This is a genomic window from Mesorhizobium sp. M0870 (genome assembly GCF_040319775.1).
GTDB lineage: Bacteria > Pseudomonadota > Alphaproteobacteria > Rhizobiales > Rhizobiaceae > Mesorhizobium.
Genome location: NZ_JAMYOI010000006.1, coordinates 109750 through 166445 on the forward strand (window position 1 = coordinate 109750; position 56696 = coordinate 166445).

Here is a 56696-nt window from a genome sequence, read left to right on the forward strand (position 1 = left end):
GCTGACGGATCGCTTCCTGGCGCTGGAGGAGCAGACAGGAGATGAAGTGCCGGTAACCAAGCCGCCGCACTGGTGAGGAAAAAGGGAAGGTGCACGCCGTGGTCAGTGAAAACGATCGCATCGCGCGGGCCGGCGAATATGTGCTCGGTCTTATGAACGACAAAGACCGCGAACGGGCCGAACGTGACCTGGAGGTCGATCCCGCCTTCCGCGACGCGGTCGTGCGACTTGCCGAGCAGATGTATTTCTTCGACCGTTACGGAAAACGCGGCCTGCTGCCTGGCAGGCATTGGGAACTGGTTACCCAACGCCTAGCCGAGTTACCTCAGATGCGCAGCGTCGAGCTCGGCGGCAATGAGGTCAAACCGCGCACGGTGATCCGAAGCCTGTCCCGGCCACCATACGGCATTGGCGTGCACGCGCTTGGCGGCCGGCGCGGAGTTTTCGTTGCCGCCGGGCTGATGGTGGCGTTCGCGCTGGGCTGTGTCGTCGCGAAGCTGCTATAGGCGGGGCCGGCGCGACATCAGCGCCATCTTCTCGCCGTCCGAGCCGCTTATCTCAACGGTATTCCAGCCGAGAGCCGCGTAGAAATCACGCGCATCCCACGTGTAGAGATGGAGCATCTCGACGCCCCGTGACGCCGCATGGGCTTCCGTTGCCTTGACCAGCGCGGTGGCGATGCCTCGGCGTCGATACCTTGCATCGACAACCAACCCGGCCAGCCATGGCGTCAGATCATGTGCGGGCTCCAGTTCGTGGCGGACCAGCAGGCATGTCCCGACCGGGGTGTCGCCGATCCGGGCCACGAATGCCGCCTCGAAGCCGTCACCGGCGATCAAGTCGCGAAGCCCTGCCGCATCTTCACCGAGGGTCCTTCCGGTTCCCGCGAAAAAGGCAGCCAGGCGCAGTTGCGCGACAGCTGCTATGTCGTGCTCGCCCATGGGTTCGATCGTCGGCTGCATCCGTATCCCCAAACGGTGTCCGGCACGGAGCGAAGGTTTCGCTCGAACCCGTATAAGGCAAAACCGCCGGGCTGGCGCCCGGCGGTTTGCAGATCATGGCTGTGTGTTCGTGCCGCTCAATAGGGGCAAGCGTTGTCAGCCGTATAGTCGTGTACTTCGACCTTGCCGGCAATGATGTCGGCCTTGGCTTTTTCGACGGCCGCCTTCATCTCTTCCGTCACCAGCGCCTTGTTGTTGTCGTCCATGGCGTAGTCGACGCCGCCTTCCTTGAGGCCCAGATTCTCGACTCCGCCTTTGAAGGTGCCGTTCTTGCCGTCCATGAAGGCGGTGTAGACGGCGACGTCGACGCGCTTCAGCATCGAGGTCAGCACCTTGCCCGGCTGCAGGCCGTTCTGGTTGGAATCGACGCCGATGCCGAGCTTGCCGGCATCTGCCGCCGCCTGCAGCACGCCGACGCCGGTGCCGCCTGCCGCGGCATAGACCACGTCGGAGCCCTGGTCGATCTGCGTCTTGGCGATCTCGCCGCCCTTGGCCGGATCGTTCCAGGCAGCCGGCGTATCACCCGTCATGTTCTGGATGACGTCGGTCGCGCCCGCTGACTTGGCGCCGCCGACATAGCCGCATTCGAACTTGCGGATCAGCGGGATATCCATGCCGCCGACGAAGGAGACCTTCTTCGACTTCGAAGCCATGGCCGCCAGGACGCCGACGAGGTAGGAGCCCTCCTGTTCCTTGAACTTCAGCGACCGCACGTTCGGCAGATCGACCTGGTCGTCGATGATGGCGAAGTTCAGGTCGGGATATTCGGCGGCGACCTTGGCCAGCGCGTCCGTCCAGGCAAAGCCGGCCATGACGATCGGGTTGCGGCCGTCCTCGGCGAAGCGGCGCAGCGCCTGCTCACGCTGCGAGGCATTGGAGACCTCGAATTCGACGTAGGCCGTACCGGTTTCCGTCTTGAATTTTTCGGCGCCGTTGTAGGCAGCCTCGTTGAAGGATTTGTCGAACTTGCCGCCGAGATCATAGAGGATGGCCGGCTGGACATCCGCGGCGAAAGCCGGAAGAACCATTGCGGTTGCGGCCAGGAGGCCGAGAACGATACGTTTCATGTGATCCACACCCTGTCGGTTATTTTTTCCGTTACGCGCCGCATGCCGGCCCGGTTCTCCGGCAGGCATACGACGTCAGCCAGGAGTGTACTCCCTCCCGCTCGGCGGCAATCTGGCATGGCCCGAAACAAAATTCACGCGGAATTTTGACCTTTTGGAAAAGCTTGGTGCGGGCAAGCCGCACCGCAGCTTGTCCTTGCGCCAAGTGTCAGGCGGAGGCGGCGGCAGGGATGGCGCAAGCGACGCCAGTGCCTTTGAGGTTGCACGTGCCGTAAGGATTCTTCGCCAGATATTGCTGGTGATCGGATTCTGCGAAGTAGAATTCGGCCGCCGGCGCGATCTCGGTGGTGATCCTGCCGTGGCCGGCACCGCGCAGCGAGGTCTCATACGCATCGCGCGAGGCGCTCGCCGCCGACAATTGCGCCTCGTCGCTCGTGTAGATCGCGGAGCGATAGGCGGTGCCGACATCATTGCCCTGGCGCATGCCCTGCGTGGGGTCGTGGCTTTCCCAGAACAGCTTCAGAAGCCCAGCATAGGAGACGATCTCGGGGTCATGGACCACCAGCACCACTTCGGCATGACCGGTAAGCCCGGTGCAGGTCTCCTGATAGGTCGGATTGGGGGTGAAGCCGCCGGCATAGCCAGCCGCGGTGACCCAGACGCCTTCGATCTGCCAGAACAGCCGCTCCGCACCCCAGAAGCAGCCCAGTCCGAACATCGCCGTCTCCAGCCTCTCGGGATAAGGACCCTTGAGCGATCTTTTCAAGACCTTGTGCCTGGATGCGGTCGGGATCGCCCTGGCGCGGCCCGGCAGGGCCTCGGAGGGCTTCGGCAGATTGAGCTTCTTATTCAGCATGTCGCTGAGAAAGAACATGCGCGGCTCCTCTCCGGGTGAAACATAAGATGCCGCATGACGGCGGCTTTGTTTGAGCATCGGATTTTCCAAAACCGGCAACCGCTTTTGGGTCCGATGCTCTAGGTGGCGGCGAACTGCCCAGCACGCGGTGGCCGCCTGTAGCCTATCACATAGAGCAGGAAAGCCAGCACCGCGAACACGGCGAAGCCCGGCTGGTTCAGCACCCAGGCGATGGCGCCGTCCCACAGCAGCGGGCTGGCCTTGGTTCGGATGAAGGTTTCGAAGGCGGCCCGCGTGTCGGGGGAGACCGCCAGCCAACTGGTGTTGAGCGGGGTCAGCACCAGAACGGAGGCCGCCACGGTGCGTGTCGCGTCGAGCACCGCCATGATGACGGAAATCGACAGCGCGATCATTGCGGCAAGACGAAAGACGAAGCGAAACATCAGAACCCTCCTCCGGGCTGGTCCCCCTCCCGAGGGGCCTTTCAGAGATAGAATGCGCATGGCTGGATCGCAATCGCCATACACGAATTTGCAGACTCCAAACTCAGGTCAACAGAAGGCCGGACGACAGTCGGCCGGGTGGCTTTTCATTGACATATGAGGGCAGCTATGCTAACAATTTCGGCATGGTGTTGACTTGCGCCGACGACCCGCCGCACAGGCGGGTTTTTGCGATTGGTGCCTTGCAAACCGACGTGCCGGCGAAGTCTCTAAAGCCCGGGTGAACCCGGATTCGTTGCCCTGCGCGAACTATGCGGCCGGCTTCCTTTTGCGCCGATGGACACGCCAGACGGCAAAAACGCCGCCGCCTATGGCGCCGATCGCCAGGCCGGCCAGGCCGGTGAACACGGCGAAATAGCCGCAGGCGCCCTCGAAACAGCTCATCTCGGTGGCATCAGCGATCACCGAGCCGATGGCGAATCCGCCCACGGCGCCGATGACCGCGCCCAGGACGATGCCGAGCAGCGCGGCGACGACCGAGACGAAGGCCGATGGGCTTTCGGTTTCCGGATTGACATAAACGGCATCGGCTTCGGATCCACGGCGCAGCAGATAGATGCAGAGAACGCCGATGGCGATTTGAGCAGCCATGATGGCAAGCGCCTGGCCCGAAAAGACGAAATCCGAAATCGTCAGTGCACAGGCCTGCCAGGTCACCAGCCAGACGATTGTGGCGACCTGCCAGATGATGAACCGTCGCGGGAAGCGGGCCGAGCGGCCGAAGGCGAGGCCGAGCAGGTAAAGCCCCCACAGGATGGTGACGATATCGATGACGAGCCCGCCATAGATAAGGTAAAACACGCTGTCTGGCAGGCCGGTGGCGCCGACCGCGGGCCAGACGGAGATCAGGCCGTAGACCGACCACGCCATGACGAAGACAAGCCAGCCCACCGGCACGAAGGACAGCCCGCTGTCCGGCCGCCTGACTAGCGTCTGTCCATTGCTCGATGTCATGTCCGCACAATGCCCCCGCAAAGCCTCGGCACCCGACAGGCAACTCCGGGGGAAGTCAAGGGCGGCCGGCCCCGCGGTCCTGCCTGTGCACACCATTGCAGCGGCGGCGCCTGTAAAAACGGGCATGCCGGCCGCCTTGTGAAACACTGTGTGGCCGGCAAAGCGAATAGACTGCCGTTATGGCTTGGCATTCGGCGCCGGATCGACTAGATGAGCCCCGCGCCTGTTGCTTCGGCTCAGGTGCGGGGAAGGGCGTTCGCTGGTTGGCGGCGCCGGCGCGGATTTCCACGCCTCAGCCCCAAGGGAGGTGCATCTCCCCAACCCGCACGGCGAAACCGGCCGACGCGACATGCATGGACGGAGAGGTGGCCGAGTGGTTGAAGGCGCACGCCTGGAAAGTGTGTTTACGGGAGACCGTAACGCGGGTTCGAATCCCGCTCTCTCCGCCAATTTGCAACCCAGCCGGAGTTGCCTGGAGCCGGCGCCCAGGGCACAGGGACCAAGGCAATCCTCGTCGACTTCATCGACGTCTATTGCAGGACCGGCCATTTCGACCTCCTGCAGCCGCCAGGCGTTCCGGGCATGGAAGCCGCCGGTCTCATCGCAGCGGCCGGCCCGGAGGTTTCAGGCTTTTCAGTCGGCGACCGCATTGCCTATGCATGCCCGCCGGTCGGCGCCTACTGGCGCAGACTGCCGACGCTCATCGCGATCTCGAGGCCAGGAGGACAACCAGGGCGCTTGTGCTGAAGGTGTGATAGTGTTGCCCCGGTGCTGTCATATTCTGAACAGGGCCGAATACCGGAGAATGGCAGCAAAACGGTCGATCATCTCGCCCTAGATCACCGCTTCCTCGAGGAACGGCTCGTTGCGCTCTATGCGCTCGTAACAGAACGGCGACAGATCGAGCGTCTGGAAAGCCCCGTGAACGATGAGTTCTGAAACTCCCCGGCCCACGGCTGGCGACTGTTGCAGCCCGTGCCCCGAGAAGCCGTTGGCAAACATGAAATTGGTCACCTGCGGGTGGAAGCCGACGATGCCATTGTGGTCGAGCATGTTGTACTCGTAGTGGCCGGTCCAACTGGTCTGGACCTTGAGGGCATCGAAGGCCGGGACGCGATGCCAGAGCGCCGGCCAGATATATTCGTCGAACTCTTCATACTGCATTTCGAAGTCGTCGTAGCCGGCCGGCCCGTCGCCCTGCGGGGTGTTGCCGGTGAGAAAAAGCTCGCCTTCCGGGCGCACGAATGTACCGGAAAGGTCGATGACGTTGGGCATCCGGCCAGGGATCGGATTGGCACTGGCGAAGACGAAGCTGTAGCGCTTGTACGGCGCGACCGGGATCGACAGGCCGGCCATGGCTGCGACCTGTTGCGCGCGCGGACCCGCGGCGTTGACCAATGTTCCGCAGGCGATCGTCTGGCCGGTCGCGAGGCGCACTGAGACGACCCGCCCGTTGGCGATGCCAAGCTCCGTCACGGCATTGTCGATATACTCGACACCGCTGGCGCGGGCGGCTCGGCGGAAACCGTTCATCAGCCCCATGGAATCGAACCAGCCCTCTTCCCGGGCCCCCCAGGAACCGCCGCCGAGATCATCCACGTTGAGCCAGGGAAAGCGATCCTTCAGCGGGCCCGGCTCGAGGAAGACAGTGTGAGCCCCGAGACTTCGCTGCAGGTCGACGCGCTCGCGGGCCGCTTCGACGCCGTCCGGGGAGCAGCAGTAGAGATAGCCGTGCTCACGAAAGCCGAGATCGGGCGCCGGCTCGTCCTTGTAGAAGGGTGCCATGCGCTCATGGAAGGTGCGGATGACCTCGATGCCGAACTGGCTGATCTTCACATTGATCGGATTGGAATATTGCTGCCGGATCGCGCTGGTGGACAGCGCTGTCGATGAAAACTCGTAACTGCTATCGCGCTCGACCACGAGGATCGAGGCACCGCTGCCCAGCGCCTGGCTCAGCCAGTAGGCCGTGGACGAGCCGACAACCGCTCCGCCGACGATGACGATGTCGTAGGCGTTGCGCGATGGCGCTTTGTAAGGCGGGATCGCCATGGCTCCGACTCCAAGCTACTGGTTGAACAAAGCGATCAGGGCATCCGAGCCCCGCGCAAGAAGGCCAAGGTCCGAACCGACGGCAACCATGGTGAAGCCTTCGGCAAGGTAGCGGTCGGCATCGGCCCTCGCCGGCGCCAGGATGCCGCTTGCCTTGCCTGCCGCCGTTGCGGCCTGGCGCACGGACGAGATTGCCTCCTGGACATGTGCCGCGCCGGGATTGCCCATCGCGCCCATATTGGTGGAAAGATCGCCGGGACCGACGAAGAGAACGTCGACGCCGTCGACCGCCGCGATCTCGGCGGCATTCGCCACGCCCAATTCATCCTCGATCTGCACGGCGAGAAGCTGCTGCTCACGCGCCTTGGCGTGGTAGCCGGCGATGCGGCCGAAGGCGTTGGCGCGGTGACCGACCGAGAAGCCGCGAAATCCGCCGGGCGCATAAGTCATGGCCGCGACGATGGCGCGGGCCTGATCGGCGGTCCGTACATTCGGGATCATCAGGCTGCGTGCGCCGATATCCAGCGCCTGCTTGATCAGATTGGGATCGTCGGAGGGCAGCCTGACGACAGCCTCGCTGTCGAAGCCGCCCATCACCTGAAGCTGCGCCATAATGCTGCGCAGATGGTTGGGGCTGTGCTCGCCGTCGATCAGCACCCAATCGGCTCCGGAGCCGGCGACGATCTCCGTGGTGAGCGCCGAAGCCAGCGAGCACCAGATGCCGATGTGAGCCTGGCCAGCCGCTGTGGCAGCTTTCAGCGTGTTGAGGCGTTCTTGCATCTTGCGATCATCTCCAATCATCTGGATTGAAATTTGTATGATGTCCTATATCATATGGCTACAAAACGCTGCAAGATACGATGTACGGACTTTCGAATGGGAGCTGGAGAATGAGGATCGGGTTCATCGGGCTTGGCGTCATGGGGGCACCGATGGCGCGCCACCTGGCCGATGCCGGGCATGAGATCGTCACCGTTCTCAATCGCTCCCCTCTACCGCAGGGCCTGACCGCATCGGTCGTCGCGTCCGCCGCCGAAGTGGCACGGCGGTCCGAGATCATCGTCACCATGCTGCCCGACACGCCTGACGTCGAACGCGTCCTGTTGGGCGAGGACGGGGTCCTGGAAGGACTGTCAGCCGGCAAGCTTGTCGTCGACATGAGCTCGATCAGCCCCATCGCCACGGCGGCGTTCGCGGCGAAACTGCGAGAGAAGGGAGCCGGCTACCTCGACGCCCCGGTCTCGGGCGGCGAGGTCGGCGCCAAGGCGGAAAGCCTCACCATCATGGTCGGCGGCCCGGCCGCCGAGTTCGAGCGGGCGCTGCCGATCTTTGATACACTCGGCAAGAACGTCACTTTGATCGGTGAGCAGAATGGCGCCGGGCAGACCTGCAAGATCGCCAACCAGATCATCGTCGCGCTCAACATCGAGGCCGTGGCCGAAGCGCTTGTCTTCGCCAGCAAGGCCGGGTGCGACCCGGCGAAGGTGCGCGGCGCCCTGATGGGTGGCTTCGCCGCTTCCCGCGTCCTGGAAGTGCATGGCCAGCGCATGATCGACCGGACCTTCGCCCCAGGCTTCCGCATCAAGCTCCACCAGAAGGATCTCAACCTGGCGCTTGACAGTGCCCGCGTCCTTGGCGTGGCGCTGCCGAACACCGCCATGGCGCAGCAACTGATGAATGCCTGTTCGGGCCATCCAGGTGGCGCCGAGGCCGATCACTCGTCTCTCGTCCGGGCGCTGGAGATCCTCAGCGGCCACGAACTGTCAAAAGAAAAGGAGTAAAACCGATGCGCGGAACCGGCAAGGCCGAGATCTTCGTGATGCTGGCCCATCCCGTGGCCCATGCCAAGAGCCCCGGCATATTCAACGAGATCTTCGAGCAGAAGGGCCTCGACAGCCTCATGGTGCCCTTGAGCTGCCGCCCGGAGGATTTCGAGACCTTCTGGGCCGGCATCACGGCAGCCGAGAATATCAGGGGCGTGATCATTTCGGTGCCGTACAAGGTTGCGGTCTACCACAAATGCTCCGCCGCGCATGACCGCGCCGCGCGGGTTGAAAGCGCCAACTCGGTGCGACGGCTGCCGGATGGCAGCTGGTATGCCGACAATTTCGACGGCGTCGGCTTCATCGATGCGCTCAAGGCAAACGGACATCAGATCGCCGGCCGCCGCATTCTTCAAGTAGGTGCCGGTGGCGCCGGTGCCTCGCTAGCCTATTGTCTCGCGGAAGCCGGCGCCGACGAAATCCGCCTTACCGACATCGATACGGCGCGTGCCGGGAAACTGGCGGCGCTGGTTGGCCGCGCGTTCCCGAAATGCCGCATCCAGGTCGGAGAGGCCGAGCCTTCCGGCATGCATATGGCGATCAACGCCACACCTGTCGGCATGCATGCCGGCGATCCGCTGCCGCTTGACGTCAGCCGGCTGACCCCGGATATGACGGTCGTGGACATTATCATGGAGCCTGCGGAAACCGCTCTGCTGCGGGCGGCCAAGGGGGTCGGCTGCCGCGTTCAACCGGGACGCCCGATGATGGATTTCCAGGTCCGGGCGATGTCCGAATTCTTCGACATCGAAGGCAAGGACCGCGGCCATGGCTGAGACACCGACTGCCGTCGTCATCGGCGGCACGTCCGGCATCGGACGCGCTATCGCGCAGCGCTTCGCCGAAGACGGTTATCATGTGGTCGTCTCCGGCCGGGATGCGACGAGGGGCAATGAGGCGGCCGGCTCCTGCCAGGCGGCAGGCGCGCCGCGTGCGCTGTTTGTCCAGACAGATGTCGCAGATAGCGGCTCAGTCGAGGCTCTGGCACGGATTGTCAGCGACGGGTTCGGCACGCCTCACGTCGTCGTCAACTGCGCCGGCATCTTGCAGAGCGGCAAGTACGTCCTTGATCAGGATCTGGACGAGGACGAGAAGATGTGGCGGGTGAATTATCGCGGCACGCTGTTGGGGTGCCAGGTGTTTGGCCGGCTGATGTCGGCCGCCCGGCGAGGCGCGATCCTGAATGTCGGCTCGCTCGCCTCTTTCGCGCCGCTGTCGCTGCCGGCCTACACGCCGGGAAAGCATGCGGTCCTGGCCCTGACCCAGATCCTCGCCGCCGAACTCGGCCCGCATGGCGTTCGCGTCAATGCGGTCGCGCCCGGCTATACACTTTCCGATGGTTTGAAGACCAAGATCGCCAAGGGTGAACGCAACCCCGAAGCCATACAGGCCACCACGGCACTGCGACGCTTCGTCGAGCCGCGCGATGTCGCCGAGGCGGCATTGTTCCTCTGCTCGGAGCGCGCCGCTTCGATTACCGGCGTCACCTTGCCGGTCGACGCCGGCTGGCTGGTTCAGGCGCCTTACGCACAATATCTGCAGGGAAATCCCATCCGGCAAACGCCGGCTATCTGACAAGGATAATCCAGTGAGCAATATCCGGCCAGTGAGCGACATCCAGCGCTTCGACTTCGATACCCGCATCCACCACGGCGTCATCCATAACGGCACGCTCTACCTCACCGGCCAGGTCGCGAGGCCCGGCCAGTCCGCGGCCGACCAGATGCGCGAGGTGCTCGGCAAGATCGATGCGCTGCTTGGCAAGGCGGGCACGGACAAGACCCGCATCCTTCATGTGCAGATGTGGCTGGACGACATCAGGGATTTCGACGAAGTCAACGCGGTGTGGGACGCCTGGATGCCCGGGGAGCACGCACCGGCGCGCTCATCGGGCGAAGGACGGATGGCGAAGCCCGGAATGCTGGTCGAACTGATCGTCACCGCGGCGGTTTGAATGGTCCTGCCGGTTCGGGCATCATCCCGAATCTGGCGAGAGGGAGACTGATGACGAAGCGCAAGCCGCTTTCCACCGTCGTGGCGGAGAGCCTGTCCGAGAAGATCCGTTCCGGACAGCTGCTGCCCGGCGCGCAATTGCCGACAGAGGCGGAGCTTTGCGCCGAGTACGATGTCAGCCGCACGGTGGTGCGGGAAGCTGTGGCGCGACTACGTTCCGAAGGCCTGGTGGTGCCGCAGCAGGGGCGCGGCATGTTCGTCAGCGAGACGCCGGCGCCGCGCAACTTCTCGATACCGGACGAAGCGCTCAGGACCTTGCCGGAAACCATTGCGCTGCTCGAGCTGAGGTTGAGCGTCGAGGTGGAGTCGGCGGGATTGTGCGCGGAACGGCGCACCGATGCGGAAGCCAGCGTGATCCGCACCTTGATGGAACAGGTCGACGCCCAGCAGGCCGATCCCGCCGTCGTCCAGATCCACTACGACTATGATTTCCACCTGGCGATCGCCAAGGCGGCACGAAATGAATTCATCCACGGTTTCCTAAGCTATCTCGGGCCGATGATCGTGCCGCGCTTCCATCTCGGCTATCTGGTCACGCCCGAACTCAAGGATAGCTACTACGCGCGCATACACAGCGAACATAAGACAATCGTCGACGCCATCGAAAGGCAGGATGGCCGCGCCGCCCGCCGGGCCATGCGCAAGCACCTGCACAACAGCCTCGGGCGGGTGCGCGCCCTGGCCCGAGCCTCTGGCGTGGAGGCAATCGAAGCCGAGCAGAAGGCGGCGGCGGCCTCACTTTTCACCGACATGAAAAGGCCTGTCTCGACAGGCGGATGAGGCCTCGCGAATTCGATCGCATCGGCGCGCCTGGGCCGAAAATTAGACATCCGTTGCGAAAGCCGTGTTTTTTGTTCCGTCACCGGCTGCGCGGGTTTCCCAAGGGCTGAAGGCGCCAGCTTGCCAGCGTTTCCCTAGGTTTTCGGCTGCTGCGGTTATACGAGCACCCCAAGGAGGTTTGGAGGCGTTCGAAATTTTCGAAAGTTTATCTTTCCTTTTTGCTGGTTTTCTTGGTTTCGCGGCATCGGCCCGGGCCGCAAACTGAAAACAGACAATCAGGAAAGTCCACGTGACGACAGCCTTCATCACCGGTGCGACGAGCGGCATAGGGCGGGCCATAGCGATCGCGCTGAGCGACGCCGGCTACGACGTCTATGCGGTCGGGCGCAGCCAGGCCGCGCTCAAGGAGCTGCAGGCACAGCGGTCCGGCATCGTGCCGATTGCCGTCGACGTCACCGACCGCGAGGCCCTGGAAGCGGCCCTGGCGGATCTCACCATCGACGTGCTGATCAACAATGCCGGGGTCATGCCGCCGCTCGGCAACTTCGCCGATATGAAGATCGCTGACATCGACACCACGCTCGAGGTGAACCTCAGCGCGGCAATCCTGCTCACGCGCCTCGTCGTCCCGCAAATGCGCGAGCGGCAGTCCGGGCATATATTGTTCACCGGCTCCACAGCGGGCCACGCGGCATACTCCAACATTGCCGTCTATTCAGCGACCAAGGCGGCGATATCAGGCTTTGCAGCAGCGCTGCGCGCCGACCTCTCCCCATCAGGCGTACGCGTCACCGAGATCGTTGCCGGCCGTGTCGAGACGCAGCTCTACCAGGACATCCTCGACGCCGACGCGCGCGCAGCCATGTACGCCAGCAAAGTGGTGCAACCGGATGACGTGGCCAGGATGGTCGTCGCTGTGCTTGGGCTCCCCGCATGGGCCGACGTTACCCGTTTCGACATCATGCCGACTTGGCCAACCTCGCCAAGCGGTACCAAGTAAGGAAAACCGGGATGAAAGATCTTTCCGTTCTGATCGTTGGCGGTGGTGCCGGCCTCGGTGCCCTCTTAGCCGAGATGGCTGTCGAGGCCGGGGCGGCAAAGATCGGCATCATCGACATCAACCAGGAAGCCGCCGAGTCTGCGCTGGCGACCGCGAAGGCCAGCGGACTGCCTACCGCGACCGCCCTTTGCGACATCCAGGTAGGCCCACAGTGCCACGCCGCATTCGAGGCGATCGTTTCGAAACTCGGGCGCGTCGACACGCTGATCAATTGTGCCGCGATCTACCCTCGCCGCCCGCTCCTCGAAATCACCGACGCCGACTGGGATGCCTCCAACGGCATCAACATCAAGGGCACCTACCACATGATGGTGGCGGCGGTTCGCCACATGCAATCGCAGGAGCCGAAGAGCCACGTCCGCGGGCGGATCGTGAACCTGACCTCGGTCGACGCCTTCAAGGCGCATCCGCAGAACGCTCATTATGCGGCGACCAAGGCCGCCGTCGTCAGCCTTACCCGATCCTTTGCCCATCACGTGGCGAAGGACGGCATTCTGGTGAATTCGGTGGCGCCGGCCGGCATGGCGACGGAGAAGGCAAAAGCGCTCGGCTTCCTGGAGGAACTGGCCAAGGCGAGCCCGCTCGGCCGCGGTGCCGAGCCAAAGGAAATTGCCGAATGGGTGCTGATGACGGGCAGCCCCAAGAACACTTACATGACCGGTGAAAACGTAATTGTTTCAGGTGGTTACATATACGCCTGAGCCTCTTTCGCCGCAGGCGACTGAACTCTGGCAGTGCATGACCGAGGCAGTGCATGACCGACCGGCCACAAGCAGGGAAAGGAACGGAATTTTCGATGACCGGCAAGCTGCGCCTTCCCTCGCTGAATGCTCTGCGCGTGTTCCACGCGGTCGCGCAGCACAAGAGCTTTCGGCAGGCGGCGGATGAATTGCTGGTCACGCCGCAGGCCGTCGGACAGCAGATCAAGCTTCTGGAGGATACGCTCCAGGTAACGCTGTTCGAGCGTAAGGGCCGGTCGATCGAACTGACCGAGTCGGCCATTCTTCTGTCGCACTATGTCAAAGCCGGCTTCAACGAGTTTGCCGAAGGCGTTCGCCGCGTCACCAAGTCGAACTATCGGGACCGCATCAACCTGAATGCAAGCCCATACTTCGCCACGCACTATCTCCTGCCGCGGCTTTCGTTGTTCCGGGAAATCTTGCCGGGCGCGGATCTGCGCCTGACGACGATGGTCGACCTGCCCGATTTCGGGCGCGACGATATCGATATGACGGTCCAGTGGGGCTACGGCAACTGGTCCGACTATGAAACCACGTTGCTGGTGCCGGACCCGAAGATCATCTGCTGCACGCCGGCGATCGGCGAAAGGATCAAGTCGGCGCATGATCTGACACAGTTCACGTTGCTCGACACCGTCAAGTCGAAGCGTCTGTGGCCGGACATATTGCGCCACCTTGGCGTGGAACTGACGGATGGCGACCGCAGCATCAGCTTCGACGACGCCGCGACCATGCGCCGGGCGACCTTGCAAGGCATAGGTGTGGGCTTGGTTTCCGTCATCGACGCCGAGGAAGATTTCCGAGCGGGCACGCTGGTCGCGCCGATCGGCCGCGACGCCATTGCCGATATGAAGCCAGAGGAAGTCCCGGGCTTCTATCTTGTCGTCCCGCGCGGACATCTGCGTGTGAAGGCGGTCGCCGCACTTCACCGATGGCTGGCTCAGCAGGACTGGCGCGGCGACCTCACGATTTCCTCGTTACCGAAACCGGCCCCGCTTTCCGACTAGAAGCGGCTTCGAGACCGAGGCCTGAAAGACGCTTTTCGGGCCTCCAACAACAAGAAACCAAACAACCTCAACAGTGGAGACGGAACATGAAAATGATGAAATGGGGGGCTTCGGCCCTGGCCCTTGGCCTCGTGCATTTTGCGGCGCCGGCGGAAGCCGCCGGCGGCAAGACGCTCGAAACCGTCAAGGCACGCGGCATGCTGAACTGCACCGGCCATGACGGCTCCTATCTCGGCTTCGCCGAGGTGGACGACAAGGGCAACTGGAAGGGCATGGACATCGACCTCTGCAAGGCGGTAGCCGCGGCCGTGTTCGGCGACCCGGCGAAGCTGAAGGTCGTTCCGATCAGCTGGGCCCAGCGCTGGCCGGCCTTGCAGTCCGGCGATGTCGACATCATCATCAAGGCCTCGGGCGGCACGCTCAGCCGCGACACCGAACTTGGGCTGCAGTTCTCCATGTCCTACTATCTCGGGACCACCAAGGTGATGGCGCACAAGGAGCTGAACCTCAAGTCGCTCAAGGATGCCGCAGGCGGCACGATCTGCATTCCCGCCGGCACCTCGCAGGAACAGCAGGTCGCTGCCTATACGGCCAAGCTCGGCATCAAGCTCGAACCGGTGCTCATCGAGAAGACCGAGGAGCTCGAGCAGGCCTATTTCTCGGGACGCTGCGATCTTTATGCGCAGTGGGGTCCGACACTGGCCATTGCGCGCATCGCCAAGAGCAAGGTCGACGACCACGTCATTCTGCCCGACGTGCTCGCCGTCGAGCCTGAAGTCATGATCATGCGGCAAGGCGACGACAACTGGGTCGACATCGCCAACTGGACGCTGAGCACGCTGATCTTTGCCGAGCAGGAAGGTATTACCTCGAAGAACGTCGACGAGATAAAGGCCAAGCCGACCTCACCGCAGGTCGCCAAATTCCTCGGCGTCACGCCAGGCATGGGCAAAGGTCTCGGGCTCTCCGACGACTGGGCCTACAAGGTGATCAAGAACGTCGGCAACTACGGCGAAATCTTCGATCGCGATCTCGGCAAGGACTCGCCCTACAAGATGGATCGCGAACTGACCAATTTGTGGAACAATGGCGGTGTCCTGTTCCCGCTGGCTGTCGATTGATCCGTTCTGAACGCATCTCGCTCCAGGTCCCGCCCGGCTCCCACCGGGCGGGACCGCGCGGCAATTCGGGAAGGATTTCTGAATGGTCAGCCTGCTGAGAAATCAAAAAGTCCGCAACGCACTGTTGCAGGTCCTGTATGTCGGCTCGATCGCCGCGATGGTGCTTGCCGGCATTGCGATCGCCAGACAGAACCTGGCGGCGCAGGGGATCACCTCCGGATTCGACTTCCTGTTCAAGTCCACGGGCTGGGACCTGAACTTCTCGCTGCTGCCCGCCACGGCGAACGATCCTTATTGGTGGTACTTCCTCATCGGGATCATCAATACGCTGTTTCTGGGAACCGTCGGCCTGACGCTGGCGACGATCGTGGGAACGATCGTCGGCCTGGCGCGAACATCCTCGAACGAATTGGCCCGGCTGCTCGGCCGCACCTATGTGGACATCTTCCGAAACATCCCGCTGATCCTCCAGGTTTTTTTCTGGTATGCCGTCATCACCCATCTGCCGACGCCGCGCGCCGCGCATGAGGGATGGGGCTTTCTCCTCACCAGCCGGGGGCTTTACATTCCGTTCCCCAATGTCAGCAGCGCCGCGCTCGCTGCGGCGACATTGGCTGTGATTGCCGCCATCGCGCTGCCGATCTGGCTGGGCAGGACATCGCGCCTCAGCCTGCCGGTCGGCCAGCGTGGCGGCATCCAGCTTGCCTGCGCGGCGGCGGCACTTGCCTGCGCGGCCGTCGTTCTGGTGGCCGGCCGCCTGGCCGACTTGCCGCTGCTCGATTTCCCGGCGCTGCAAGGTCTCAATCTGAGAGGCGGCCTGCGCATTCCGCCGGAATTTGCGACACTGGCCATCGCGATCGCCATCTATGGCGGCTCCTACATCGCCGAGATCGTGCGCGGCGGGTTCAAGGCTGTCGGCAAGGGCCAGGTCGAGGCGGCTCTTTCCCTGGGCCTCGGCCCGTGGCGGGTCTTCATGCTGGTGCGGCTGCCGCTGGCACTACGCGCCATGCTGCCAATCCTCGCCAACCAGTATGTCTGGCTGATGAAGGCGACCACAATGGGCATCGCGGTGGGCTTCACGGATTTCTTCATGATCGTGGCGCTGACGATCAACCATTCCGGCCAGACAATCGAAGCGATCGGCATCCTGATGGCTGGCTTCCTCGCCATCAACCTCAGCCTCGCCGCCATCTTCAACCGCATCAACAAAGCAATCGCCCTCAAGGGCAACCAGTTGAGGGGGTGAGGGATGGAAATGGTCGTTGTCGCCCCTCCTGCCCTTGGAAAGATCGAGGATCTGAGGCGGCGCTTCTTTGCGACACCCCTGCAGGCATTGCTGTCGCTGGCTTCCCTGGCGATCATGGTCTTCCTGGTCTGGAAGCTCCTGAATTGGGCGGTTTTCTCGGCCGTCTTCACGACGAGCGGCGGACCCGAAGCCTGTCAGGCGGCGGCGGGAGCCTGCTGGTCGGTCATTGCCGCGCGATGGCGCATCATCCTGTTCGGCCTCTATCCCTATGACGAGCAGTGGCGGTCGGCCCTGGCTTGCCTGACCGTCCTGGTCATGACGGTGCTAAGTTGCATTCCGGCCTTCTGGACGGGTCGCCGCATCGCACTCGTATGGGGAGCCGGAACGGCGCTTTTCTACGTGCTGATGAAGGGCGGCGTGCTTGGTCTGCCCTATGTCGGCGAGGAGGCCTGGGGCGGACTGGCGCTGACCCTGTTCATCTTCGTGACCACCTGCCTGATCGGCTTCCCGCTGGCGATCTGCCTGGCGCTGCTGCGCCGCTCCGGCCTGCCATGGATTTCCCGCACCACCGGCCTCATCATCGACGGGGTGCGTTCATTGCCTCTGATCTCGATCCTGTTCACCTTCGCCATCGTGCTGCCGTTCGCACTGCCGCAATGGCTGGTGGGCGACAAGCTGTACCGGGTGATCCTGGGCTCGGCCCTGTTTTTTTCCGCCTACCAGGCGGAGATCGTCAGAGGTGGGATGCAGGGCGTTCCCAGTGGGCAAGAAGAGGCAGCCATGGCGCTTGGCATGCGCTACTGGCAGCGCGTCGGCCGCATTCTTCTACCGCAGGCCATGCGCAATGCGCTGCCGGCGACGATCAACCAGTTCGTGATCTCGTTCAAGGAAACCTCGCTGGTGATCATCGTCGGCTTCTTCGAGATCCTGGCCTCCGGCAATGCCGCCTACGGCACCGGCGAGTGGCGCTTCGCCTATGTCGAGGTCTATGCCTTCATCGCCTTCATCTACTTCATCTTCGTGTTCAGCCTGTCCCGCTATGGCGCTTTTCTCGAGCGCCGTATGTCGGTCGGCGAACGATAGGGGGCGTTTACGTGATTTCAGGAAACTCGCCCCGATCCAGCGGCCCCGCGGTGCTGATCGAAAATCTCGACAAATATTACGGGACATTCCAGGCGCTGCGAAAGGTGAGCTTGTCCGTGGATCGCGGCGAGAGGATCGTCGTCTGCGGCCCGTCCGGCTCCGGCAAGTCCACCATGATCCGCTGCATCAACCGTCTGGAGCAGCACAATGGCGGCCGGATCACCGTGCTCGGCACCGAGCTCAACGACGATGTCGGCAACATCGACGGGATCAGGCGGGAAGTCGGCATGGTGTTCCAGCACTTCAACCTGTTTCCACACATGACGGTGCTGGAGAACTGCATGCTCGCGCCCATGATCGTGCGCAAGGTGCCGCGCGCGGATGCCGAGGCGACCGCCCGGCGCTATCTGGAGAAGGTACGCATTCCTGAACAGGCGATGAAGTATCCCGGTCAGTTGTCCGGCGGCCAGCAACAGCGGGTCGCGATAGCGCGTGCCCTTTGCATGCAGCCCGAGATCATGCTGTTCGATGAGCCGACCTCTGCGCTCGACCCGGAAATGATCGCGGAAGTGCTCGACGTCATAGTCACGCTCGCCTCCGAAGGCATGACAATGATCTGCGTCACGCATGAGATGGGTTTTGCGCGCCGGGTTGCCGACCGGGTAATTTTCATGGATGGAGGCGAGATCGTCGAACAGGCGCCTCCCGATGAATTCTTCACCTTTTCCCGCAACGAGCGCACGCGGCAGTTCCTGTCGCAAGTGCTTGGTCACTGATCGATGCAACGATCCCGCGTCAGGCCGCAGCCATGTTCCGTGACTGATCCCGTCACCCTCTTGCGCGAGATGCTCGGACCGAAAGGCTGGCTTTCGGGCAGCGATGCCAGGCCCTATCAGCGCGATTGGCTCGATCGCTACGGCGTCGCGGCTCTGGGCGTGGCCAGGCCTGCGGACACCTCCGAAGTGGCCAGTGTCGTAAAGGCATGCCACGCGGCCGGACTGGCGGTCGTGCCGCAAGGCGGCAACACCGGGCTTTGCGGCGGCGCCGTCGCCGACCGGCCGGATGCGGTGATCGTTTCGCTTTCGCGCATGACGGCGATCGGCAAACCGGACTTGGACAGCGGCTCGATCCTCATCGAGGCGGGGGCCGTGCTTGCCGCGCTGCACGAGGCGCTGGAACCGCACGGCCTGATGTTTCCGATGCATCTCGGCGCGGAAGGCAGCGCCAGGATCGGCGGCCTGGTCGGCACCAATGCCGGCGGCAGCCAGGCATTCCGGTATGGCATGATGCAAGACCTCGTGCTTGGCCTGGAGGTCGTGACCCCTGACGGGGCGATATGGAACGGGCTGCGCGCGGTGCAGAAGGACAATGCCGGCTACCAGTTGCGCAAGCTCTATTGCGGCGCGGAAGGAACGCTTGGCATCGTGACGCGCGCGATCCTGCGGCTCTACCCGATGCCGCGGCGGCAGGCGAGCGCGCTTGTCGTCATGCCCGATTTCGCTGCCGCGGTTTCGTTCGGCACCTTTCTGCGGGGCGAGGCGGGGGAATTCCTGACCGGCCTCGAGTTCTTCTCCGACATCGGGCTGGGACTGGCCCTCAAACACCTGCCCGACCTAGGCTACCAGTTGGAGGCGCGCGGCGAGGTCTATGTGCTGGTCGAACTGGCATCGGCCGCCCCCCGCGTTCCACTCGACGAGATACTGGCTTCGGCGCTGGAGTGGGGGATGGAGCAAGGCCTGGTGCTGGACGGAGCATTGGCGGCGACGGGCGCGCATCGCGCACAATTCTGGCGGCTGCGAGAGGAGCAGCCGGAAGGACAGAGGCTGGAAGGCGAGCAGCTGAAGCACGACATCTCGGTGCCTCCGGGCGCTATCGCCCGTTTCGTCGAGGCCGGCGCAGAGATCTGCGACGACATTCTTGCCGGCGTGCGGATAAACCCGTTCGGGCATCTCGGCGACGGCAACATCCACTACAATCTGTCGCCGCCGGAAGGCCGCGCCGGCTTTGACGGCAAGGCCGAGCGGTTCGCCGAGGCGCTATCGTCGCTCGCCACGGAAATGGGCGGCAGTTTCGCGGCCGAGCATGGACTTGGCCGCGCCAAGGTCGCCACGGCCGACCGAAACCGCAGTCCGTTGGAGCGCGAACTCATGGCGCGGCTCAAGGATGCATTCGATCCACGGGGAACGATGAATCCGGGCGTGCTGGTGCACGCTGTTCGGCAAAGAAAAACTTTCGAATAGACGGCATTTCTTGATTTCGCCCCGAACCGCCTGCGTGCACCTATGAACCGAAGGCAGGCTCGATCGACCTGCCGCCAAAGTGAGGATGTCGAAGCATGATCCGCAATGGCGGCCGCCTTCTCGTCGAGTGCCTGATCGGGCTTGGCGCGACCAGGAGCTTCGGCGTGCCCGGAGAAAGTTATCTGGCCGTCCTGGACGCGCTGCACGACACGCAGGGAAAGCTGGACTACACGCTTTGCCGCAATGAAGGCGGCGCGGCGTTCATGGCCTCGGCCTACGGCAAGCTTACCGGCTCGCCAGGCATCTGTTTCGTGACGCGCGGCCCAGGCGCCACCAACGCCAGCATCGGCGTTCACACGGCCATGCAGGACAGTTCGCCGATGATCCTGTTCGTCGGCCAGGTCGGCACCGACATGAAGGGCCGCGAAGCGTTTCAGGAAATCGACTGCCGGGCGGTGTTCGGCACGGTCGCCAAATGGGCGGTCGAGATCGATGATGTCGCGCGCCTGCCCGAGATTGTGGCGCGGGCATGGACGACCGCATTGACCGGACGACCTGGTCCCGTCGTGGTCGCGCTGCCCGAGGACATGCTGACCACCATGACCGAAGCGGCTCCGCTCAGCGCACCGGTGGCCATTTTCGAGCCGGCGCCGGCGCCGGAAGCGATCGCTTCGGCCTTCAGGCTGCTGGCCAAGGCCGAGAGGCCGGTCCTGCTCATGGGCGGCGCCAACTGGACCGTGGACGGACGCGCGGCGCTACAGGCTTTCGCAGAGGTTTCCGACATCCCTGTCGTGGCGGCCTTTCGCTATCAGGACCAGTTCGACAACCATTCGCCGGTCTTTGTCGGCGAGGCCGGCGTCGGCATGGTGGCGCATGTCAAAGCCCTGCTCCGCGACGCCGACGTGATCCTGGCCGTCAATGTGCGTTTCGGCGAGATGACCACGGACGGCTATACGCTGCTGTCCGTGCCGTTGCCGCGCCAGAAACTGATCCATGTCCATGGCTCCGATCGCGAGATCGGCAAGATCTATGTGCCGGCCATCGGTATCCATGCCGGGCCGAACGCTTTTGCCCGGGCGTTGACGCCCGTCAAAGGCGGCTGGGCGGACTGGCGCGCGACGGCCCGCAAAGCCTATGAAGGGACATTCGGCGCGCCCGTCCAGCCCGGCCCGGTGGACATGGTGGAGGTCAGCGCCTGGCTGCGCGAAAACCTGCCTGCCGACGTCATTCTCACCAACGGCGCCGGCAATTTCACCGTCTGGCCGAACAAGTTCTTCAAGTTCGGGCCGGACGCACGGCTGCTCGCCCCGCAGTCTGGCGCCATGGGCTACGGCCTGCCGGCGGCAATTGCCGCCAAGGTTGCGTTTCCAGAACGCACGGTCGTCTGCTTTGCCGGCGACGGCGACTTCCAGATGAATTGCCAGGAACTCGGAACCGCCATGCAGGCTGGCGCGCAGCCGATCGTGCTGATCCTCAACAACGGCATCTACGGCACGATCCGCGCCCATCAGGAGCGCCACTATCCGGCGCGCGTTTCGGCCACGTCGCTCGAAAACCCTGATTTCGTGACACTGGCAAAGGCCTATGGCTTCCATGCCGAGCGGGTCGAGGCGACGCGCGATTTCGCGGCGGCGTTCGATCGGGCGCTCGGATCCGTGACGGGAGCGGTCCTCGACATCGCCATATCTCCCGAAGCGCTGACGCCCCGACAGACCCTTTCCCAGATGCGTGACGCCGCGCTCGCTTCCCAGAAGGCCAAGGCATGACCTCCAAAGACGACATCCGTCTCGGCGCGGACATCGGCGGCACGTTCACCGACGTCGCGCTCGACCTCAGGGGAACGATCTTCTCCACCAAGGTGTTGACCAATTATGCGGCGCCCGAGCAGGCGATCCTGGACGGCATTGCCGTCGTCACGCGCGATGCCGGTATCGCGCTTGCCGAGATCGGCATCATCATCCACGGCACGACACTGGCGACGAATGCGCTCATCGAACGCCGTGGCGCCAAGACCGCGCTGGTCACCACCGAGGGGTTCCGCGATGTCATCGAGATGCGCACGGAAAACCGCTTCGAGCAGTATGACCTCGACCTGCAGCTGCCGGCGCCGCTAATCCCGCGCGAGCACCGTTTCACGGTAAAGGGCCGGATCGGCGCGGAAGGCCAGGAGCTTCAGCCGCTCGACGAAGCCGCCCTGGAAGGCATTGCCGACCGGATCGCGGCCGGCGGCTTCGGCTCCGTGGCGATCGGCTTTATCCACGCCTACACCAACCCTGATCATGAGCGCCGGGCACGCGCTATCCTGTCCCGCAAGCTTGCCATCCCGATTTCGATCAGCGCCGAAGTCTCGCCGCAGATGCGCGAGTTCGAACGCTTCAACACGGTCTGCGCCAACGCCTATGTGCGGCCGCAGATGGCGGACTATCTCGCGCGTTTCCAGACCCGCTTGAAGGAGATGGGCGCCGAGTGCCCGGTCTTCATGATCCATTCGGGCGGCGGTCTGATCTCGGTGGAGACGGCCTCGGAATTTCCCGTGCGCCTCGTCGAGTCCGGCCCGGCCGGCGGCGCCATCTTCGCCGCCGACATCGCCAGGCGATTCGGCCTGGAAAAGGTCGTCTCCTATGACATGGGCGGCACCACTGCAAAGATCTGCCTGATCGAGGATTATGCGCCACGCACCGCCAGAACCTTCGAAGTGGCGCGTACCTATCGCTTCTGCAAAGGTTCCGGCATGCCGATCTCCATTCCCGTGATCGAGATGATCGAGATCGGCGCCGGCGGCGGCTCGATCGCCTGGGTCGACGCCATGGGCCGCATCCAGACCGGTCCCGAAAGTGCCGGATCGGAACCTGGCCCGGCCTGCTACGGCCGCGGCGGCAGGCGCCCGGCCATCACAGATGCCGACCTGGTGCTCGGCAAGCTCGATCCCGACAATTTCGCCGGCGGCGCCATCAGGCTGGACACGTCCGCATCCGAACAGGCGATCCTGCGCGATGTCGGCGAACGCCTGTCGCTCGATGCCATGGCGACGGCCTTCGGCATCTGCGAGGTGGTGGACGAGAACATGGCCAATGCCGCCCGCGTCCATGCCGTCGAAAACGGCAAAAACATTTCCGACAACGTGATGATCGCCTTCGGTGGCGCGGCCCCGCTTCACGCCGCGAGGCTTTGCGAGAAACTCGGTATCGACCAGTGCATCGTCCCCAAGGGCGCGGGCGTCGGATCGGCGATCGGCTTCCTCAAGGCTCCGTTCGGCTACGAAGCCCTGGCATCCCGGCTGACGCGGCTGTCGCAGTTCAAGCCGGCCGAGGCCAATGCTTTGCTCGACGACCTCAAAGTGTCAGCCGAAAGCTTCGTGCGGGCAGGGGCCAACGGTACGATCACATGCGAAATCACCGCCTTCATGCGCTACGCCGGCCAGGGCTGGGAAATCCCCGTGCCGCTGCCGGACAAGCCGTTCGGCAACGATGCCGCAACCACGCTCGAGGATTTGTTCCAGGCGAATTACCAACGCTTCTTCGGCCGCGCCATCGAAGGACTTGGCGGCCTGGAAATCGAGATCGTCACCTGGTCCGTGAAGGCGACGGATGTCCGGCCTGCTGTCGCCAGGCACGAGCTGATCACCGGCAAGCGGACCACTCAGCCGGCAACAAGCCGCGCGGTGTTCGATCCGGCCAGCGGTGCGCCACGGACCTATGGCATCGTCGAACGGGAGGGGCTGTGCACCGGCGATCGGGTGGCGGGCCCGGTCATCATCGTCGAACGCGAGACGTCCACCGTCGTCACCACGAGCTTCGACGCCGTCATCCAGAGCGACGGCGCAATCCTTCTGATCCGCAAAGGCAGCCAGGCATGAGCGACATCAGTGAAATCCGCATGCAGGTTATGTGGAACCGGTTGATCTCGGTGGTCGAGGAGCAGGCCCTCACCTTGCTGCGCACGGCTTTCTCGACATCGGTGCGCGAATCCGGCGACCTGTCGGCGGGCGTGTTCGATCCCCGCGGCCAGATGCTGGCACAGGCGGTGACGGGAACGCCCGGCCATGTCAACACCATGGCCGAGGCGGTGCTGCATTTCATGAATGAAATCCCGCGCGAAACCATGTTCGAGGGCGACACCTACGTCACCAATGACCCCTGGTTGGGCACGGGCCACCTGCACGACATCACCATGGTGTCGCCGTCGTTCCTGAACGGCGAATTGGTTGCGTTCTTCGCCTGCACTGCGCATGTGGTCGATGTCGGTGGGCGCGGCTTCGGCGCTGACGGCAAGTCGGTCTACGAGGAAGGTATCCAGATCCCGATCATGAAGTTCGCGGAGAAGGGCAAGGTCAATTTCGATCTCGTCAGGATCCTGCGCGCCAACGTCCGCGAGCCGAACCAGGTCGTCGGCGATTTCTATTCGCTCGCCGCCTGCAACGAAGTCGGCCACCGACGCCTCGTCGACATGATGAAGGAGATCGGCCTGGCATCGCTGGACGGGCTTGGCGAGTTCATCTTCTCGCGCACCCGCGACGCCATGGTCGAACGCATCAAGGCGATGCCCAAAGGCAGCTGGTCGAACGCGCTGGTGACCGACGGCTACGACAAGCCGGTGAAGCTCGCGGCGACCGTCACGGTTCGGGACGCCGGCGTCGAGGTCGATTTCACCGGTACCGACCCGATGAGCCGATGGGGCATCAACTGCCCGATCATCTACAGCAAGGCCTATGCCTGCTACGCGTTGAAATGCGTGGTGGCGCCCGATATTCCTAACAATGCCGCGTCGCTCGCCTTCTTCACCGTGTCGTCTCCGGTCAACATCCTGAACGCCGTGCGGCCGGCGCCGGTGGCGCTCAGGCACATCTTCGGCCACATGGTTCCCGATCTGGTGCTCGGCGCGATCGCCAAGGCGATGCCCGGCAAGATTCTTGCCGAGGGCGCCGGCGCACTGTGGAACATCCATATCTCGGTTCGGCCGGTCTCCGGCGGTTCGGGCCGCCGCGCCGAGGTGCTGATGTTCAATTCCGGCGGCATGGGCGCGCGCCCCGGCCTCGACGGATTGTCGGCGACGGCCTTCCCCTCCGGCGTCCATACGATGCCGATCGAGGCAACGGAGCACACCGGCCCGATCGTCATCTGGCGCAAGGAGCTGCGGCCCGATTCCGGCGGCGACGGCGAGTTCCGCGGCGGGCTCGGGCAGGTTATCGAAATCGAGGCGATCGAGGGCCATGAATTCGACTTTTCGGCCATGTTCGACCGCGTCAATCATCCCGCCCACGGGCGCAACGGCGGCGGGCCTGGAGTGGCCGGCGTGGTCAGGCTGGACGATGGCACGCAGATGCGACCCAAAGGTTGGCAGCATGTTCCGGCCGGCCGTCGGCTGATCCTCCAATTGCCGGGCGGCGGCGGCTATGGCGATCCGTCCAAGCGCAGCACCGAGGCGCGGGCGAACGACCGCTCCAAGGAATACATTTCGGAGAACGGCAAATGAGCTACATTGCCTCGCGCCTGTCTGCGGTGAAGCCTTCGGCGTCCATGGCTGCTTCGCAAGCAGCCAAGGCCCTGCGCGCCAAGGGCGTCGACGTGATCGATCTTGGCTTGGGCGAGCCGGATTTCCCGACACCGAGCCACATCATCGAAGCGGCGCATTTCGCCGCGAAGGCCGGCCAGACGCTATACACGGGTGCCGCCGGCACGGCCGAGGTGCGCGAAGCCGTGGCCGGCAAGTTCCGCCGCGAAAACGGACTGGACTACACGGCGGACGACGTCGTCGTGGCCAATGGCGCCAAGCAGATCATCTTCAACGCGCTGATGGCGACGCTGGAGTCTGGTGACGAAGCGATCCTGCCGGCGCCCTACTTCGTCTCCTATCCCGAGATGGTGAAGCTGCTCGGCGGCACGCCTGTCGTTATCGAGTGCCCGGAAACTTCGGGCTTCCGGCTGACGCCGGAGCTGCTCGAAAAAGCCATCACGCCAAGGACGAAATGGCTGTTCCTCAACATGCCCGGCAACCCCTCCGGCGCCATATATTCGCAATCGGACCTGCGGGCACTCGGAGCGGTTTTGGCAAGGCATCCGCAGGTGCTGGTGCTTTCCGACGAGATTTACGAGCACATCCTGTTCGACGGACGCGACTTCGTCTCCTTCGGCAAGGCTTGCCCGGAACTCAGGGACCGCACCCTGATCGTCAACGGCGTCTCCAAATCCTATGCGATGACCGGGTGGCGTGTCGGCTATGCCGCCGGGCCGGCGCCGCTCACCAGGGCGATGGCGACCATCCAGAGCCAGTCCTGCACGTCCGTCTGCTCGATCGCGCAAGCGGCGACGGTGGCCGCGCTCAACGGCCCCCAGGACGAGGTGGCACGCTTTCGGCAGGCGTTCGAGGCGCGCCGCGATCTCGTCGTCGACGGCATCAGGCGAATCAACGGTCTTACGCTTTCGCCACCGGAAGGCGCCTTCTATGCCTATATCGGCTGCGCCAGCCTGATCGGCCGCAGGACCCCAAAAGGCGTCGTGCTCGATGACGACACGGCAGTGGCGAATTATCTCCTGAACGAAGGGCGCGTGGCCTCGGTGCCGGGCGCCGCCTATGGACTTTCACCCTATTTCCGCATCTCGACCGCGACCGGCGAAGAGGTGCTGACCGAAGCGATCGCGCGCATCAACGCCGCCGTCGCGCAAGTGGAGTAGATCATGCCGCATTACGAACGCATCCTGATCACCGGCGCAGCCGGCCGCCTCGGTTCGGAACTGCGAAAGGGGCTGGTGCCGCTGGCAAAAACGATCCGCCTGGCAGGCCGCGAACCGTTCGGCGATCTTGCTCTACACGAGGAAGAAGCGGTCTTCGACCTCGCTGATATGGAGGCGACGATTGCCGCCACCAAGGATTGCGACGCGATCGTGCATTTCGGCGGCGCACCACTCGAATGCGAATGGCAAACCATCCTGGACTCCAGCATCCGCGGCTCCTATCACATCTACGAGGGCGCCCGGAAACACGGCGTGAAACGAGTCATCTATGCCTCCTCCGTACATGCCGTCGGCTATCACGAGGTCGAGGCGCATATCGGCGTCGACGTGCCGGTCCGTCCCGACAGCCTCTATGGCGTGTCGAAGAACTTCGTCGAGAGCCTGAGCCGGCTTTACTGGGACAAGTTCGGCATCGAGACGGCGTGCCTGCGCATCTTTTCATCCTTCCCCGAACCGGCGGACCGTCGCATGCTGTGGTCATACCTCTCCTTCGCCGACTGTGTGCGTCTGGTCGAGGCAGCTCTCACCGCGCCGCGCGTCGGCCATACGATCTCCTTCGGCCTTTCCGACAACAAGGTGAAAACGGTCGACAACAGCGGCGCCAACCATCTGGGGTTTTCTCCGCAGGATAGTGCCGAGCCGTTCCGCGCAGCGGTCGAGGCGAAGACGCAGATTCCGGATCCCAAGGCGCCATCGGTGAAGTATCTGGGCGGGTGGTTCTGCGAGCTTGGCCATCCGGACGACAAGCGGGCGTAGCTATCGAAATACCATCCGCTAGATGGCGCAGACCGGAAGCCGAGATGCGGCAGGCGATGGATTCACGCATGGTGGCGGAGATCGAGCAGGTTGTCGGCGGTCGTCATCGGTTTTGGGATTCTCACCTGATCTGGTAGTGGGATCCAAATCACAGGAGATGGCATGCCGAACGATGTAATCGTGCGCGACAGCAATGGCGCTCAATTGAATGACGGCGATTCCGTCACGCTGATCAAAGACCTCAAAGTCAAAGGCACTTCGGAGACGATCAAGCGCGGCACGTTGGTGAAGGCCATCCGGCTGAACGGCAATCCCGGCGAGATCGAATGCAACACCAAGCAAGTGAAAGGCCTGGTGCTCAAGACCGAGTTCGTGAAGAAGGCGTAAGCCTCAAGGCGGCAAGCGATCTCGATGGTTCCTTCGGGATTTTGGAAAGCCTGCCGTCGCCAAGCGGGCTGCGGAGCCGTTGAGCGTCCGGCACCCGACAGTTGCGCTGTAAAATTGATGATTTCGCCGACCAGGCACAAAAAACCGCCAAGACCTAAGTCTGGAACCTCCTGCCGCTCCGCGCGTTTCACGGCGTCCCGTTCGCGGACCCGCCCGGATATCTCTCCAAGCGCGCGAAAAAACCAGGAGCCCGCTTCATGCACGACAAGCTGTTTCATTCACCGGTCGCACTGTCGGTCGGCCTCGGCTTCAAGCGCGAGATTGCCTCGCTGGCCGAAATGCACGATTTCCTCACCAATTGGACCACCTCCCGCCGCGGCCCGCTCTACCGAAATGCGGTGAAGGCATGTGATCTGGCCGTTCCAGGTTATGTGAGCGTCGAGCAGGCGCGCCGGGCGTTGCTCGAATTCGCGCAAGCCGCGGGCATCCTGTGGCCGGACCTCGAGCCGGTGGCGGGCGTGCACGCCGTTGCGCGTGGTTATGGCGGCTACGCCGCCTGAAGATTGATGTTCCCCGTGGCGGCTGAAGCCACACCACCATAGAAAGCCCGGCTGGCCCCCAGCCGGGCTTTCCCGTTTCCGGCAGCTCGCAAGGAAATCGCAATCCTGTGGTTGGCCGTGTGCCTTGGGCGAAAATCCCTGGGTGGAGTGTTGGGAAGAGCCCGCGCAAAAATCTTTATGACATTCCTATTTCTTTCCACTGCGCCCTGTCTCGAACCTTTATGGCGATCGGGTCCATATTCCTTTCAGAAACACAACCGGTTCCGTCGCCAAAGATGCGACGGGCCACTTCCGATATATTGCGAACTCTCCTGTCAAATTCGCAAAGTGCAAAAGAACAAAAGGAATAAACACAATGGATATAGCTGTTATCGGGATCGGAATTTTGTTCTTCGCCTTTTGTTTCGCCTACATCAAAGCTTGTGACGCGCTCTAGAGCGAGGCTGAAAAAATGATCATCGACTATATTCTCGGTGGCGGCGTTACGCTGTTCCTGCTCGCCTATCTGACATACGCCCTCGTTCGTCCAGAACGCTTCTGAAGGCACGGAAAGCCCACAGCCATGACACTGAACGGTTGGATACAGATCCTGGTCTATTGCGGGATCGTCATATTGCTGGTGAAGCCGCTCGGCGGCTACATGTACCGCGTCTTCAACGGCGACCGCACGCTGCTTTCGCCGGTCCTTCGCCCGCTTGAGCGCGGGCTTTATCGTATCTGCGGAACCAGCGAACGCGAGGAACAGCACTGGACCACCTACGCGGTCGCCCTGCTGCTCTTCAACCTCGCCGGCTTCCTGGTGCTTTATGCCCTGCAGCGTCTGCAGGGCAGCCTGCCTTACAATCCTGCCGGCATGACAGCGGTTGAACCAGGGCTGGCCTTCAACACCGCCGCCAGCTTCATGACCAACACCAACTGGCAGAACTATGGTGGCGAGAGCACGATGTCCTATCTCGTGCAGATGGCCGGGCTGACGGTGCAGAACTTCGTTTCGGCGGCCACCGGCATTGCCATCGCCATCGCGCTGATCCGCGGCTTTGCGCGGGCCTCCGGCAAGTCGATCGGCAATTTCTGGGTCGATATGACCCGCTCCACACTCTATCTGCTTCTGCCGTTCTGCATCGTGCTGACGCTGGTCTATGTCTGGCTCGGCATGCCGCAGACGCTCGGCGCCTACGTCAACGCCACGACGCTGGAAGGCGCGCAGCAGACCATCGCCGTCGGCCCGGTCGCTTCGCAGGTGGCCATCAAGATGCTCGGCACTAATGGCGGCGGTTTCTTCAACGCCAACGCCGCGCACCCGTTCGAGAACCCCGACGCGATCTCCAACCTGATCCAGATGGTGTCGATCTTCGCCATCGGCGCCGCCTTGACCAACGTCTTCGGCCGCATGATCGGCAACCAGCGTCAGGGCTGGGCGATCCTCTCGGCCATGGGCGTCATGTTCATCGCCGGTGTCGCCATCTGCTATTGGGCGGAAGCCGCCGGCAATCCGCTGGTGCATGCGCTGGGCATCGACGGCGGCAACATGGAGGGCAAGGAGACGCGTTTCGGCACCGCCCTGTCGGCGCTGTTTGCCGTCATCACCACGGCCGCTTCCTGCGGCGCGGTGAACGCCATGCACGGCTCGTTCACCGCGCTCGGCGGCATGATCCCGATCATCAACATGCAGCTTGGCGAAGTCATCGTCGGCGGTGTCGGCGCGGGTCTCTACGGCATCCTGATGTACATCGTCGTTGCCGTCTTCGTTGCCGGCCTGATGGTCGGCCGCACGCCCGAATATCTCGGCAAGAAGATCGAGGCCAAGGAGGTCAAGATGGCTATGCTGGCCATACTATGCCTGCCGCTGGCGATGCTGATCTTCACGGCCATCGCCGTCGTGCTGCCGACCGGCGTGGCGTCGATGGGCAATGCCGGCCCGCACGGCTTCTCCGAGGTTCTGTATGCCTACACTTCGGCGGCGGCCAACAACGGTTCGGCCTTTGGCGGCCTCAGCGGCAACACGCCCTGGTACAACATCACGATCGGCATCGGCATGCTGATGGGCCGCTTCCTGGTCATCATCCCGGCGCTGGCCATTGCCGGCTCGCTGGTGGCGAAGAAAACGGTTCCGGCTTCCGCCGGCACCTTCCCGACCGATGGCCCGCTGTTCGTCGGGCTGCTGGTCGGCGTCATCCTGATCGTCGGTGGCCTCACCTTCTTCCCGGCGCTCGCCGTCGGGCCGATCATCGAGCACCTGGCGATGGCTCACGGGCAGACCTTCTGAGACCGTCATGTCCTGGTTCAATGCCATGCGCCGCAAGGTCGGCCACAGGGACGATCCCGGAAAGGAGGAGAGACCTCCTCCTTTCCCGACCCTGTCGACGTTTCTCGGCCTTGCGGCAGTCATGCTCGTCCTCTGGCTGCTGGCCTACGGGCCGCCCTATCTCTTTTCGGCATCCGATCATCCGGTGCCGTCCAACAACACCGAAGCCGGAGCTTCAAAATGAGCAACTCGAAATCAGCCAGCATCATGGATGCCAGCATCCTGCTTCCCGCCATTGGCGGCGCCTTCCGCAAGCTCGACCCGCGCACGCTGGCCAGGAACCCGGTGATGTTCGTCGTTGCCGTCGTCTCGGCGCTCACCACGGTGCTGTTCGTCAAGGACCTGGTCACCGGAGGCGGCAATCTCGGCTTCACGCTGCAGATCATCATCTGGCTTTGGTTTACCGTGCTGTTCGCCAACTTCGCCGAAGCGGTCGCAGAAGGCCGCGGCAAAGCGCAGGCGGATTCGCTGCGCAAGGCACGCACAGAGACCCAGGCCAAGCTTTTGAGCGGTGAAGACCGCACCAAATACAAACTCGTGCCCGGCACCAGCCTCAAGGTCGGCGATGCCGTGCTGGTCGAGGCCGGCGACATCATCCCGTCCGACGGCGAAGTGATCGAAGGCGTTGCTTCGGTCAACGAGGCTGCGATCACGGGCGAATCCGCGCCGGTCATTCGCGAATCCGGTGGCGACCGTTCGGCGGTCACCGGTGGCACCCAGGTGCTGTCCGACTGGGTCCGCGTCCGCATCACCGCCGCCTCCGGCCATACCTTCCTCGACCGCATGATCTCACTGGTCGAAGGTGCCGAGCGCCAGAAGACGCCGAACGAGATCGCGCTCAACATCCTGCTCGTCGGCATGACGCTGATCTTCGTGCTGGCCACCGCGACGATCCCGAGTTTTGCCTCCTACTCGGGCGGCTATATCTCGGTGACCGTTCTGGTGGCGCTGTTCGTCACCTTGATCCCGACCACGATCGGCGCGCTGCTTTCGGCCATCGGCATCGCCGGTATGGACCGTCTGGTGCGATTCAACGTGCTGGCCATGTCGGGTCGCGCCGTGGAAGCCGCAGGCGACGTCGACACGCTGCTGCTCGACAAGACCGGCACGATCACACTAGGCAACCGCCAGGCGACGCAGTTTCGCCCGGTCAAGGGCGTCACCGAACAGGAACTGGCCGACGCGGCCCAGCTTGCCTCGCTCGCTGACGAGACGCCGGAAGGCCGCTCCATCGTCGTTCTGGCCAAGGAGAAATACGCCATCCGCGCCCGCGACATGGCAACGCTGCACGCCACTTTCGTGCCCTTCACAGCGCAGACCCGTATGAGCGGCGTCGACATCGATGGTTCATCGGTGCGCAAGGGCGCCGTCGATTCCGTGCTTGCCCATGTCAACCAGTCGGCAGCCGCCGCCCATGGCACGCGCCCAAGCAGCGAATCCATCCGCGATCTCCAGTCCATCGCCGACGAGATCGCCAAGTCCGGCGGCACGCCGCTGGCGGTCGAACGCGACGGGCGCCTGCTCGGCGTCGTCCACCTCAAGGACATCGTCAAGGGCGGCATCAGCGAGCGTTTCACCGAACTGCGCCGCATGGGCATCCGCACGGTGATGATCACCGGTGACAATCCGATGACGGCGGCGGCGATCGCCGCGGAAGCCGGCGTCGACGACTTCCTCGCGCAGGCCACACCGGAGGACAAGCTGAAGCTGATCCGCGACGAACAGGCCAAGGGCAAGCTGGTGGCCATGTGCGGCGACGGCACCAACGATGCGCCAGCCCTCGCACAAGCCGATGTCGGTGTCGCCATGAACACCGGCACGGTCGCAGCGCGCGAAGCCGGCAACATGATCGATCTCGATAGCGATCCGACCAAGCTCATCGAGATCGTCGAGATCGGCAAGGCGCTCTTGATGACGCGGGGCTCGCTGACGACCTTCTCGATCGCCAACGACGTGGCCAAGTATTTCGCCATCATTCCGGCGATGTTCGCCGTCTTCTACGTCGCACCGGGACAAACGACCGGCCCGCTGCAGGCACTCAACGTCATGCATCTGGCGACGCCGCAAAGCGCCATCCTGTCGGCCATCATCTTCAACGCACTGATCATCATCGCGCTGATCCCGCTGTCGCTGAAGGGCGTCAAATACCGCGCCATCGGCGCCGGCGCGCTGCTCAGCCGCAATCTTCTCGTCTACGGCCTCGGCGGCCTCATCGTGCCGTTCGTCGGCATCAAGGCGATCGACATGATCGTCACCGCGCTTGGCCTCGCTTAACTCTTTGTTTTAACGCAATTCCGGACGGAAAACCGCTTCACACTTTTCCTGGAATTGCTTTGAGGAACATCTCCATGCTCACCCAGATAAGACCCGCGATCATCATGATCGTCTTCTTCACGGTCCTGACCGGCCTGATCTATCCGATCGGCATGACCGGCATCGCCCAGGCGATCTTCCCGCGCCAGGCCAATGGCAGTCTGATCGAGAAGGATGGCAAGGTTATCGGCTCCGAACTGATCGGCCAGGGCTTTGCCAGCGACAAGTATTTCCATGGCCGCCCCTCGGCCGCCGGCGACGGCTACAACGCCGCCGCCTCGAGCGGCAGCAATCTCGGCCCGACCAATCCCAAGCTGATCGACCGCATCAAGGGCGATGCGGAAAGACTGAAGGCGGAGAATCCGAACCAGCCCGTCCCGATGGACCTGGTGACGACGTCCGGCAGTGGCCTCGATCCCGATATCAGTCCCGAAGCAGCCTACTTCCAGGTCGCCAGGGTGGCCAAGGCCAGGGGGATCGATGAAGCCAAGGTCAAGGCGCTTGTCGACAGTCAGGTCGAGGGCAGGGAACTCGGCTTCATGGGCGAACCGGTGGTCAATGTGCTCGGTCTCAACCTTGCGCTGGACGCCGCGAAACAGTGAATGGTGCGGGCTGGGGATCGACAGTATCTCCGGCGCCATCCATGATCGGTCCCGATGCCGGACGACAGAAACAACGACGCCAGACCTTCTCCCGACGCACTGCTTGACCATGCCGAGCGGGAAGGTCGCGGCCGGCTGCGGATATTCCTGGGTGCCGCTCCCGGCGTAGGCAAGACCTATGAGATGCTGATGTCGGGCCGCGCCAGGCTGACCGACGGCGTGGATGTGGTGATCGGTGTCGTCGAGACGCATGGGCGCAAGGAGACACTGGCCCTGGTCGAGGGTTATGAGGTCATTGCCCGCCGCAAGGTCGACTACAAGGGGCGCATCCTCGACGAGATGGACATCGACGCCATCCTCGCCCGGCGCCCGGCGCTGGTTCTTGTCGACGAACTCGCCCACACCAATGCGCCCGGCAGCCGCCATCCCAAGCGCTATCTCGACGTCCAGGAAATCCTGACGCACGGCATCGACGTCTACACGACGCTCAACATCCAGCATGTCGAAAGCCTGAACGACGTTGTCGCCCAGATCACCAAGGTCAGGGTTCGCGAGACGGTTCCCGATTCCATCATCGACCAGGCCGACGATGTCGAGATCATCGATCTCACTCCCGACGACCTGATCAAGCGGCTCGAGGAAGGCAAGGTCTATTTCCCCAACACCGCGCAGCGCGCGATCGAGAACTATTTCTCGCCGGGCAATCTGACGGCGCTCAGGGAGCTGGCGCTGCGCCGCACCGCGCAGCGCGTCGACGACCAGTTGCTGATCCATATGCAGGCCCACGCCATTCCTGGACCGTGGGCTGCGGGGGAAAGGGTACTCGTCTGCGTCGACGCGCGTCCGGGCGGGGCGGCGCGTATTCGCTACGCGCGCAGGTTGGCCGACCGGCTCCGTGCCCCGTGGACGGCGCTGCATGTCGACAGCCCTCGCTCGGCCAGCATGCCCGAAGCGGACAAGGATCGGCTCGCTACGAACCTGCGGCTTGCCGAACAGCTCGGCGCCGAGGTGACCACCATTCCCGGTCAGAACATCGCGCAGGACATTGTTCGCCATGCGACGGCGAACAATTTCACCCATATCGTGGTCGGCAGGCCGACCCGGTCGCGCTGGCGGGAATTGATCGAAGGCTCGCTCACCTACGATCTCATCCGCAACGCCGGTGACATCAGCGTCCATGTCATTTCAGGAACCGAACGCAACGCCGAGGTGACGTCGAGGAGTGTCAAGGCGGCGGACGAGCAGTGGCAGTTCGAGATCTGGCCCTATCTCAAGGCCACGGCCTTTGTCATCGGTTCGCTCGCCTTCGCCGTCGTTCTCGACCAGTTTCTCGACGTTCGCAACCTGGCGATCATTCTTCTCATCGGCGTACTGGCATCGGCGGTAACCGGCGGTCTGTGGCCGGCTCTGTACGCTTGTTTCGCCAGCGCCCTTGCTTTCAATTATTTCTTCCTGGAGCCTCGTTATACGCTGACGATCCGGGATCCGGAGAGCATCGTCGCGCTTGGCGTCTTTCTCGTCGTTGCGGTCATCGCCAGCAATCTGACGGCGCGCGTGCAGCGCCAGGCGGTCGCCGCCCGCTCGCGGGCGCGGGCCACGGAAGACATCTACCTCTTTTCAAAGAAGCTCGCCGGCGCCGGCACGCTCGACGACGTCCTTTGGGCCACGGCCTTCCAGATCGCCTCGATGCTGAAGCTGCGGGTGGTGCTGCTTTTGCCGGAAGACGGGACCATCACCGTCAAGGCCGGCTATCCGCCCGACGACACGCTGGCCGAAGCCGACATCGCCGCCGCCCGCTGGGCCTGGGAGCACAATCGTGCCGCGGGTCGCGGCGCCGACACGCTTCCAGGCGCCAAGCGCCTCTATTTGCCCTTGCGGACGGGGCGCACGGCCATCGGGGTCGTCGGCCTGGACAACGACAAGCAGGGTCCGCTGCTGACGCCCGAGCAGCAGCGGCTGCTTGACGCACTGGCCGACCAGGCGGCGGTCGCCATCGAACGTATTCAATTGGTTGCTGACGTCGACCGTGCCAAGCTCGCGGCCGAGGCGGACAGGCTGCGCTCGGCGCTGCTCACCTCCATTTCCCATGATCTGAAAACGCCGCTCGCTGCCATCATGGGCGCGGCTGGCACGCTGCGGGATTTTTCAGTCGCGCTTCCCGAACCGGACCGGGCCGAACTGCTGTCGACGGTGCTGGACGAATCCGAGCGGTTGAACCGCTTCATCGCCAATCTGCTCGACATGACCAAGATCGAGTCCGGCGCGATGGAGCCGAACTACGCCTTTCACTATGTCGGCGACATCGTCGGCTCCGCCTTGCAAAGGGCCAGGAAAATCATTGGCGAGCACAAGATCGAGACCGACATCCCCAAGGATTTGCCGATGTTGAAGGTCGACCCGGTGCTGTTCGAGCAAGCGTTGTTCAATCTTCTCGACAATGCGGCGAAATATGCCCCGGCAGGCTCGACGATTCGCATGCAGGGTTGGACCGACAATGGCTCCGTCCTGCTGCAAATCATGGATGAAGGGCCAGGCATTCCTCCCGGCGATCTGGAACGGATTTTCGACACGTTCTATCGAGTGCGCAAGGGCGACCAGATCCGCGCCGGTACGGGGCTCGGCCTGTCGATCTGCCGCGGCTTCGTCGAAGCGATGGGTGGCACGATCATGGCGGCAAACCGGACCGACGGTTCGGGCGCGGTGTTCACCATCAAAATGCCCAGGCCGGCAAATCCGCCCAATTTCGACGCTTCGAATACCGACGACCACGATGTGGGTGACCTGGCATGACAAACTCGAACGTCAGGATATTGGTCGTCGATGACGAGCCGCCGATCCGCAAGCTGCTGCGCGTCGGGCTCGGCAGCCAAGGTTATGCGGTCAGCGAGGCGCCGAACGCGAAGGTGGCGATCGAGCTGATGGAGGCGGAGAAGCCGGACCTCGTCCTGCTCGACCTTGGGCTGCCCGGCATGAGCGGCCATGAGCTGCTGCGCAAATGGCGCGACGATGGTCTCGACATTCCAGTGGTCATCCTGTCCAGCCGGACCGACGAGGCCGGTATCGTCCAGGCCCTGGAACTCGGCGCCGACGACTATGTCACCAAACCCTTCGGCATGAACGAGCTGGTCGCCCGCATTCGGGTGGCGCTTCGCCACAAGTTCCAGCAGCAGGGCGAGAAGCCGATTTTCCAGACCGGCGATCTCAGCGTCGACCTGGTCAGGCGCATCGTCAAGGTCGAGGGCAAGGAGGTAAAGCTCTCGCCGAAGGAATACGACATCCTGCGCATGCTGGTGCAGCACGCCGGCAAGGTGCTGACCCATCATTTCCTGTTGAAGCAGGTCTGGGGCGACTCGACCGACGTGCAGTATCTCAGGGTCTATGTGCGGCAGCTCAGGCAGAAGATCGAGAAGAGCCCCGACCAGCCGCGCTACATCACCACCGAGACCGGCGTCGGCTACCGCCTGCGCGAGGTCGAGTGAGCAGGCCAGGTTTTAGCCGATAGCTTCCCGTGGCTGGCCAAGCGGTCTGGAAACCCGCAAGGCCGCGAGGCAGCCGACAATGCCGAGCGGCACGAAGGCAAGAAACAACCACGACGCGACATTCGCCGCCGCGTCGTGGTTCAGACCTTGCGAAAAGCCGCTGGCGTTGGCGACGATGCCGGCGAGTGCGGCGCCCACGGCATAGCCGATGCGCTGCATGGTCGGCACCGCCGCCGAGGCGATGGTCTGCTCGCCCTCCGGCGCGGAGGCCACGATGACGCGCGTGAGGAAGGGCCAGGCCACGCCGAAGCCGCCGCCTTGCAGCAGGGCGCAGATCAGGATCAGCGGAATGGAGCCCAGCGGTATCGCATACGCAAAGCCTGCGATGCCGGCCGCGATCATCACCGCGCCGCCGACGATGATCAGCCGCTCGCGCTGCGGCGGCGCGTTGGCGACCAGGATCGACAGGATCGACCAGGCGATCGATTCGGCGGCGATGATGTAGCCGGTGGTCAGCAGCGGAATGTCGTGAAGACTGGTCAGCAACAGCGGCCCGTAGACGCCGAAGGAACAGGTCGCCACCGAAAAGGCGGCAGCCATGGTCATGCCGGCGCCGACCGGCGTGCGCCACGAGAACAGCCGCGCCGGAAACAGCCGCGAACGCGGCTTCAGCGCGTCGATGGTGAAGAACAGCACCAGGCCTATCAGGCCGAAGGCCATCAGCAGCGAAGAGCGCAGCAAGGCGATGTCGACGCCGGCCGAGGCAATCAACACCACGGCGACGGCAAGGCAGCCAAGGGCCGCGAACGGGAAGGGCGGCGCCTTGCCCGTGCTCGTCTTGGGTTTCGTCGCCTGCGGCGTGTCGAGCACGATGAAGCTTGCCAGCGCCATGGCAGTGCCGCCGAGAGTAAAGATGCCGAAGGCCCAGCGCCATGACAACAGCTCGGTCATGATCGCGCCGAGCAATGGTCCGCTGAAGGCGGCGACGCCCCAGATCGCCGACATGATGCCGAAAAGCTGCGGCCAGATGGCGCGCGAGAACAGTCGTTCGACCGAGACGAAGGCCAGCGACACCAGCGCACCGCCGCCAAGTCCTTCGATCAGGCGGCCGGCGAGGAACAGTGGCATGGAAGGCGAGGTGGCGCATATCAGCGCGCCTGCTGCGTAGAGCAGCGCGGCGACCACCATGTTGGTGCGCAAGGGGACATAACTCACCAGTCGTCCGGCGGCTGCGCCGGCAACGATGGCGCCGAGTTCGTAGATCGCCAGCGACCAGCCGACGAGCTGTACGCCCGCCAGTTCGCCGACCATGGCCGGCATCACCGTTGCCACCATCGTCTCGTTGGTGGCGTGCAGCAGGATGCCGAGGCTGATGAAGCAGAAGCGCGCCAGGTCGCCGCTTGCCCACAATAAGCGCCAGTCGACCCTGTTCGTGCTGATCTCGGTCATTTCCACCCCTGTCTTGCATATCTCGACGCCAGCGCAGCACGCCAGAAGCCAGTACGGGTTTCCGGCAGGACCATGCGAATCGACAGCGCCGGATCGAGGCGTTGTGGCGTTCGGGGCAGGTTTGTAAAACCTCAACCGGGGTTGAGCTCAAGCGGTTTTTTTGAAGATCGTTCGCGCGGCAGCCTTTCCGGTTGCGGGTTCGTTGCGCGATCAGTTCTCGGTGCTGCGCAGCTGGAATTGGCTGACGCCGATCGCGAGGTTCATGCCGGTCTGCGTCTGCAAGCTGAGCGGCTGCAAGGTGAAGGCCTGAGAGGAGCCGCCGACCAGCAGATTGGCGCCGGCGCCGACGGCGGCCGTCACCTCCGCGCTGGCGCCGATGTAGTCGCCGGCCAGCGCACCCGGCGCATAGATGTTCTTCAGCGGCGTCAGCACGATCCACTGCATGACCGTCTGCTTCGTCGTGCCGATGTCGAGGCCGTATTTGTTGACAGCGCCGAAATAGGCTTCCGGCGCGAAGCTTTTGTCGGCGGGGTTAAAGGTGCAGCTCAGATCCTTGCTCGAGCCGAAGATGAAGCCGGTGCCGCCGCCTATGGCGCAGTCAAGCGTACCGACTTCCATGCCTCGGTCCTGCGCCTGCACCGCTCCGGATAGCGTGGTGAACATGGCGGCAGCTATGGCTGTCTTCAGCATGATGGTTCCCCTCCAAAATCAAACGGCGCGGAACCATCCTATCTGGTTCCGCGCCGCGGAGTGAGGGGCATGGAGCGCACGGCTCCATGCAATCACTTGAATGAATGGATCAACTGGAGCGAGGTCACGGCCACGGCAAGGTTGACGCCGGTCTGCGCCTGGACGCTGAGCGGCTCCAGCATGAAGGCGCTGTCCAGGCCGCCAACCAGCAGATTGGCGCCGCCGCCGGTCACCACGCTCGCTTCGGCGTTGACACCGTAGTAGCTGCCGGCGAGATCGCCTCCGTCACTGTCCCGGGCCGCAGCCAGCACGGCCCAGACGAGCTGGCCCTGATGCGTCTGGCCGACATCGAGGCCGATCTTGGAAATGACGCCTGTGTAAACCTCGGACGGCCCGTGATGATGAGGCCGGAAGACACAGGACACGCCCTTGTTGGAAGCGACGATATAAGCGGTGCCGCCGTCGATGGTGCAATCGAGCGTGCCGAGTTGCAGCTTGCCGGCGCTGGCCGGAGCCACCGCGAACATCGTCGTGGCGAGGGCAGCGGCGCAGGCGAGTTTCTTGATCATGGGAGGGTCCTTTCGCAAAATACTTTCAACAACGGCTTGGGTGGGTAGACCGTTCCGCCGAAAACTTGGCGCGATCAAGGCAGGGGCCGAAAGCCTCCTGCCGGGGTTAATGCGCGGTTGCGAAGTGCGTCCTTTCGGACACGCAAAGAATCCCGCGGCACTTGGATGTCATGCGGATTTGTATGGGAAGCCGAAACCGAGATCAGCTGACGCGGGCGAGGCCATCCTTGGCCGGCTGGTAGGTAGGGTCGAGGCGAACGGCTTCCTTATAGGATTTCGCGGCCTTCGCCTTGTCGCCGCGCCGCTCATAGATCAGCGCCTGGTTGGACCAGGCCTCGGCATTCCTGCCGTCGAGCTTGATCGCCATGTTGAAATCGGAGAAGGCATTGTCTTCGTCGTTGGTCGCCAGATAGGAGAGGCCGCGGCCATTGTAGGGTTCGGCGGCGTCCGGCGCCAGCGAGATGGCGGTCGAGAAGTCCTCGATGGCGAATTTGTGCTGGCCCTGGCTCTGATAGATCAGGCCTCGATTGTGGTAGGCGCGCGCGTCGGTCGTATCGAGCTGGATCGCCTTCTGAAAGTCGTTGAAGGCGTCCTGGGTGCGACCCGCCTTGCGGTAGAGATTGCCGCGGCCGATATAGGCGGCGTCATAGTTCGAGTTGATCTGGATCGAACGGTTGTAGTCCGCCAGCGCGGCTTCCTGGTTGCCGAGGAAGCGCTGGATGAGCGCGCGATTCGAATAGGCCTGGAAGAAATTCGGATTGAGCTGGATGGCTTGATTGAAATCCTTGAGCGCCGCCTGGTACTGACCGCCACGGCCATAGGCCGAGCCGCGCACATTGTAGCCTTCGGGATCCTGGGGATTGCGCTGGATGACCCCCGACAGCGAGGAAATGTTCTCGCTCGACCCTTGCGCCTTGTCGATGTTGTTGAATTCACCGGTCGGGCCTGCCGTTTGGCAGCCGGCAAGCGCCAGTCCGGAGAGCAGGGCTGCTGTCAGGGCGAAACCACGCAATGCGGTCCCGCGCTCCACGCTTGTTGCGTTCATGTCTGCCCTGTCCTCACTTCAAGCCGCGTCGTTCAGGTCCGGCTCCCCCTCCGGACCGGTCACATCAAACAAAAAGGTGGCGGCGATTCCACATCGCGCCACCTCTGATATCCTTCGAAAAGGACGAAAAATTGGCGTTAGAACCGCGGCGGACGCGGAGCGCCACCTGCACCGCCGGCGGCGCCAGCAGCGACCGGGCGCGGCGTCATCGGCAGCAGGCCTTCGCGCTGGGCGCGCTTGCGGGCCAGCTTGCGGGCGCGGCGAACGGCTTCAGCCTTTTCGCGGGCGCGCTTCTCGGACGGCTTCTCGTAGTGACCGCGCATCTTCATTTCACGGAAAATGCCTTCGCGCTGCATCTTCTTCTTGAGAGCGCGAAGCGCCTGATCAACGTTATTGTCGCGGACGAGTACCTGCACGGGCAATCCTGTCTTTCGGGTTTGATATCAACAGGCAAGCGGCCATAGCCACTAGCCTCCGCGGCGGTTTACACCACGAATTGTGGCGGCTGATAGCAGAATCATGCCGCGCTGTCCACAGCGGAAATGAATTTGCGGGGCCAGCCGCCGTCTGTTTGCCTTGATATAAGGAGCCGACTAGGCCGTCGCGAGGTGCAGCAGCTCGAAATCCTCGAAGAACTCGCCGTAGTCGCAGGTGATCTCCTCGCCCACGGCGATGTCGCGGGTCGCGGTGGCCCCGCCATATTGCGAAAAATCCGTATTCGGATTGCTGGAATGGTTCATGAAGCGGCCATTGTCGACTTCATAGACCAGGAAACCTGGCCGGTCCGGGCTCGGATAGGCATAGCGGTCGAGCAGCTCCCTGAGATGCGGGGGTGCCGTCTCGTATTTGTCCATGGGGATCAGCCGGTCGAAATCCGGATCGAGCCGCCAGATCGAAGCGCCTTTCCTGATCGGCTCCGCGGCGAACACGCCGACACCTTCGATCGCACTCGCAGTCACATAGGTTCTGATCAGCATCATGGTTCCAGACCCGCTTTTGGACATAAACGGAATCGCCAAATCGCGGCGTAAAATCAAGAGCGGCCGTTTGCCTGGCGGTTATGAGCATGCATCCCGCCGCTGGAATCTTCACGTCCGGTTGATCGACACGCCGCCATCGGCAAACAGAGCCGCTCCGGTGGTGAAGCTCGAGGCGTCGGAGGCGAGATAAAGTGCCGAGCGGGCGATCTCCTCCGGCATCGCGATACGCTTCAAAGCATGCAGGCCTTCGACGAAAACCCGTGATTCCGGGGTCTTGAAGGTTGCCGCCGGTGTGTCGGTGCCGCCGGGCAGCAGCGCGTTGACCCGCACGCCTTTCGGGCCGTATTCGGCGGCCAGCACCTGTGTCAGTCCGATCAGGCCGGCCTTGCTCGCGGCATAACTAGTCATGCCGGGCATGCCGACTGTGTGACCAACGAAGGTGGAGGTGAAGATCAGCGAACCGCCGCCGCGCTCGATCATTGCCGGCACCTGGTATTTGGCGCCGAGAAACGCGCTGGTGAGGTTGGTGTCGAGCGTCTCGCGCCATCCCTCCAGCGGCAGGTCCGAAATCGGCCCCATCCGGCCAACGGCGCCGGCATTGTTGAAGGCGATGTCGAGCCCGCCGAACTTTTCGACCGCCAGATCGACAAGGGCCTTTGCATAGGCTTCGTCCCTGACATCGCCGGCAAGCGCGATGGCCGCGCCATCATTGTCTTCTATCTCGGCGACGAGCGTATCGAGCTCGGCCTGACGGCGGGCGGCGACGATGACCTTGGCGCCTTCCTCGGCAAAGAGTTTTGCCGAGGCCCGGCCGATGCCGGAACTGGCGCCGGTGACGATGGCGATCTTGTTTACGAGTGCGAACATTTCTGCATCCTTTTCTTCGCGCCGGCCTGACCGGCAGTTGGGGTGCTTGGTCGCAGATCGAGGCAAGGCGAGCCACCCGATACGTGCCAAGATGCTGGAAAGCGCCGACGCACCAGATGCGTCTTTTTCACCACGGCGCAAAACGGCAAGCGCCGTCGCAAACAGCGCAAGGGTGGAAGCGCTGTTTCGCTAGTGATACACCTCGCGCGCCGGGACCGAACGAACGCCGGCCGCCATTCGCGAAGCCTTTTTGGGGCGAGGTTGGGACGTTGAAGAAATATTCGGTATTCGCCATCGCCCGGGAAGCCATGCGCGGCCACAAGGGCTGGGAGGAACAGTGGTCCTCGCCTGAGCCCAGGAAAGAATACGACGTCATCATCGTCGGCGCCGGCGGCCATGGCCTGGCCACCGCCTATTACCTCGCCACGGTGCACGGCATCACCAATGTCGCGGTGCTGGAAAAGGGCTGGCTCGGCGGCGGCAACACCGGCCGCAACACCACCATCATCCGCTCCAACTATCTCTATGACGAGAGCGCCGGCATCTACGACCACGCGCTGAAGCTGTGGGACGGGCTCAGCCAGGAGCTCAATTACAACGTCATGTATTCGGCGCGGGGCGTCATGATGCTCGCGCACAATGTGCACGACGTGCAGGTGCTGAAGCGTCACGTTCACGCCAACCGGCTGAACGGCATCGACAATGAGTGGCTGACGCCGGAGCAGGCGAAGGAATTCTGCCCACCGCTCAACACCTCCAAGGAGGCGCGCTATCCGGTGGTCGGTGCGTCGCTGCAGCGGCGCGGCGGCACGGCCCGTCATGACGCCGTTGCCTGGGGCTATGCGCGCGGCGCCTCGGCGCGCGGCGTCCACATTATCCAGAATTGCGAGGTTACCGGGGTCAAGCGGGCGGCCAATGGCGCGGTGATGGGCGTCGACACGACGCGCGGCTTCATCGGCGCCAAGAAGGTGGGCGTCGTTGCCGCCGGCCATTCCTCCGTCATCATGAACATGGCCGGCGTGCGCATGCCGCTGGAAAGCTATCCGCTGCAAGCGCTGGTGTCGGAACCGGTCAAGCCGGTGGTTCCCTGCGTGGTGATGTCGAACACGGTGCACGCCTATATCTCGCAGTCCGACAAGGGCGAGCTGGTGATCGGCGCCGGCACCGACCAGTATGTCTCCTACTCGCAGACCGGCGGCTTGCACATATTGCAGCATACGCTCGACGCCATCTGCGAGATGTTCCCGATCTTCACGCGCATGAAGATGCTGCGCTCGTGGGGCGGCATCGTCGACGTCACGCCCGACCGCTCGCCGATCCTGGCCAAGACGCCGGTGCCCGGCCTCTATGTCAATTGCGGCTGGGGCACGGGCGGCTTCAAGGCGACGCCGGGATCGGGCCATGTCTTTGCCCATACGATCGCCAGGGACGATCCGCATCCGATCAACGCGCCCTTCACCATCGAGCGCTTCCGCACCGGACGGCTCATCGACGAGGCGGCGGCGGCGGCGGTGGCGCACTGATGATGGCGCAGATGGCTGTCGCGATGCCGCTGATGCTGGCGGGGGAACAAGTGCTGGCGGGGGAACGGGGCATGTTCCATTTTCCCTCGCCGGACGAAGTGCGCACGCAGCCGATCAGCCGCACCGGCAACGAAACCGTCTGGCCGTTTTCGGTCGATGACGGCACGCTGGCCTGCGTCTGGAGTGGCGGCCAGAGAGTGGTGATGTTCTTCGAGGGACGACCCGAAGGACTCGACGAGGCCGAGACATTCCAGCCGCGTCAAGTCATCGTCACCACCGATCCGATGCAGCTCACCCTCGGCAACATGGCGTCCCGCGATCTGTTTCGTCCCGCTGCAAGCGTGGAAGAGCGCATCCGGCTCGTCGCACCGTTCGCGACCTTGGGACAGAAGCTTTGCGATCAACCGGCGGGCGCCCACGTCGGCCACGGCGAATTGTAGGAACCAGGACAATGCTTCTCATCCGCTGCCCCTATTGCGAGGAAGAGCGTCCGGAACTCGAGTTCCGCAACGCTGGCGAGGCGCACATCGCGCGCTCGGCCAATATGGCCGGCGAGAGCGACGACGATTTTGAAAAGTTCTTCTTCATCCGCTCCAACCCCAAGGGCATCATTTATGAGCGCTGGCGGCACATGCATGGCTGTGCGCGCTTCTTCAATGCCGTACGCGACACCGTCACCGACAAATTCGTCATGACCTACAAGGCCGGCGAGCCCAAACCCACCAAGCTGCCGAAAAACTCCAACGAAGTGGTTGCCAAATGAGCGGCGCGTTCCGCATTCCCTGCGCTGGCCGCTTCAGCCAAGCCAAGACCGCGCGGTTCAGCTTCGATGGCCAGTCCTATGCCGGCATCGAGGGCGACACGCTGGCCTCGGCGCTGCTCGCCAATGGCGTCCATCTCGTCGGCCGTTCGTTCAAGTACCACCGTCCGCGCGGCATCCTGTCGGCGGGCGCCGAGGAGCCGAACGCCCTGGTCGAAATCAGGCGCGACGCGGCACGCAAGACGCCGAACGTGCGGGCGACCGTGCAGGAGCTCTATGATGGGCTTGATGCGCAGTCGCAGAACCGCTGGCCGTCACTGTCCTTCGACCTCGGTGCGGTCAGCGATATCGCCTCGCCGCTGCTTTCGGCCGGCTTCTACTACAAGACCTTCATGTGGCCGAAAGCGGCGTGGAAGACGCTCTATGAGCCAAAGATCCGCGCCGCGGCCGGTCTTGGCGTTTCCCCGGACCAGCCGGATCCCGACCATTATTCATCGCGCTATGCGCATTGCGACGTGCTGGTGCTGGGCGGCGGTGCGGCAGGCATCGCGGCAGCGCTTGCGGCGGCCGAGACCGGCGTGCGCGTCATCCTCGCCGACGAGCAGGCCGAGTTCGGCGGCAGCCTGCGTTTCGAGAGCGGCGCGAAGATCGACGGCCAGGACGGTTTTGCCTGGGCGCAAGCTGCCGTGGCGAAGCTCGCCGCGATGGACAATGTCCGCGTGCTGTCGCGCACGACGGCGTTCGGCTACTATGCGCAGAATTTTATCGGGCTGGTCGAGCGTGTCAGCGAACATCTGAGGACCCCCGGCCACGATCTGGCGCGCGAGCGGCTTTGGCAGGTCCGGGCCAAGCGCGTGGTGCTGGCCTCCGGTGCGATCGAGCGCCACATGGTGTTTGCCGACAATGACCGGCCCGGCATCATGCTGGCGGGTGCCGCGCGCACCTATCTCAACCACTATGGCGTCGCCGTCGGCAGGAATGTCGGCGTCTACACCGCCAATGATTCCGCCTATGCAGCGGCGATCGACCTGAAGAAAGCCGGCGTCAACGTGGCGGCGATCGTCGATCTGCGCGACAATCCGACCGGACCGGTGATCGACGAGGCGAGGGCGCTCGGCATCGAGGTCAATTTCGGCCGCGCGGTGATCCGCGCCGGCGGCAAGCTCAGGGTCTCGTCGATGACCGTGCAGCCGAAGAATGGCGGCGGCGAACGCACCATCGCGGTCGATGCGATACTGATGTCGGCCGGCTGGACGCCGTCGGTGCATCTGTTCTCGCAGTCGCGCGGAAAGGTCGCCTTCAACGACGAGACCAAGCGCTTCGTGCCGGGCATCTATGCGCAGGACTGCGTCTCGGTCGGCGCCTGCAACGGCACCGACGGGCTGTCTGCGACGGTCGATGAGGCCTATGCGGCAGGCGCCAAGGCGGCCAGGGATGCGGGTGCCAAAACCGCCAAGGGCAGCAAGCCGAAGGTAGACGCCTCGGAGAGCTGGTCGCGCGGCATGCTGGGTGCAGCGCCCGGCGCCGGGTCGGATACGACGGTGAAGGCCTTCGTCGATTTCCAGAACGACGTCACCGCCAAGGACATCCGCCAGGCGGTGCACGAAGGCATGCGCTCGATCGAGCACGTCAAGCGCTTCACCACCAACGGCATGGCGACCGACCAGGGCAAAACCTCCAACATGCACGGCTTGGCGATTGCCGCCGAGACGCTGGGCAAGCCGATCCCGGAAGTCGGCCTGACCACGTTCCGGGCGCCCTATACGCCGGTCACCTTCGGCGCGATCGTCAGCCATGCGCGAGGTCCGCTGTTCGACCCGACACGCAGAACCGCGATCCATCCCTGGGCCGAGGCGCAAGGTGCCATGTTCGAGGATGTCGGCCAGTGGAAGCGCGCCTGGTATTTCCCCAAGGCGGGCGAGGACATGCACGCGGCGGTCGACCGCGAATGCGTCGCCGTGCGCAAGACGGCTGGCCTGTTCGATGCCTCGACGCTGGGCAAGATCGAAGTGGTCGGGCCGGACGCGGCCAAATTCATGGAACTGCTCTACACCAACCCATGGGAGAAGCTGCAGCCCGGCCGCTGCCGCTACGGCATCATGCTGCGCGAGGACGGGTTCATCTATGATGACGGCGTCGTCGGCAGGCTGGCCCCCGACCGTTTCCACGTGACGACGACGACCGGCGGCGCGCCGCGCGTCATGAACCATATGGAGGACTATCTCCAGACCGAGTTCCCGCATCTCAATGTCTGGCTGACCTCGATCACCGAGCAATGGGCTGTTATCGCGGTGCAGGGACCCAAGTCGCGCGACATCATCGCGCCGCTGCTCGAAGGCATCGACATGTCGGACGAGGCGCTGCCGCACATGTCGGTGCGCGAAGGCAAGATCTGCGGCGTGCCGACGCGGCTGTTCCGCATGTCGTTCACCGGCGAGCGCGGCTTCGAGGTGAACGTGCCGGCCGACTATGGCCAGGCGGTCTGGGAAGCGCTGTGGGCCGAAGGCCAGAAGCATGGTGCGGCTGCTTATGGCACCGAGGCGATGCACGTGCTGCGCGCCGAAAAGGGCTACATCATCGTCGGCCAGGACACCGACGGCACGGTAACGCCGAACGACGCCGGCCTCGATTGGGCGGTCGGCAAGAAGAAGCCGGACTTCGTCGGCATCCGCGGCCTGACGCGGCCAGATCTGGTCGCCAAGGGCCGCAAGCAATTGGTCGGCCTGAAGACCAGGGATCCCAAGGTGGTGCTGGAAGAGGGCGCGCAGATCGTCGAGGACCCGAAGCAGGCGATCCCGATGAAGATGATCGGCCATGTCACCTCGAGCTACTGGTCGGAAAATTGCGGCCGCTCGATCGCTCTGGCGCTGGTCGCCGGCGGCCGCGACCGGATGGGCGAGACCCTCTATGTGCCGATGCCGAACGGGGTGATCGAAGTGGAGGTTACCGGCATGGTGTTCTTCGACGAGACGGGAGGGCGCCTCAATGGCTAAGGCCGCTGCAAGAAAGACGGCTCCGGCCGCATCGCCTTCGGTCGAACGCCGTCCGGCGCTGGCTGGGCGCAGCACCACTGCCGCCAGCGTCAAGGTCGAGGTGCTGCCGCCGGCCGAGCGCGTTTCATTACGGGCGCCGGAGGCTTCGGTCGCAGCGCTTTCAAAGGCGCTCGGCGTGACCTTGCCGAACAAGCCGAAAACCGCTGCCGCGAACGGCGGGCGCACCGCTCTGTGGCTCGGCCCCGACGAATGGCTGGTCATCGATGAGGCCGACAACGATCCGCTCGCCGATTGCGCCAAAGTATCCGCGCTGCATTCGGCGGTCGGCGTCTCGCATCGCAACATCGCGATATCAGTGATGGGTGCCGGAGCGGCGGCGGCGATCAATGCGGGCTGCCCGCAGGACCTGTCGCTCGACGCCTTCCCGGTGGGAGCAGCGTCGCGCACCATCCTGGGCAAGACCGAGATCGTGCTGCTGCGCACGGGTAACGACGCCTTCCGGGTCGAATGCTGGCGTTCCTTCTCGGACTATGTCTTTACTTTGCTGTCCGAGGGATCGCGCGACGCGGCGGTCTGAACTCGGAACGTTTTGCAGGGCACGCTCGTTCTGCATCCGCACGCCGAGGGAGAATGCCGATGCCGTCGAATTCCGCGCCGAAGTCGCCGGTCATAAAGACATCGGCTGTCCGCTCGCTCGAACACGAGCGGCACGAAGCGCCGAGCGCCGAAGACGAACTCGAGGAAGGCCTCGAAGACACGTTCCCGGCCAGCGATCCGATATCCATCACTGGAACGGCCATTCCTGGAGCTCCGGCAAAACCAGGCAAGGCCAAGACCGTGCCCGGGCGCAAGAGGCGCAAGCCGTAGTTTCCATCGGGCAAGATCTCATCGGGCCTTCTCAATCCCCTTGGACATGCTATTTAAAGCGCTTTGGGAGATGAAAATGCCGACAAAAGCGATCGTATGGGGCGAGAACGTCCACGAGCAGACCAATGAAGCCGTGCGCGACCTCTATCCCTTGGGGATGCACGGCACCATTGCCGCCGCCCTCAACCAGGACAAGGGCATCGAGGCGACCACCGCCACCTTGCAGGAACCCGAACATGGCCTGAGCGAGAAGCGCCTGGCGGCCACCGACGTGCTTTTGTGGTGGGGCCACGCGGCGCATGGCGAGGTCAAGGACGATATCGTCGAGCGGGTGCAGAAGCGGGTCTGGGAAGGGATGGGCCTGATCGTGCTCCATTCCGGCCACTACTCGAAGATATTCAAGCGGCTGATGGGCACGCCCTGTTCGCTGAAATGGCGCGAGGCGGGCGAGCGCGAGCGCGTCTGGGCGATCAACCGCGGCCACCCGATCGCGCAAGGCATCGGCGAGTGCCTGGAGATCGGCGAGACGGAAATGTATGGCGAGCCGTTCGCCGTGCCGGAGCCGCTCGAGACGGTGTTCGTCTCCTGGTACGAGGGTGGTGAGGTGTTCCGATCCGGGCTGACCTACCAGCGCGGTGCAGGACGGATCTTCTACTTCTCGCCCGGCCACGAGACCTATCCGATCTATCACAATGAGGGCGTGCAGCAGGTGCTGCGCAACGCCGTCCATTGGGCGCACAACCCGGCGCCGGCCTGGTCCGGCATCACCAACGCGCCGAACGTGCCGACGGATGCGGCCAAGGAGAAGATCGTGCAGAAGGGGCTGCGCCTGCATGCCGACGGCGACAAGGGCCTGAGTTGATTCGGGCCTGAGCTGATCGGGGCCTGAATTGCTTAAGGCGTGAGTTGATTGGGGCTTGGGGCTAATGCACCGAATTCTTCTGCTCGGCACCGGCGGTATCGCCGGGCATCATGTCGAGGAGTTTGCCGAGATCCCGGGCTGCAGCATCGTCGCCTGTGTCGACCAGATGCCCGGCCGCGCCGCAGCGTTTGCCGCCGTCAGCAAGATCGGCGAATCTTTCGAGAGCCTGGAGGCGGCGATCGCCTGGGGTCAGTTCGATGCCGCCATCAACGCGACGCCGGATGGTGCGCATATGGCGACGACGCTGGCGCTGCTTGCCCAGGGAAAGCATGTGTTTTGCGAAAAGCCGCTGGCGCCGAACCACGCCGACGCGCTTGATATGACCGAAGCGGCCGAGGCTGCAGGGGTGGTCAACATGGTCAACCTGACCTATCGCAACTCACCGGCGATTCATGAAGCGCGGCGCATGGTGCTGGCCGGCGAGATCGGCGAGCTGCGCCATGTCGAGGCGAGCTACCGGCAAAGCTGGCTGGTCAGCCAGTCATGGGGCGACTGGCGGGTCGAGGACAAATGGCTGTGGCGCTTGTCCAGCCGGCACGGTTCAACCGGCGTGCTGGGCGACGTCGGCATCCACATCCTGGACTTCGCCACCTATGGCGCCGATCAGGACATCGTCAGCCTCCACGCCGATCTGGTGACGTTTCCGAAGGCCGAGGGCGAGCGCATCGGCGACTATCTGCTGGATGCCAATGACAGCGTGGCGATGACGGCCCGGCTCAGTTCCGGCGCGCTCGCCACGATCGCGGCGAGCCGCTACATGACCGGCCACGCCAACGATTTGTCGCTGGCCCTGCACGGCACCAAGGGCGCCATCAGGGTCGAGACCGACGGCAAGGCATCTAACCTGTCGGCCTGTCTCGGCGGCGATGTCGATCTTCAGCAATGGCGAACGCTGGCGCTGCCCAGTGTCAAGCGCAATGCGCGACGCTTTGCCGATGCGCTGGATACAGGCCGGAATGGCGATCCGTCGTTCCGGCGTGCCGCCGACATGCAGAAGCTGATTGACGCGGCCTTCGAGAGTTCAGCGGCGAAGCTGCCGGTTTCGGTCAGCTGAAGTTTCCACCTGACCGGCTTGTGCCGGCCAGAAGTGATGTCCTGCAAATATCAGAACGAGCTCGGCACGATCCAAGGATTGATGTCGATGCCGAGGCGCGGACCTCTGCCTTCAGCGGTATTTTCCGTGGCGCCCTTCTTCTCGACCGAACCGGTCGAAGCGCAATCGAGCTTCACGTTGGTCTTGGTGTCAACGCAGGCCGCCACCGGCGCATGCTTGACGAGGTGGGTGGTGTTGGCGGCGAAGGCCGAGCCCGAAAGTGCCAGCACGGCGGCGAGGGTGAGGAGTATCTTTTTCATTGTCAGTCTCCGTTTTCGACGGGTGAATTTCTCTCGTACATGTACGATGCACTGTACATATACGCCCGTCGATCGCGAAGTTCAAGGAAAACCGTACGCGTACAATAAATTTTTTGTTAACCAAGAAACCCCCCAGGTCTGGAGGGGAATACACAAACCAAAGGAAACGGCGTTCAGCAGTTGACCGGTGTCTCGGTCAGTGGCGGCACGTTTTGCGTGCTGAGCGTGGCAAGCGTGAAATCGCACATCCGCTTCACGAAGGCCTGCGGGTCGCCGAAGGGGTAGAACGGAAAGGTGATGAGCAGCGAGATCGTGCCGTGGCCGACCGCCCACAGCATGGTGGCGATGGCGCGCGGATCGCCCTGCAATTTGCCGGCGGCGACGCAGGCCTCGACCCTGCTGATCAGCACCTTCATAGCAGGGTTGCTCTCTTCCATTTCGTTGTAGCCTTCTGGCAGCTTGGTCTTTTCGGTCATGAACACGGTGCGGTATTCGTTGGGATTGCCGAGTCCGAAAGCGGCATATTCGGTCATCACCGCCTGCAAGGCCTCGATCGGATCGTCGGACGGATGCTCCTCGATGCGGCGGGCAAGCGTCTCGAATGCATCCTCGGCCAGAGCGAACAGGATGTCCTGCTTGTCGGCGAAGTAGGAATAGACCGACATCGGGGCGTAGCCGACCCGCTTGGCCAGCTTGCGGATGGTCAGGCCTTCATAGCCTTCCTCCTGGACGAGCTTGTGCGCGGCCTCGACCAGTTCGGAGCGCAGTTCGGCCTTTTGTTTCTCGCGGCGTGTCGGGACGCTCGGCGGCAAGATCTGGTGCCTTTGGTTGGTTGGTGTCTGCTAAATTATATACGCTGTACGGAAACGGACAAGAGCGCGGGAGGTTCCCAAGCGGTATGCTTCGGATCGTGCCGACGCTTGTCGAAGTTGGCGGCACCCGTGATCAGCACCTTTGCTCCGTCAAAGCGGCCCATCACGCCTCCTTGTCGATCAGCTTCGCGGCAAGACGCGAAAGCAGCTTCACCGCCTCGCCATAGGTCCGGGCTTTTTCCGGATTGGAGGCGTTGCCGTCCAGCGCCCGCTTGTAGACGCCTTGGCAGATCGCGGCCAGCCGGAAGAAGGAAAAGGCCAGGAAGAACGTCCAGTTGCCGATACCGGTGAGCCCGCGCCGCCGGCAGTAGGCGGCGACGTAGTCCGTTTCGGAGGGCAGCCCGAGCGCCGCGCGGTTGATGCCGCCCAGGCCGCGAAAACCCGACGCGTGCGGCAGCCGCCATTGCATGCACTGATAGGCGATATCGGCGAAGGGGTGGCCTGATGTCGACAATTCCCAATCGAGCACCGCCAGCACCTTTGGCCGGTCCGGCGCGAAGATCAGATTGTCCAGCCGGTAGTCGCCATGCACCAGCGAGATCCGGCCGTCATCGGCGGGCATATGCGTTTCCAACCAGGCAATCAGCCGGTCCATGTCGGCGACGGTGCCGGTTTCCGAGGCATGGTACTGGCTCGTCCAGCGCGCCAGCTGGCGCTCGAAATAATTGCCCGGCCGCCCGAAATCGCCGAGCCCCACTGTCCCGACATCGATTTCGTGCAGCGCCGCGAGGGTTTCGTTCATGGCATCGTAGATGGCGGCGCGTTCTTCGTTGTCGCCTGCCTCCGGCAGGGCCGGATCCCAGAAAATGCGGCCGTCCAGGAAATCCATCACGTAGAACATACGGCCGATGGGCGAGTCTTCCGCCGACAGATGCAGCATGGCAGGCACAGGCACGGCGGTGCCGGCAAGCGCGCTCATCACCCTGAATTCGCGGTCGACCTGATGCGCCGATTTCAGCAATTGCCCCGGCGGCTTGGCGCGCAGCACATAACGGCCGCTTGCCGCCGTCAAAAGGTAGGTCGGGTTCGATTGGCCGGATTTGAACTTCTCGACTGCAGCAAGCCCGGAAAAGCCCGGTATGTTCGCCTCGAGGTAAGGCGCAAGCGCTGCCTGGTCGAGAACGGGATCACTCATGCCGTCTCGGGCTGGCGTTCGATCAAGGTCAGCGTCAGCCAGCGCGCGGTCAGTGCCGGCTTCTTCGAACCCTCGATCTCGATCGTCACGTCATGCGCGGTCTGCACCCAGCCCGACGGCCTGACCTTGACGTCGGCCAGCACGAACCGCGTGCGGATGCGCGCGCCGGTTTTCACCGGCGCCAGGAAGCGCAGCGAATCGAAGCCGTGGTTGACGCCCATCTTGCCGTTTTCCAGCGGCGGCATGGTCTCGAAAGTCATCGCCGACAACAGCGACAGCGACAGGAAGCCGTGCGCGATGGTGCCGCCGAACGGCGTTTCGCGCATGGCCCGCTCCGGATCGCAGTGGATGAACTGGTGGTCGTCGGTGGCGTCGGCGAACTGATCGATCATGCGTTGCGTGACCGCCCGCCACGGCGACACGCCAACCTCCTTGCCGACACTGGCCAGAAGCACATCGAGACTGATCGGTTCCACGCTCATGTCCTCCAGTTCACCCCCGGCTTCTGTGGCCGGAAAATGTCATTCCTTGAACAAGGTCAGCCCATGCTGCACCGACTGTCCGCCGTCGATCGGCAGGATGGCGCCGGTGACATAGCTGCCTGCACGGCTGCACAAATAGAGCGTTGCACCGGCAATGTCATCCGGTGCGCCGATACGGCCGATCGGAACATGGCCGCCGACATGTTTGGCCTGTTCCTCGCTGCCGGTGAAGAAAGCGGTCATCCGGCTCTGGAAAGGGCCGGGAGCAAAGGCGTTGACGGTGATGCGGCGGGCGGCGAACTCCAGCGCCAGTGTACGCGTCAGATGGTGAACCGCAGCCTTCGAGGCCGTGTAGGAATAGGCGTCGTCGGCCAGCGGCTGCGTGCCCATCACCGAACCGAGATTGATCACCCTGGCCGGATCGGCGTCGCTGGCGGCAGCGTCGAGCAGCGGCAGCAATTCGCGGGTCAGATGGAAGACCGCGGTGACGTTGACGCCGAACACCTTGGCCCAGGCATGGTAGGGGAAGCTTTCCAACGGTGCACCCCAGGAGACGCCGGCATTGTTGACCAGAATATGCAGTTTCCCGGTCCGCGCCTTGACCGCGGCGACGAGTGCAGCGATGCCGGCTTCGCTAGAAACGTCCCCGGCGAAGCCCTCGGCCCGGCCCGGTGCACCAAGCTCGTTCAACTCTTCGGCGACCTGGATGCAATCCTCGCCCTTGCGCGACGCGATCATCACGCTGGCGCCGGCCTGCACCAGCGCGGTCGCCGCCATGCGACCGATGCCGGTCGCGGCACCCGTCACCAGCGCGGTCTTGCCGGCCACCGAAAACAGCTCGTCCAGATAGCTCATCACAATCCTCCGCGCTCGGCATGCGGGCAAACAGTTCGCGTTGACAAGGCTATCCGAAGTACGGTCATCCTTGCCACTGACAAAATGCCTGGCATGCATGAAGGGTTAGCGACCGATGACGGAGATGAATCTCGGCATGACCGAGCGGCTGAAGCCGATCCACGCGCGCGTCGCGGCCATGGTTCGCGACGAGATCATGCCGCTCGACAGGGAATTCCTGAGCGAGGTGGGCAAGGCAGGCAACCGCTGGGTCTACAGTGCGCGCCAGAGCGAGATCCTCGAAGGGCTGAAGAAAACCGCAAGGGAGCGCGGCCTGTGGAATTTCTGGCTGACCGGCTCGGAACGCGGCTACGGCCTTTCCACCGTCGAATATGCCTATCTGGCCGAGGAGATGGGCAAGGCGCATCTTGGCGCCGAGACCTTCAACTGTTCGGCGCCCGACACCGGCAATATGGAGGTGCTGGAACGGTACGGCTCGGCCGACCACAAGAAAGAATGGCTGGAACCGCTGATCGAGGGCAAGATCCGCTCGGCCTATCTGATGACCGAGCCGGATGTCGCGTCGTCCGATGCCACCAACATTGCCATGCGCTGCGAACGCCAGGGCGACGACTACGTGCTCAACGGCGAGAAATGGTGGGCTTCGGGCGCCGGCGATCCGCGCTGCGCCATCTACATCGTCATGGTCAGGACCGGCGGCGATGACGAGCCGCAGCACCGCCGTCATTCGATGATCCTGGTGCCATCAGGCACAAGGGGTGTGACCAAGGTCCGGGCCATGCAGGTTTATGGCGATGACGACGCGCCGCACGGCCACATGCATCTTCGCTTCGACAATGTGCGGGTACCGACATCGAACCTGATCCTCGGCGAGGGCAGGGGGTTCGAGATCGCGCAAGGGCGGCTCGGTCCCGGCCGCATCCACCATTGCATGCGCGCCATCGGCCAGGCCGAGATGGCGCTCGAGATGCTGTGCCAGCGTTCCTTGCGCCGCGAGGCCTTCGGCCAGAAGCTGGCAAAGCTCGGCGCCAATTTCGACATCATCGCCGAATGCCGCATGGAGATCGAGATGGCCCGGCTGCTCTGCCTCAAGGCGGCGTGGATGATCGACCAGGGCGACGCCCGCGCCGCAGCCCCCTGGATCAGCCAGATCAAGGTGGTGGCACCCCGCGTCGCGCTCAAGGTCACCGACGAGGCGGTGCAGATGTTCGGCGCGCAAGGCATCAGCCAGGACACGCCGCTGGCGCGGTCGTGGACGCATCTGCGGACCTTGCGCCTTGCCGACGGGCCGGACGCCGTGCATCGCCGTCAGGTGGCGCGCACCGAGCTGAAGAAATACACGCAAGAAAAGGTCTGAGCGCCGGCATCGTCATCTGGCGATGCCGACAGTCCAAGCACGGAGTGTTCCAATGGCCGTCCCCTCCGAAATGAAGGCGCTGCTGCTGGTCGGCGACGGCTACACCAGGACGCCGAGCGGCAGTGTGCTGGAGGCGATGGAGCCGTATCTCGAGCCGGGCAACATCGCGGTGCCGACACCCGGACCGACGCAGGTGCTGATCAAGGTCAGCCTCGCCTCGATCAACCCCTCCGACATCGCCTTCGTCAAGGGCCAGTACGGCCAGCCGCGCGCCAAGGGACAGCCGGCCGGCTTCGAGGGCGTCGGCATCGTCGTCGCCAGCGGCGACGAGACCTATCCCCAAAGCCTGATCGGCAAGCGCGTCGCCTTTGCCACCGGCGTCACCAACTGGGGCTCGTGGGCCGACTATGCCGTCGCTGAAGCTGCTGCATGCATTCCGCTGCTCGACACGGTCCGCGACGAGGATGGGGCGGCGATGATCGTCAACCCGCTCACCGCGCTCGCCATGTTCGACGTCGTCAAGGAGGAAGGCGAGAAGGCCTTCGTCATGACCGCCGGCGCCAGCCAGCTCTGCAAGCTGATCATTGGCCTGGCCAGCGGAGAGGGCTTCCGGCCGATCGTCACCGTGCGCCGCGACGACCAGATCGCGGCGCTGAAAGCGCTCGGCGCGGCGCACGTCCTCAACGAAAAGGCGCCGGATTTCAAGGCAGCGCTGCGCGAGGTGATGAAGGCCGAACAGCCGCGCATCTTCCTTGACGCGGTGACCGGGCCGCTGGCTTCCGCCATCTTCGACGTCATGCCGAAGCGTTCGCGCTGGATCATCTATGGGCGGCTCGATCCCGAACACACTGTTATCCGCGAGCCCGGCCAACTGATCTTCCAGCACAAGCATATCGAAGGGTTTTGGCTGAGCGAGTGGATGCGCCAGTTCCGCGATCGCCGCGGCCCGGCGATCCTGGAAGCGCAGAAGCGTTTTTCCGATGGGCGCTGGTCGACCGACGTGACGGCGGTGGTGCCGCTTGCCGAGGCGATGGCGCGGGTGCCAGCGGAACTGGCCAAGCCGAACGGCAAGGTGTTCATCCGGCCTTAGGCCAATTCGAAAGATTCGAGCAGCTTGGACGGGAGGGGCCTCGGAGGGCTTTGCGGGCAGAGATTGCCGGTTATCCGCCGACGCGGGACCGTCAGGCCGATATCCTGGTCCATCAAGCCCCCTATGCCACGCCGCTGCGTCCGTGATATGCCGCCGCCATCGAATGCCGGGACAGGCTGGACTGAGCCTGTTCCGGGATTGTGTGGGG

At 63.7% G+C, this 56696-nt stretch carries 59 protein-coding genes and 1 tRNA gene (1 of these 60 running past the window's edge); 41 read left to right on the forward strand and 19 right to left on the reverse strand.

The features are described 5' to 3' along the window. Both NKH97_RS09655 and NKH97_RS09660 read left to right on the forward strand, forming a co-directional pair. A protein-coding gene (locus tag NKH97_RS09655) for a SlyX family protein (RefSeq protein ID WP_206517192.1) crosses the window boundary here: on the forward strand, window positions 1-76 show its 3' end. 131 nt of this gene lie to the left of the window's left edge; the window shows 76 of its 207 coding nt (coding positions 132-207); the start codon falls outside the window, past its left edge; it ends in the stop codon at window positions 74-76. A gap of 22 nt (window positions 77-98) precedes the next feature. Further along, window positions 99-506: a hypothetical protein gene (locus NKH97_RS09660; protein WP_128303256.1), complete on the forward strand. Its 408-nt coding sequence runs from the start codon at window positions 99-101 to the stop codon at window positions 504-506. Here the strand turns inward: NKH97_RS09660 and NKH97_RS09665 are convergent. The 5 genes from NKH97_RS09665 to NKH97_RS09685 form a co-directional block, all read right to left on the reverse strand. After that, window positions 501-962 carry a GNAT family N-acetyltransferase gene (locus NKH97_RS09665; RefSeq protein WP_128303186.1) on the reverse strand — a complete coding sequence of 154 codons (462 nt, stop codon included), beginning with the start codon at window positions 960-962 and terminating at the stop codon, window positions 501-503. The genes NKH97_RS09660 and NKH97_RS09665 overlap by 6 nt on opposite strands. A 116-nt stretch (window positions 963-1078) precedes the next feature. After that, entirely contained in the window at window positions 1079-2068 is a 990-nt protein-coding gene (locus tag NKH97_RS09670) for a BMP family lipoprotein (protein WP_128303185.1), read from the reverse strand. Between the two features lie 208 nt (window positions 2069-2276). After that, window positions 2277-2942: a peptide-methionine (S)-S-oxide reductase MsrA gene (msrA, locus tag NKH97_RS09675; protein WP_128303184.1), complete on the reverse strand. Its 666-nt coding sequence runs from the start codon at window positions 2940-2942 to the stop codon at window positions 2277-2279. 101 nt (window positions 2943-3043) lie between these two features. Beyond that, entirely contained in the window at window positions 3044-3367 is a 324-nt protein-coding gene (locus NKH97_RS09680; protein ID WP_128303183.1) for a hypothetical protein, read from the reverse strand. A gap of 309 nt (window positions 3368-3676) precedes the next feature. Further along, window positions 3677-4381 carry a hypothetical protein gene (locus NKH97_RS09685; protein ID WP_352796359.1) on the reverse strand — a complete coding sequence of 235 codons (705 nt, stop codon included), beginning with the start codon at window positions 4379-4381 and terminating at the stop codon, window positions 3677-3679. Between the two features lie 359 nt (window positions 4382-4740). Here NKH97_RS09685 and NKH97_RS09690 point away from each other — a divergent pair. Beyond that, a tRNA-Ser gene (locus tag NKH97_RS09690) sits at window positions 4741-4830 on the forward strand. A 19-nt stretch (window positions 4831-4849) separates the two neighbouring features. Continuing rightward, complete coding sequence (locus NKH97_RS09695) at window positions 4850-5128, forward strand: alcohol dehydrogenase catalytic domain-containing protein (protein ID WP_352796362.1); 279 nt, start codon at window positions 4850-4852, stop codon at window positions 5126-5128. A gap of 87 nt (window positions 5129-5215) precedes the next feature. Here the strand turns inward: NKH97_RS09695 and NKH97_RS09700 are convergent, their stop codons facing one another. Continuing rightward, entirely contained in the window at window positions 5216-6433 is a 1218-nt protein-coding gene (locus tag NKH97_RS09700) for an NAD(P)/FAD-dependent oxidoreductase (RefSeq protein WP_352793499.1), read from the reverse strand. Between the two features lie 15 nt (window positions 6434-6448). Continuing rightward, window positions 6449-7213 (reverse strand): HpcH/HpaI aldolase family protein, encoded by a 765-nt coding sequence (locus tag NKH97_RS09705; protein WP_128303178.1) that lies wholly within the window; start codon window positions 7211-7213, stop codon window positions 6449-6451. Window positions 7214-7323: 110 nt separating this feature from the next. Between NKH97_RS09705 and NKH97_RS09710 the strand changes: the two genes are divergently transcribed. The 27 genes from NKH97_RS09710 to NKH97_RS09840 all read left to right on the forward strand — a co-directional run bounded on the left by NKH97_RS09710 (window position 7324) and on the right by NKH97_RS09840 (window position 36679). Continuing rightward, window positions 7324-8214 (forward strand): 2-hydroxy-3-oxopropionate reductase, encoded by an 891-nt coding sequence (locus tag NKH97_RS09710; RefSeq protein WP_352796365.1) that lies wholly within the window; start codon window positions 7324-7326, stop codon window positions 8212-8214. 5 nt (window positions 8215-8219) lie between these two features. Further along, entirely contained in the window at window positions 8220-9032 is an 813-nt protein-coding gene (locus NKH97_RS09715; protein ID WP_127290682.1) for a shikimate dehydrogenase family protein, read from the forward strand. Then, window positions 9025-9831, forward strand: a complete 807-nt coding sequence (locus tag NKH97_RS09720; protein WP_128303177.1) for an SDR family NAD(P)-dependent oxidoreductase — start codon at window positions 9025-9027, stop codon at window positions 9829-9831. Before NKH97_RS09715 ends, NKH97_RS09720 begins: the two co-directional genes overlap by 8 nt. A 31-nt stretch (window positions 9832-9862) precedes the next feature. Next, on the forward strand, window positions 9863-10210 hold the full coding sequence (locus NKH97_RS09725; protein WP_023810158.1) for a RidA family protein: 348 nt from the start codon (window positions 9863-9865) through the stop codon (window positions 10208-10210). Window positions 10211-10260: 50 nt separating this feature from the next. After that, window positions 10261-11049 (forward strand): FadR/GntR family transcriptional regulator, encoded by a 789-nt coding sequence (locus NKH97_RS09730; protein ID WP_352796369.1) that lies wholly within the window; start codon window positions 10261-10263, stop codon window positions 11047-11049. Window positions 11050-11338: 289 nt separating this feature from the next. Continuing rightward, window positions 11339-12049, forward strand: a complete 711-nt coding sequence (locus NKH97_RS09735) for an SDR family oxidoreductase (protein ID WP_352796371.1) — start codon at window positions 11339-11341, stop codon at window positions 12047-12049. Between the two features lie 11 nt (window positions 12050-12060). Continuing rightward, window positions 12061-12810: an SDR family NAD(P)-dependent oxidoreductase gene (locus tag NKH97_RS09740; RefSeq protein ID WP_127271850.1), complete on the forward strand. Its 750-nt coding sequence runs from the start codon at window positions 12061-12063 to the stop codon at window positions 12808-12810. Window positions 12811-12905: 95 nt separating this feature from the next. Beyond that, complete coding sequence (locus NKH97_RS09745) at window positions 12906-13856, forward strand: LysR substrate-binding domain-containing protein (RefSeq protein ID WP_023810154.1); 951 nt, start codon at window positions 12906-12908, stop codon at window positions 13854-13856. 86 nt (window positions 13857-13942) lie between these two features. Continuing rightward, window positions 13943-14977, forward strand: a complete 1035-nt coding sequence (locus NKH97_RS09750) for an amino acid ABC transporter substrate-binding protein (protein WP_352610254.1) — start codon at window positions 13943-13945, stop codon at window positions 14975-14977. Window positions 14978-15059: 82 nt separating this feature from the next. After that, complete coding sequence (locus tag NKH97_RS09755; protein ID WP_023810152.1) at window positions 15060-16223, forward strand: ABC transporter permease subunit; 1164 nt, start codon at window positions 15060-15062, stop codon at window positions 16221-16223. 3 nt (window positions 16224-16226) lie between these two features. Beyond that, window positions 16227-17306, forward strand: coding sequence for an amino acid ABC transporter permease (locus tag NKH97_RS09760; RefSeq protein ID WP_352796376.1), 1080 nt, complete (start codon window positions 16227-16229; stop codon window positions 17304-17306). Between the two features lie 11 nt (window positions 17307-17317). Continuing rightward, complete coding sequence (locus NKH97_RS09765; protein ID WP_352610260.1) at window positions 17318-18082, forward strand: amino acid ABC transporter ATP-binding protein; 765 nt, start codon at window positions 17318-17320, stop codon at window positions 18080-18082. Between the two features lie 39 nt (window positions 18083-18121). Further along, window positions 18122-19546, forward strand: coding sequence for an FAD-binding oxidoreductase (locus tag NKH97_RS09770; protein ID WP_352610263.1), 1425 nt, complete (start codon window positions 18122-18124; stop codon window positions 19544-19546). A 95-nt stretch (window positions 19547-19641) separates the two neighbouring features. Beyond that, a complete protein-coding gene (locus tag NKH97_RS09775) occupies window positions 19642-21312 on the forward strand; it encodes a thiamine pyrophosphate-binding protein (protein ID WP_352610266.1) in 1671 nt (556 codons plus the stop codon). Next, window positions 21309-23402 (forward strand): hydantoinase/oxoprolinase family protein, encoded by a 2094-nt coding sequence (locus tag NKH97_RS09780; protein ID WP_352796380.1) that lies wholly within the window; start codon window positions 21309-21311, stop codon window positions 23400-23402. The genes NKH97_RS09775 and NKH97_RS09780 overlap by 4 nt, the downstream gene beginning before the upstream one ends. Then, the gene (locus NKH97_RS09785) at window positions 23399-25018 is read left to right on the forward strand and encodes a hydantoinase B/oxoprolinase family protein (RefSeq protein ID WP_352440890.1); all 1620 of its coding nucleotides are present in this window, start codon (window positions 23399-23401) and stop codon (window positions 25016-25018) included. The genes NKH97_RS09780 and NKH97_RS09785 overlap by 4 nt, the downstream gene beginning before the upstream one ends. Further along, the gene (locus NKH97_RS09790; protein WP_352440891.1) at window positions 25015-26217 is read left to right on the forward strand and encodes a pyridoxal phosphate-dependent aminotransferase; all 1203 of its coding nucleotides are present in this window, start codon (window positions 25015-25017) and stop codon (window positions 26215-26217) included. Before NKH97_RS09785 ends, NKH97_RS09790 begins: the two co-directional genes overlap by 4 nt. A gap of 3 nt (window positions 26218-26220) precedes the next feature. After that, a complete protein-coding gene (locus NKH97_RS09795) occupies window positions 26221-27033 on the forward strand; it encodes an NAD-dependent epimerase/dehydratase family protein (RefSeq protein WP_352440892.1) in 813 nt (270 codons plus the stop codon). A 162-nt stretch (window positions 27034-27195) separates the two neighbouring features. After that, entirely contained in the window at window positions 27196-27420 is a 225-nt protein-coding gene (locus NKH97_RS09800) for an alkylphosphonate utilization protein (RefSeq protein WP_013529641.1), read from the forward strand. 257 nt (window positions 27421-27677) lie between these two features. Then, complete coding sequence (locus tag NKH97_RS09805; protein ID WP_023810142.1) at window positions 27678-27980, forward strand: DUF982 domain-containing protein; 303 nt, start codon at window positions 27678-27680, stop codon at window positions 27978-27980. Between the two features lie 451 nt (window positions 27981-28431). Further along, window positions 28432-28521, forward strand: a complete 90-nt coding sequence (locus NKH97_RS09810) for a K(+)-transporting ATPase subunit F (protein ID WP_023810140.1) — start codon at window positions 28432-28434, stop codon at window positions 28519-28521. Window positions 28522-28542: 21 nt separating this feature from the next. After that, the gene (gene kdpA / locus NKH97_RS09815; protein ID WP_352629535.1) at window positions 28543-30246 is read left to right on the forward strand and encodes a potassium-transporting ATPase subunit KdpA; all 1704 of its coding nucleotides are present in this window, start codon (window positions 28543-28545) and stop codon (window positions 30244-30246) included. A 7-nt stretch (window positions 30247-30253) separates the two neighbouring features. Further along, window positions 30254-30469 (forward strand): hypothetical protein, encoded by a 216-nt coding sequence (locus NKH97_RS09820; RefSeq protein ID WP_352629533.1) that lies wholly within the window; start codon window positions 30254-30256, stop codon window positions 30467-30469. After that, window positions 30466-32559 (forward strand): potassium-transporting ATPase subunit KdpB, encoded by a 2094-nt coding sequence (gene kdpB / locus NKH97_RS09825; RefSeq protein ID WP_352629531.1) that lies wholly within the window; start codon window positions 30466-30468, stop codon window positions 32557-32559. Before NKH97_RS09820 ends, kdpB begins: the two co-directional genes overlap by 4 nt. Before the next feature lie 74 nt (window positions 32560-32633). Continuing rightward, window positions 32634-33200 (forward strand): potassium-transporting ATPase subunit KdpC, encoded by a 567-nt coding sequence (gene kdpC, locus NKH97_RS09830; RefSeq protein WP_352629529.1) that lies wholly within the window; start codon window positions 32634-32636, stop codon window positions 33198-33200. A 54-nt stretch (window positions 33201-33254) separates the two neighbouring features. Then, window positions 33255-35990, forward strand: coding sequence for a DUF4118 domain-containing protein (locus NKH97_RS09835; protein WP_352629527.1), 2736 nt, complete (start codon window positions 33255-33257; stop codon window positions 35988-35990). Then, complete coding sequence (locus tag NKH97_RS09840; RefSeq protein ID WP_352629525.1) at window positions 35987-36679, forward strand: response regulator transcription factor; 693 nt, start codon at window positions 35987-35989, stop codon at window positions 36677-36679. Before NKH97_RS09835 ends, NKH97_RS09840 begins: the two co-directional genes overlap by 4 nt. Window positions 36680-36691: 12 nt before the next feature. Here NKH97_RS09840 and NKH97_RS09845 read toward each other — a convergent pair whose 3' ends face one another. The 7 genes from NKH97_RS09845 to NKH97_RS09875 form a co-directional block, all read right to left on the reverse strand. Further along, window positions 36692-38128 carry an MFS transporter gene (locus tag NKH97_RS09845; protein WP_352774433.1) on the reverse strand — a complete coding sequence of 479 codons (1437 nt, stop codon included), beginning with the start codon at window positions 38126-38128 and terminating at the stop codon, window positions 36692-36694. 210 nt (window positions 38129-38338) lie between these two features. Then, window positions 38339-38818 carry a DUF992 domain-containing protein gene (locus NKH97_RS09850; protein WP_023810132.1) on the reverse strand — a complete coding sequence of 160 codons (480 nt, stop codon included), beginning with the start codon at window positions 38816-38818 and terminating at the stop codon, window positions 38339-38341. Window positions 38819-38910: 92 nt separating this feature from the next. Beyond that, window positions 38911-39387, reverse strand: a complete 477-nt coding sequence (locus NKH97_RS09855) for a DUF992 domain-containing protein (RefSeq protein ID WP_352796390.1) — start codon at window positions 39385-39387, stop codon at window positions 38911-38913. Between the two features lie 202 nt (window positions 39388-39589). Further along, complete coding sequence (locus NKH97_RS09860) at window positions 39590-40432, reverse strand: tetratricopeptide repeat protein (RefSeq protein ID WP_027037653.1); 843 nt, start codon at window positions 40430-40432, stop codon at window positions 39590-39592. A gap of 137 nt (window positions 40433-40569) precedes the next feature. Next, the gene (rpsU, locus tag NKH97_RS09865; RefSeq protein WP_023810129.1) at window positions 40570-40848 is read right to left on the reverse strand and encodes a 30S ribosomal protein S21; all 279 of its coding nucleotides are present in this window, start codon (window positions 40846-40848) and stop codon (window positions 40570-40572) included. Window positions 40849-41025: 177 nt separating this feature from the next. Continuing rightward, window positions 41026-41412, reverse strand: coding sequence for an SET domain-containing protein (locus tag NKH97_RS09870; protein WP_352440901.1), 387 nt, complete (start codon window positions 41410-41412; stop codon window positions 41026-41028). 108 nt (window positions 41413-41520) lie between these two features. Then, on the reverse strand, window positions 41521-42279 hold the full coding sequence (locus NKH97_RS09875; protein WP_352796395.1) for an SDR family oxidoreductase: 759 nt from the start codon (window positions 42277-42279) through the stop codon (window positions 41521-41523). Window positions 42280-42548: 269 nt separating this feature from the next. On the opposite strand from NKH97_RS09875, the gene NKH97_RS09880 reads away from it, so the two are divergent. The 8 genes from NKH97_RS09880 (at window position 42549) to NKH97_RS09915 (ending at window position 50398) form a co-directional block, all read left to right on the forward strand. Then, the gene (locus NKH97_RS09880) at window positions 42549-43802 is read left to right on the forward strand and encodes a sarcosine oxidase subunit beta (RefSeq protein ID WP_023810126.1); all 1254 of its coding nucleotides are present in this window, start codon (window positions 42549-42551) and stop codon (window positions 43800-43802) included. Then, complete coding sequence (locus tag NKH97_RS09885; RefSeq protein WP_023810125.1) at window positions 43802-44242, forward strand: hypothetical protein; 441 nt, start codon at window positions 43802-43804, stop codon at window positions 44240-44242. Before NKH97_RS09880 ends, NKH97_RS09885 begins: the two co-directional genes overlap by 1 nt. Before the next feature lie 11 nt (window positions 44243-44253). Continuing rightward, entirely contained in the window at window positions 44254-44565 is a 312-nt protein-coding gene (locus NKH97_RS09890) for a sarcosine oxidase subunit delta (protein WP_023810124.1), read from the forward strand. After that, entirely contained in the window at window positions 44562-47555 is a 2994-nt protein-coding gene (locus NKH97_RS09895; RefSeq protein ID WP_352774436.1) for a sarcosine oxidase subunit alpha, read from the forward strand. Before NKH97_RS09890 ends, NKH97_RS09895 begins: the two co-directional genes overlap by 4 nt. Then, window positions 47548-48132 carry a sarcosine oxidase subunit gamma gene (locus NKH97_RS09900; RefSeq protein WP_352440905.1) on the forward strand — a complete coding sequence of 195 codons (585 nt, stop codon included), beginning with the start codon at window positions 47548-47550 and terminating at the stop codon, window positions 48130-48132. The genes NKH97_RS09895 and NKH97_RS09900 overlap by 8 nt, the downstream gene beginning before the upstream one ends. A gap of 59 nt (window positions 48133-48191) precedes the next feature. Then, window positions 48192-48422: a hypothetical protein gene (locus NKH97_RS09905; RefSeq protein WP_023810121.1), complete on the forward strand. Its 231-nt coding sequence runs from the start codon at window positions 48192-48194 to the stop codon at window positions 48420-48422. Window positions 48423-48498: 76 nt separating this feature from the next. After that, a complete protein-coding gene (locus NKH97_RS09910) occupies window positions 48499-49284 on the forward strand; it encodes a ThuA domain-containing protein (protein WP_023810120.1) in 786 nt (261 codons plus the stop codon). Window positions 49285-49348: 64 nt separating this feature from the next. Beyond that, window positions 49349-50398 (forward strand): Gfo/Idh/MocA family protein, encoded by a 1050-nt coding sequence (locus NKH97_RS09915; protein ID WP_352796399.1) that lies wholly within the window; start codon window positions 49349-49351, stop codon window positions 50396-50398. Window positions 50399-50448: 50 nt separating this feature from the next. Here the strand turns inward: NKH97_RS09915 and NKH97_RS09920 are convergent, their stop codons facing one another. From NKH97_RS09920 to NKH97_RS09940, 5 genes are all read right to left on the reverse strand, one after another. Next, window positions 50449-50697 carry a DUF680 domain-containing protein gene (locus NKH97_RS09920; protein ID WP_352440907.1) on the reverse strand — a complete coding sequence of 83 codons (249 nt, stop codon included), beginning with the start codon at window positions 50695-50697 and terminating at the stop codon, window positions 50449-50451. A gap of 173 nt (window positions 50698-50870) precedes the next feature. After that, window positions 50871-51509: a TetR/AcrR family transcriptional regulator gene (locus NKH97_RS09925; protein WP_023810117.1), complete on the reverse strand. Its 639-nt coding sequence runs from the start codon at window positions 51507-51509 to the stop codon at window positions 50871-50873. Between the two features lie 163 nt (window positions 51510-51672). Then, window positions 51673-52704: a phosphotransferase family protein gene (locus tag NKH97_RS09930; protein ID WP_352440908.1), complete on the reverse strand. Its 1032-nt coding sequence runs from the start codon at window positions 52702-52704 to the stop codon at window positions 51673-51675. Next, complete coding sequence (locus tag NKH97_RS09935) at window positions 52701-53186, reverse strand: MaoC family dehydratase (RefSeq protein ID WP_023810115.1); 486 nt, start codon at window positions 53184-53186, stop codon at window positions 52701-52703. The genes NKH97_RS09930 and NKH97_RS09935 overlap by 4 nt, the downstream gene beginning before the upstream one ends. A gap of 39 nt (window positions 53187-53225) precedes the next feature. Next, a complete protein-coding gene (locus NKH97_RS09940) occupies window positions 53226-54041 on the reverse strand; it encodes an SDR family oxidoreductase (RefSeq protein ID WP_352440909.1) in 816 nt (271 codons plus the stop codon). A 115-nt stretch (window positions 54042-54156) separates the two neighbouring features. Between NKH97_RS09940 and NKH97_RS09945 the strand changes: the two genes are divergently transcribed. Both NKH97_RS09945 and NKH97_RS09950 read left to right on the forward strand, forming a co-directional pair. Then, window positions 54157-55398, forward strand: a complete 1242-nt coding sequence (locus NKH97_RS09945) for an acyl-CoA dehydrogenase family protein (RefSeq protein WP_023810113.1) — start codon at window positions 54157-54159, stop codon at window positions 55396-55398. A 52-nt stretch (window positions 55399-55450) separates the two neighbouring features. Then, window positions 55451-56488, forward strand: coding sequence for a zinc-binding dehydrogenase (locus tag NKH97_RS09950; RefSeq protein WP_023810112.1), 1038 nt, complete (start codon window positions 55451-55453; stop codon window positions 56486-56488). The last annotated feature ends 208 nt before the right edge of the window (window positions 56489-56696 follow it).

Coding starts and splice junctions, on each gene's coding strand:
- NKH97_RS09665 (WP_128303186.1), bottom strand. CDS start 962: ATGCAGCCGACGATCGAACCCATGGGCGAGCACGACATAGCAGCTGTC.
- NKH97_RS09670 (WP_128303185.1), bottom strand. CDS start 2,068: ATGAAACGTATCGTTCTCGGCCTCCTGGCCGCAACCGCAATGGTTCTT.
- msrA (WP_128303184.1), bottom strand. CDS start 2,942: ATGTTCTTTCTCAGCGACATGCTGAATAAGAAGCTCAATCTGCCGAAG.
- NKH97_RS09680 (WP_128303183.1), bottom strand. CDS start 3,367: ATGTTTCGCTTCGTCTTTCGTCTTGCCGCAATGATCGCGCTGTCGATT.
- NKH97_RS09685 (WP_352796359.1), bottom strand. CDS start 4,381: ATGACATCGAGCAATGGACAGACGCTAGTCAGGCGGCCGGACAGCGGG.
- NKH97_RS09700 (WP_352793499.1), bottom strand. CDS start 6,433: ATGGCGATCCCGCCTTACAAAGCGCCATCGCGCAACGCCTACGACATC.
- NKH97_RS09705 (WP_128303178.1), bottom strand. CDS start 7,213: ATGCAAGAACGCCTCAACACGCTGAAAGCTGCCACAGCGGCTGGCCAG.
- NKH97_RS09710 (WP_352796365.1), top strand. CDS start 7,324: ATGAGGATCGGGTTCATCGGGCTTGGCGTCATGGGGGCACCGATGGCG.
- NKH97_RS09715 (WP_127290682.1), top strand. CDS start 8,220: ATGCGCGGAACCGGCAAGGCCGAGATCTTCGTGATGCTGGCCCATCCC.
- NKH97_RS09720 (WP_128303177.1), top strand. CDS start 9,025: ATGGCTGAGACACCGACTGCCGTCGTCATCGGCGGCACGTCCGGCATC.
- NKH97_RS09730 (WP_352796369.1), top strand. CDS start 10,261: ATGACGAAGCGCAAGCCGCTTTCCACCGTCGTGGCGGAGAGCCTGTCC.
- NKH97_RS09740 (WP_127271850.1), top strand. CDS start 12,061: ATGAAAGATCTTTCCGTTCTGATCGTTGGCGGTGGTGCCGGCCTCGGT.
- NKH97_RS09745 (WP_023810154.1), top strand. CDS start 12,906: ATGACCGGCAAGCTGCGCCTTCCCTCGCTGAATGCTCTGCGCGTGTTC.
- NKH97_RS09750 (WP_352610254.1), top strand. CDS start 13,943: ATGAAAATGATGAAATGGGGGGCTTCGGCCCTGGCCCTTGGCCTCGTG.
- NKH97_RS09755 (WP_023810152.1), top strand. CDS start 15,060: ATGGTCAGCCTGCTGAGAAATCAAAAAGTCCGCAACGCACTGTTGCAG.
- NKH97_RS09760 (WP_352796376.1), top strand. CDS start 16,227: ATGGAAATGGTCGTTGTCGCCCCTCCTGCCCTTGGAAAGATCGAGGAT.
- NKH97_RS09775 (WP_352610266.1), top strand. CDS start 19,642: ATGATCCGCAATGGCGGCCGCCTTCTCGTCGAGTGCCTGATCGGGCTT.
- NKH97_RS09780 (WP_352796380.1), top strand. CDS start 21,309: ATGACCTCCAAAGACGACATCCGTCTCGGCGCGGACATCGGCGGCACG.
- NKH97_RS09785 (WP_352440890.1), top strand. CDS start 23,399: ATGAGCGACATCAGTGAAATCCGCATGCAGGTTATGTGGAACCGGTTG.
- NKH97_RS09790 (WP_352440891.1), top strand. CDS start 25,015: ATGAGCTACATTGCCTCGCGCCTGTCTGCGGTGAAGCCTTCGGCGTCC.
- NKH97_RS09795 (WP_352440892.1), top strand. CDS start 26,221: ATGCCGCATTACGAACGCATCCTGATCACCGGCGCAGCCGGCCGCCTC.
- NKH97_RS09800 (WP_013529641.1), top strand. CDS start 27,196: ATGCCGAACGATGTAATCGTGCGCGACAGCAATGGCGCTCAATTGAAT.
- NKH97_RS09805 (WP_023810142.1), top strand. CDS start 27,678: ATGCACGACAAGCTGTTTCATTCACCGGTCGCACTGTCGGTCGGCCTC.
- NKH97_RS09810 (WP_023810140.1), top strand. CDS start 28,432: ATGATCATCGACTATATTCTCGGTGGCGGCGTTACGCTGTTCCTGCTC.
- kdpA (WP_352629535.1), top strand. CDS start 28,543: ATGACACTGAACGGTTGGATACAGATCCTGGTCTATTGCGGGATCGTC.
- NKH97_RS09820 (WP_352629533.1), top strand. CDS start 30,254: ATGTCCTGGTTCAATGCCATGCGCCGCAAGGTCGGCCACAGGGACGAT.
- kdpB (WP_352629531.1), top strand. CDS start 30,466: ATGAGCAACTCGAAATCAGCCAGCATCATGGATGCCAGCATCCTGCTT.
- kdpC (WP_352629529.1), top strand. CDS start 32,634: ATGCTCACCCAGATAAGACCCGCGATCATCATGATCGTCTTCTTCACG.
- NKH97_RS09835 (WP_352629527.1), top strand. CDS start 33,255: ATGCCGGACGACAGAAACAACGACGCCAGACCTTCTCCCGACGCACTG.
- NKH97_RS09840 (WP_352629525.1), top strand. CDS start 35,987: ATGACAAACTCGAACGTCAGGATATTGGTCGTCGATGACGAGCCGCCG.
- NKH97_RS09845 (WP_352774433.1), bottom strand. CDS start 38,128: ATGACCGAGATCAGCACGAACAGGGTCGACTGGCGCTTATTGTGGGCA.
- NKH97_RS09850 (WP_023810132.1), bottom strand. CDS start 38,818: ATGCTGAAGACAGCCATAGCTGCCGCCATGTTCACCACGCTATCCGGA.
- NKH97_RS09855 (WP_352796390.1), bottom strand. CDS start 39,387: ATGATCAAGAAACTCGCCTGCGCCGCTGCCCTCGCCACGACGATGTTC.
- NKH97_RS09860 (WP_027037653.1), bottom strand. CDS start 40,432: ATGAACGCAACAAGCGTGGAGCGCGGGACCGCATTGCGTGGTTTCGCC.
- NKH97_RS09870 (WP_352440901.1), bottom strand. CDS start 41,412: ATGATGCTGATCAGAACCTATGTGACTGCGAGTGCGATCGAAGGTGTC.
- NKH97_RS09875 (WP_352796395.1), bottom strand. CDS start 42,279: ATGTTCGCACTCGTAAACAAGATCGCCATCGTCACCGGCGCCAGTTCC.
- NKH97_RS09885 (WP_023810125.1), top strand. CDS start 43,802: ATGATGGCGCAGATGGCTGTCGCGATGCCGCTGATGCTGGCGGGGGAA.
- NKH97_RS09890 (WP_023810124.1), top strand. CDS start 44,254: ATGCTTCTCATCCGCTGCCCCTATTGCGAGGAAGAGCGTCCGGAACTC.
- NKH97_RS09895 (WP_352774436.1), top strand. CDS start 44,562: ATGAGCGGCGCGTTCCGCATTCCCTGCGCTGGCCGCTTCAGCCAAGCC.
- NKH97_RS09900 (WP_352440905.1), top strand. CDS start 47,548: ATGGCTAAGGCCGCTGCAAGAAAGACGGCTCCGGCCGCATCGCCTTCG.
- NKH97_RS09905 (WP_023810121.1), top strand. CDS start 48,192: ATGCCGTCGAATTCCGCGCCGAAGTCGCCGGTCATAAAGACATCGGCT.
- NKH97_RS09910 (WP_023810120.1), top strand. CDS start 48,499: ATGCCGACAAAAGCGATCGTATGGGGCGAGAACGTCCACGAGCAGACC.
- NKH97_RS09915 (WP_352796399.1), top strand. CDS start 49,349: ATGCACCGAATTCTTCTGCTCGGCACCGGCGGTATCGCCGGGCATCAT.
- NKH97_RS09920 (WP_352440907.1), bottom strand. CDS start 50,697: ATGAAAAAGATACTCCTCACCCTCGCCGCCGTGCTGGCACTTTCGGGC.
- NKH97_RS09930 (WP_352440908.1), bottom strand. CDS start 52,704: ATGAGTGATCCCGTTCTCGACCAGGCAGCGCTTGCGCCTTACCTCGAG.
- NKH97_RS09935 (WP_023810115.1), bottom strand. CDS start 53,186: ATGAGCGTGGAACCGATCAGTCTCGATGTGCTTCTGGCCAGTGTCGGC.
- NKH97_RS09940 (WP_352440909.1), bottom strand. CDS start 54,041: ATGAGCTATCTGGACGAGCTGTTTTCGGTGGCCGGCAAGACCGCGCTG.
- NKH97_RS09945 (WP_023810113.1), top strand. CDS start 54,157: ATGACGGAGATGAATCTCGGCATGACCGAGCGGCTGAAGCCGATCCAC.
- NKH97_RS09950 (WP_023810112.1), top strand. CDS start 55,451: ATGGCCGTCCCCTCCGAAATGAAGGCGCTGCTGCTGGTCGGCGACGGC.